This is a genomic window from Bacillus sp. UNCCL81, assembly GCF_900112535.1.
GTDB classification, from domain to species: Bacteria; Bacillota; Bacilli; order Bacillales; family Bacillaceae_G; genus Gottfriedia; species Gottfriedia luciferensis_B.
On sequence record NZ_FOMF01000012.1, the window covers coordinates 1 to 57,671 of the forward strand.

General features: G+C 32.3%; 54 protein-coding genes (1 of these 54 running past the window's edge). 12 read left to right on the plus strand and 42 right to left on the minus strand.

The genetic code is table 11. The annotated features are described in order from the left end of the window. Nucleotides 1-497: 497 nt before the first annotated feature. Nucleotides 498-740: a hypothetical protein gene (locus BM319_RS20510; protein WP_091024446.1), complete on the minus strand. Its 243-nt coding sequence runs from the start codon at nucleotides 738-740 to the stop codon at nucleotides 498-500. Nucleotides 741-791: 51 nt separating this feature from the next. Beyond that, a complete protein-coding gene (locus BM319_RS20515) occupies nucleotides 792-1,436 on the minus strand; it encodes a hypothetical protein (RefSeq protein WP_091024448.1) in 645 nt (214 codons plus the stop codon). Between the two features lie 875 nt (nucleotides 1,437-2,311). On the opposite strand from BM319_RS20515, the gene BM319_RS20525 reads away from it, so the two are divergent. Continuing rightward, entirely contained in the window at nucleotides 2,312-3,247 is a 936-nt protein-coding gene (locus BM319_RS20525) for a hypothetical protein (RefSeq protein ID WP_091024452.1), read from the plus strand. Between the two features lie 272 nt (nucleotides 3,248-3,519). On the opposite strand, the gene BM319_RS20530 is transcribed toward BM319_RS20525, so the two are convergent. The 26 genes from BM319_RS20530 to BM319_RS20660 form a co-directional block, all read right to left on the minus strand. Then, nucleotides 3,520-3,921 carry a hypothetical protein gene (locus tag BM319_RS20530; RefSeq protein ID WP_091024456.1) on the minus strand — a complete coding sequence of 134 codons (402 nt, stop codon included), beginning with the start codon at nucleotides 3,919-3,921 and terminating at the stop codon, nucleotides 3,520-3,522. Between the two features lie 103 nt (nucleotides 3,922-4,024). Continuing rightward, a complete protein-coding gene (locus tag BM319_RS20535; protein ID WP_091024458.1) occupies nucleotides 4,025-6,187 on the minus strand; it encodes a type IA DNA topoisomerase in 2,163 nt (720 codons plus the stop codon). Nucleotides 6,188-6,287: 100 nt separating this feature from the next. Continuing rightward, nucleotides 6,288-7,271: a toprim domain-containing protein gene (locus BM319_RS20540; RefSeq protein WP_091024553.1), complete on the minus strand. Its 984-nt coding sequence runs from the start codon at nucleotides 7,269-7,271 to the stop codon at nucleotides 6,288-6,290. 11 nt (nucleotides 7,272-7,282) lie between these two features. Continuing rightward, nucleotides 7,283-9,718, minus strand: coding sequence for an LPD25 domain-containing protein (locus BM319_RS20545; protein ID WP_091024460.1), 2,436 nt, complete (start codon nucleotides 9,716-9,718; stop codon nucleotides 7,283-7,285). A gap of 25 nt (nucleotides 9,719-9,743) precedes the next feature. Beyond that, nucleotides 9,744-10,010: a hypothetical protein gene (locus BM319_RS20550; RefSeq protein WP_091024462.1), complete on the minus strand. Its 267-nt coding sequence runs from the start codon at nucleotides 10,008-10,010 to the stop codon at nucleotides 9,744-9,746. Beyond that, complete coding sequence (locus BM319_RS20555) at nucleotides 10,007-10,468, minus strand: hypothetical protein (RefSeq protein WP_091024464.1); 462 nt, start codon at nucleotides 10,466-10,468, stop codon at nucleotides 10,007-10,009. The genes BM319_RS20550 and BM319_RS20555 overlap by 4 nt, the downstream gene beginning before the upstream one ends. 9 nt (nucleotides 10,469-10,477) lie before the next feature. Then, complete coding sequence (gene mobP2 / locus BM319_RS20560; protein WP_175495658.1) at nucleotides 10,478-12,118, minus strand: MobP2 family relaxase; 1,641 nt, start codon at nucleotides 12,116-12,118, stop codon at nucleotides 10,478-10,480. Between the two features lie 7 nt (nucleotides 12,119-12,125). After that, nucleotides 12,126-12,374 (minus strand): hypothetical protein, encoded by a 249-nt coding sequence (locus BM319_RS20565; protein WP_091024467.1) that lies wholly within the window; start codon nucleotides 12,372-12,374, stop codon nucleotides 12,126-12,128. Nucleotides 12,375-12,651: 277 nt separating this feature from the next. Continuing rightward, nucleotides 12,652-13,515: a coiled-coil domain-containing protein gene (locus tag BM319_RS20570; RefSeq protein WP_091024469.1), complete on the minus strand. Its 864-nt coding sequence runs from the start codon at nucleotides 13,513-13,515 to the stop codon at nucleotides 12,652-12,654. 19 nt (nucleotides 13,516-13,534) lie between these two features. Further along, nucleotides 13,535-14,110 (minus strand): YddI family membrane protein, encoded by a 576-nt coding sequence (locus BM319_RS20575; RefSeq protein ID WP_091024470.1) that lies wholly within the window; start codon nucleotides 14,108-14,110, stop codon nucleotides 13,535-13,537. 10 nt (nucleotides 14,111-14,120) lie between these two features. Next, nucleotides 14,121-15,227 (minus strand): bifunctional lytic transglycosylase/C40 family peptidase, encoded by a 1,107-nt coding sequence (locus BM319_RS20580; RefSeq protein WP_091024472.1) that lies wholly within the window; start codon nucleotides 15,225-15,227, stop codon nucleotides 14,121-14,123. A gap of 4 nt (nucleotides 15,228-15,231) precedes the next feature. Continuing rightward, entirely contained in the window at nucleotides 15,232-17,190 is a 1,959-nt protein-coding gene (locus BM319_RS20585; protein WP_175495659.1) for a VirB4 family type IV secretion system protein, read from the minus strand. A 13-nt stretch (nucleotides 17,191-17,203) separates the two neighbouring features. Then, nucleotides 17,204-17,842 carry a TraC-like domain-containing protein gene (locus BM319_RS20590; protein WP_091024474.1) on the minus strand — a complete coding sequence of 213 codons (639 nt, stop codon included), beginning with the start codon at nucleotides 17,840-17,842 and terminating at the stop codon, nucleotides 17,204-17,206. After that, on the minus strand, nucleotides 17,839-18,147 hold the full coding sequence (locus BM319_RS20595; RefSeq protein WP_091024476.1) for a DUF5592 family protein: 309 nt from the start codon (nucleotides 18,145-18,147) through the stop codon (nucleotides 17,839-17,841). The genes BM319_RS20590 and BM319_RS20595 overlap by 4 nt, the downstream gene beginning before the upstream one ends. 1 nt (nucleotide 18,148) lies before the next feature. Continuing rightward, nucleotides 18,149-20,272, minus strand: a complete 2,124-nt coding sequence (locus BM319_RS20600; protein ID WP_091024478.1) for a pLS20_p028 family conjugation system transmembrane protein — start codon at nucleotides 20,270-20,272, stop codon at nucleotides 18,149-18,151. Further along, nucleotides 20,272-20,700, minus strand: coding sequence for a hypothetical protein (locus BM319_RS20605; RefSeq protein WP_091024479.1), 429 nt, complete (start codon nucleotides 20,698-20,700; stop codon nucleotides 20,272-20,274). The genes BM319_RS20600 and BM319_RS20605 overlap by 1 nt, the downstream gene beginning before the upstream one ends. Before the next feature lie 19 nt (nucleotides 20,701-20,719). After that, the gene (locus BM319_RS20610; protein ID WP_091024481.1) at nucleotides 20,720-23,161 is read right to left on the minus strand and encodes a VirD4-like conjugal transfer protein, CD1115 family; all 2,442 of its coding nucleotides are present in this window, start codon (nucleotides 23,159-23,161) and stop codon (nucleotides 20,720-20,722) included. A 494-nt stretch (nucleotides 23,162-23,655) separates the two neighbouring features. Further along, nucleotides 23,656-24,768, minus strand: a complete 1,113-nt coding sequence (locus BM319_RS20620; RefSeq protein ID WP_091024487.1) for a hypothetical protein — start codon at nucleotides 24,766-24,768, stop codon at nucleotides 23,656-23,658. A gap of 80 nt (nucleotides 24,769-24,848) precedes the next feature. Beyond that, nucleotides 24,849-25,046 carry a hypothetical protein gene (locus tag BM319_RS20625; protein ID WP_502686168.1) on the minus strand — a complete coding sequence of 66 codons (198 nt, stop codon included), beginning with the start codon at nucleotides 25,044-25,046 and terminating at the stop codon, nucleotides 24,849-24,851. After that, nucleotides 24,958-25,257, minus strand: a complete 300-nt coding sequence (locus BM319_RS25340) for a sortase domain-containing protein (protein WP_139226554.1) — start codon at nucleotides 25,255-25,257, stop codon at nucleotides 24,958-24,960. The genes BM319_RS20625 and BM319_RS25340 overlap by 89 nt, the downstream gene beginning before the upstream one ends. A gap of 324 nt (nucleotides 25,258-25,581) precedes the next feature. After that, a complete protein-coding gene (locus tag BM319_RS20635) occupies nucleotides 25,582-25,821 on the minus strand; it encodes a hypothetical protein (protein ID WP_025568243.1) in 240 nt (79 codons plus the stop codon). 77 nt (nucleotides 25,822-25,898) lie between these two features. Then, entirely contained in the window at nucleotides 25,899-26,240 is a 342-nt protein-coding gene (locus BM319_RS20640) for a hypothetical protein (protein WP_025568244.1), read from the minus strand. A gap of 1,197 nt (nucleotides 26,241-27,437) precedes the next feature. Continuing rightward, on the minus strand, nucleotides 27,438-28,019 hold the full coding sequence (locus BM319_RS20645) for a response regulator transcription factor (RefSeq protein ID WP_025568245.1): 582 nt from the start codon (nucleotides 28,017-28,019) through the stop codon (nucleotides 27,438-27,440). 16 nt (nucleotides 28,020-28,035) lie between these two features. Then, nucleotides 28,036-29,376, minus strand: coding sequence for a sensor histidine kinase (locus BM319_RS20650; RefSeq protein WP_025568246.1), 1,341 nt, complete (start codon nucleotides 29,374-29,376; stop codon nucleotides 28,036-28,038). Nucleotides 29,377-29,381: 5 nt separating this feature from the next. Continuing rightward, nucleotides 29,382-30,356, minus strand: a complete 975-nt coding sequence (locus BM319_RS20655) for an alpha/beta hydrolase (RefSeq protein ID WP_029715231.1) — start codon at nucleotides 30,354-30,356, stop codon at nucleotides 29,382-29,384. A 1,591-nt stretch (nucleotides 30,357-31,947) separates the two neighbouring features. After that, nucleotides 31,948-33,450: a primase C-terminal domain-containing protein gene (locus BM319_RS20660; RefSeq protein WP_025568248.1), complete on the minus strand. Its 1,503-nt coding sequence runs from the start codon at nucleotides 33,448-33,450 to the stop codon at nucleotides 31,948-31,950. Nucleotides 33,451-34,466: 1,016 nt separating this feature from the next. Here BM319_RS20660 and BM319_RS20665 point away from each other — a divergent pair. From BM319_RS20665 to BM319_RS20690, 6 genes are all read left to right on the plus strand, one after another. Further along, the gene (locus tag BM319_RS20665) at nucleotides 34,467-36,131 is read left to right on the plus strand and encodes a hypothetical protein (protein ID WP_025568249.1); all 1,665 of its coding nucleotides are present in this window, start codon (nucleotides 34,467-34,469) and stop codon (nucleotides 36,129-36,131) included. 114 nt (nucleotides 36,132-36,245) lie between these two features. Next, nucleotides 36,246-36,641 carry a nucleotidyltransferase substrate binding protein gene (locus tag BM319_RS20670; RefSeq protein ID WP_025568250.1) on the plus strand — a complete coding sequence of 132 codons (396 nt, stop codon included), beginning with the start codon at nucleotides 36,246-36,248 and terminating at the stop codon, nucleotides 36,639-36,641. Continuing rightward, a complete protein-coding gene (locus BM319_RS20675; RefSeq protein ID WP_025568251.1) occupies nucleotides 36,638-36,955 on the plus strand; it encodes a nucleotidyltransferase family protein in 318 nt (105 codons plus the stop codon). Before BM319_RS20670 ends, BM319_RS20675 begins: the two co-directional genes overlap by 4 nt. A 376-nt stretch (nucleotides 36,956-37,331) precedes the next feature. Continuing rightward, entirely contained in the window at nucleotides 37,332-37,655 is a 324-nt protein-coding gene (locus tag BM319_RS25275) for a Uma2 family endonuclease (protein WP_091024491.1), read from the plus strand. 302 nt (nucleotides 37,656-37,957) lie between these two features. Next, nucleotides 37,958-39,130 carry a ParM/StbA family protein gene (locus tag BM319_RS20685; protein ID WP_139226556.1) on the plus strand — a complete coding sequence of 391 codons (1,173 nt, stop codon included), beginning with the start codon at nucleotides 37,958-37,960 and terminating at the stop codon, nucleotides 39,128-39,130. Further along, the gene (locus BM319_RS20690) at nucleotides 39,111-39,518 is read left to right on the plus strand and encodes a hypothetical protein (RefSeq protein WP_025568253.1); all 408 of its coding nucleotides are present in this window, start codon (nucleotides 39,111-39,113) and stop codon (nucleotides 39,516-39,518) included. The genes BM319_RS20685 and BM319_RS20690 overlap by 20 nt, the downstream gene beginning before the upstream one ends. A gap of 1,243 nt (nucleotides 39,519-40,761) precedes the next feature. Here BM319_RS20690 and BM319_RS20695 read toward each other — a convergent pair. From BM319_RS20695 to BM319_RS24880, 6 genes are all read right to left on the minus strand, one after another. Continuing rightward, entirely contained in the window at nucleotides 40,762-41,097 is a 336-nt protein-coding gene (locus BM319_RS20695; protein WP_025568254.1) for a hypothetical protein, read from the minus strand. A gap of 188 nt (nucleotides 41,098-41,285) precedes the next feature. Next, entirely contained in the window at nucleotides 41,286-43,082 is a 1,797-nt protein-coding gene (locus BM319_RS20700; RefSeq protein WP_025568255.1) for a M3 family oligoendopeptidase, read from the minus strand. A gap of 470 nt (nucleotides 43,083-43,552) precedes the next feature. Beyond that, nucleotides 43,553-44,140, minus strand: a complete 588-nt coding sequence (locus tag BM319_RS20705) for a PIN domain-containing protein (protein ID WP_025568256.1) — start codon at nucleotides 44,138-44,140, stop codon at nucleotides 43,553-43,555. Beyond that, on the minus strand, nucleotides 44,140-44,913 hold the full coding sequence (locus BM319_RS20710) for an ImmA/IrrE family metallo-endopeptidase (protein ID WP_029715232.1): 774 nt from the start codon (nucleotides 44,911-44,913) through the stop codon (nucleotides 44,140-44,142). Before BM319_RS20710 ends, BM319_RS20705 begins: the two co-directional genes overlap by 1 nt. A gap of 25 nt (nucleotides 44,914-44,938) precedes the next feature. Next, nucleotides 44,939-45,298 (minus strand): helix-turn-helix domain-containing protein, encoded by a 360-nt coding sequence (locus tag BM319_RS20715; protein WP_025568258.1) that lies wholly within the window; start codon nucleotides 45,296-45,298, stop codon nucleotides 44,939-44,941. Between the two features lie 373 nt (nucleotides 45,299-45,671). Beyond that, nucleotides 45,672-45,809 (minus strand): hypothetical protein, encoded by a 138-nt coding sequence (locus tag BM319_RS24880; RefSeq protein WP_175495660.1) that lies wholly within the window; start codon nucleotides 45,807-45,809, stop codon nucleotides 45,672-45,674. Between the two features lie 540 nt (nucleotides 45,810-46,349). Here BM319_RS24880 and BM319_RS20720 point away from each other — a divergent pair. The 4 genes from BM319_RS20720 (at nucleotide 46,350) to BM319_RS20730 (ending at nucleotide 48,590) form a co-directional block, all read left to right on the plus strand. Further along, on the plus strand, nucleotides 46,350-46,805 hold the full coding sequence (locus BM319_RS20720; RefSeq protein WP_025568259.1) for a YozF family protein: 456 nt from the start codon (nucleotides 46,350-46,352) through the stop codon (nucleotides 46,803-46,805). A gap of 177 nt (nucleotides 46,806-46,982) precedes the next feature. Beyond that, the gene (locus tag BM319_RS25160) at nucleotides 46,983-47,111 is read left to right on the plus strand and encodes a hypothetical protein (protein ID WP_286143858.1); all 129 of its coding nucleotides are present in this window, start codon (nucleotides 46,983-46,985) and stop codon (nucleotides 47,109-47,111) included. A 326-nt stretch (nucleotides 47,112-47,437) separates the two neighbouring features. Then, the gene (locus tag BM319_RS20725) at nucleotides 47,438-48,211 is read left to right on the plus strand and encodes a ParA family protein (RefSeq protein WP_025568260.1); all 774 of its coding nucleotides are present in this window, start codon (nucleotides 47,438-47,440) and stop codon (nucleotides 48,209-48,211) included. Next, nucleotides 48,204-48,590 (plus strand): hypothetical protein, encoded by a 387-nt coding sequence (locus tag BM319_RS20730; protein WP_025568261.1) that lies wholly within the window; start codon nucleotides 48,204-48,206, stop codon nucleotides 48,588-48,590. The genes BM319_RS20725 and BM319_RS20730 overlap by 8 nt, the downstream gene beginning before the upstream one ends. A gap of 263 nt (nucleotides 48,591-48,853) precedes the next feature. Here BM319_RS20730 and BM319_RS20735 read toward each other — a convergent pair whose 3' ends face one another. From BM319_RS20735 to BM319_RS25280, 6 genes are all read right to left on the minus strand, one after another. Further along, nucleotides 48,854-49,141: a hypothetical protein gene (locus BM319_RS20735; RefSeq protein ID WP_025568262.1), complete on the minus strand. Its 288-nt coding sequence runs from the start codon at nucleotides 49,139-49,141 to the stop codon at nucleotides 48,854-48,856. A gap of 3 nt (nucleotides 49,142-49,144) precedes the next feature. Further along, the gene (locus tag BM319_RS20740) at nucleotides 49,145-49,987 is read right to left on the minus strand and encodes a ParM/StbA family protein (protein WP_025568263.1); all 843 of its coding nucleotides are present in this window, start codon (nucleotides 49,985-49,987) and stop codon (nucleotides 49,145-49,147) included. After that, nucleotides 49,987-50,565 carry a hypothetical protein gene (locus tag BM319_RS20745; protein WP_025568264.1) on the minus strand — a complete coding sequence of 193 codons (579 nt, stop codon included), beginning with the start codon at nucleotides 50,563-50,565 and terminating at the stop codon, nucleotides 49,987-49,989. Before BM319_RS20745 ends, BM319_RS20740 begins: the two co-directional genes overlap by 1 nt. Beyond that, nucleotides 50,565-50,930, minus strand: coding sequence for a hypothetical protein (locus BM319_RS20750; protein ID WP_025568265.1), 366 nt, complete (start codon nucleotides 50,928-50,930; stop codon nucleotides 50,565-50,567). The genes BM319_RS20745 and BM319_RS20750 overlap by 1 nt, the downstream gene beginning before the upstream one ends. Nucleotides 50,931-51,233: 303 nt before the next feature. After that, a complete protein-coding gene (locus BM319_RS20755) occupies nucleotides 51,234-51,623 on the minus strand; it encodes a helix-turn-helix transcriptional regulator (RefSeq protein ID WP_025568266.1) in 390 nt (129 codons plus the stop codon). A gap of 344 nt (nucleotides 51,624-51,967) precedes the next feature. After that, the gene (locus tag BM319_RS25280; RefSeq protein ID WP_025568267.1) at nucleotides 51,968-52,270 is read right to left on the minus strand and encodes an ImmA/IrrE family metallo-endopeptidase; all 303 of its coding nucleotides are present in this window, start codon (nucleotides 52,268-52,270) and stop codon (nucleotides 51,968-51,970) included. 490 nt (nucleotides 52,271-52,760) lie between these two features. On the opposite strand from BM319_RS25280, the gene BM319_RS20765 reads away from it, so the two are divergent. Then, on the plus strand, nucleotides 52,761-53,756 hold the full coding sequence (locus tag BM319_RS20765; protein ID WP_025568268.1) for a hypothetical protein: 996 nt from the start codon (nucleotides 52,761-52,763) through the stop codon (nucleotides 53,754-53,756). A gap of 69 nt (nucleotides 53,757-53,825) precedes the next feature. Here the strand turns inward: BM319_RS20765 and BM319_RS20770 are convergent, their stop codons facing one another. Both BM319_RS20770 and BM319_RS20775 read right to left on the minus strand, forming a co-directional pair. Beyond that, nucleotides 53,826-54,380 (minus strand): SMI1/KNR4 family protein, encoded by a 555-nt coding sequence (locus BM319_RS20770; protein WP_025568269.1) that lies wholly within the window; start codon nucleotides 54,378-54,380, stop codon nucleotides 53,826-53,828. A gap of 15 nt (nucleotides 54,381-54,395) precedes the next feature. After that, a protein-coding gene (locus tag BM319_RS20775) for a DNRLRE domain-containing protein (RefSeq protein WP_025568270.1) crosses the window boundary here: on the minus strand, nucleotides 54,396-57,671 show its 3' portion. It continues 939 nt past the right edge of the window; only the last 3,276 of its 4,215 coding nucleotides appear in the window; the start codon falls outside the window, past its right edge; its stop codon occupies nucleotides 54,396-54,398.

Genomic DNA, 57,671 nt, shown 5'->3' on the forward strand with positions numbered 1-57,671 from the left:
AAAAATGAATATGATCTCACTTTAGACTTTTTTTCATAAAAAATAGGCGCCTATAAAGCGCCTATTTGCTGTTTTTAAAGAGCCTATAAAAGGACTATTGGGTGAAAAAAGGAGCCTATAAAGATCCTATTTAGCAATTTTTTAAGTACCCATAAAAACACTAGGCTTTGCCTAGTCCCACAACCTTGTTGGGGGCAGTTTTTCCTTATGCTCTTTCTTACGGACCTTGGTGGTAGCCCTTGCTGAGTTCATTCGTTATTTTTTTATGGTTCTTTACTCTTTTTTTCTTTTTTACCGAAGTCTTCGGTAAAAATATATATTCAATAAATAAAAGTAAAATATTATACTTTTACTTTTGTACTAGCTAACTTTTTTCTGAAAATATAAAAGTTGTTCCATCACCTTGTACTCTAATTTCATAAAGAGGATTATAGGTAATAAAAAAGGATCTTCCAAGTAGAAGATCCTTTTTCTGTAGGATAATCGATAATCTCATATTAATCAGTAAAATTAACCCAGACCTTATAAATTGGTGATTCATTTATGAAATCTTCTTCTGTGTGAACTTCGAAATTATTTAAAGCTAATTTAAAGGCAAGAACATACGCTATCTTACAATCAGGAGTTATATAACCATTGTAAATCCGTCCATGTATTTCATTTGCTAGTGATTCCGCCCATACTTCTGCTTCCCTTAGGGTTTCAAAAGTAACATTTTCATTATTCCATTTAATATTCATATCCAAAACCTCTTAGTCATTTTTAGATTGTATTTAAAATTTTAAATAAATTTAAATTCTACATCGTATATAACGATATGCTCCTTTGTCAGGATCACTTACACTATTTATTAGCCAATAAAAGTAAATAACATCATATTTTTTTAAAGTTCCTCCACCAGATTGTCCTTTGTAATTATAGTTTTTCAAACTACCGTGAAAATTATAAGAAGAAGAATAGTTTTTATGAGGACCATATGGTGGGTTTATTGCCTGACCATTTATTGTAGCAGTAGGCATCGAAACAGTTACTAATGAACCCAAATATGCTTGGGTTTCTGGTGTTAATAAAAACCCCCAAGCTAAAGAATAATAGTCACCTGAAACATGCGTAATTTGCATTGGAACAGTTGAAACAGCATGATAAAAAGTTCTAGAACAAGTAGGGATACCATCATCTGGAGGAGCAACAACTTCGGGTAAATATGTATAAGAGCCGTTGCTATATGTGTCCTGATCACTAATATTAAAATATATATCTTGTGAATAATCAACTTCGGGATACCATTCATTTTCAAATGGGTCTTGTAAAGGATCTGGATCTGGTTGTGGCTCGCAACCTATACAGTTTGGTTCAACTGATGCTGCAAAAGCAAAGCCTGGTAAAACCATTGTTAATGATAAAACGAAAGCAATAAATAATGATAATCTCTTCATAAACGTCCTCCCAAAATAAAATAATACGGTGCATTATTATAAATATTTTTAAAAAAAGTAAATATACTCAATCGAGAACACTCTGACAATATTTGAGCTAAATATATAGGAAATTTTAAAAATACCTCAAAAAAGATTATTAATTTCACACGAATTAAGAAATCTTGCAGATAGAAAATTGATATTAAAATTTAAATAATCCAATAGTCTTTTAGAATTAACTAAACACTTATTTTTAGAGTAAGCTATTTTATTTATTGAAAGACATTTCTTATGAATGTAATATACAAATCTAGTTTACATAAAAACAGTTATCGGTAATAAAAAAGGATCTTCACTTGAAGATCCTTTTTTATTACTCTGTTAGTTAATCTCTTTTTACTAATCCGAAAGTTGATATAAGTAAACCAAGTAACAATGAAACAAATCCAATCAAAGTTAAGTTAGATTCATTTATAAGAATTATTCCTAAACCTATTATAGAAAATTGAATACCAATTATCATAATCTTTAGCCCACTGTTACCTTTTACCAATGAATAAATAATTACTCCTATAACAATAACCAATATAGGCGTTAAAAATATTAAGGACATTTAAATTACACCTCTTTTTTTGGGAATTTTACCAGTAATTATATTGTGGTATATTCCGTTTTCGTTGCCTGTATTCCTTCAAAATTGAAAAATAACTTCTTATGGGAAATTGGTCATGAATCACTTTGAGATGAAATAACATAATAATGGTAATTTTTTCAAGTTACGGTAAGCTTTCATCAAATTAAATATTTAGTAACTAAGCCTAGACGGTAATTTAGTAATAAATTACTGTCTAGGCTACAAAGTTTCCGTGTTATAAATTAAAGGAGGCGAAAAAATGGTAAAAAGAAAAATTAGTAATTTAGTAGTTACAACAAGTATGATTTTGGGGTTGAGTTTGTTTAGTAATTCAGCGTTTGCAGCAGAAAAATCTCCAGAGCCAAAAAAGTTTGATATTGTAAAAGCAAAACATGATTTAGCAAATAAATATGCAAACCATTTTAAAGTAAATTTATCTAAAGATGAATTAGATACTAGAACTAAAATGGTTCAATATAAATTATCTAAATTGGCATCTTCAGAAATTACTCAAGAGGAATTAAAAGCTGAGTTACGTAAAGATGAAATTTATTTATTAGAAGTACCAGACAGTACCCCAAAAACTATTACGATACTGTCTTCACAAGGTTCAGATATTACAATGAACGCACCTTGGATTACATATGATTCAGTTACTAAACGATGGGATGTAACTGGTGGTGGTTATTGGAAAAATACTCATTGGTTTAATGATATTACAAATGCTTGGGTTGGATATGTAGGTGAAACAAAAAATGTAGGAGGATACGATTCAGTAGGAGTAACTTATTATAATACTAGTGGCACTTACAATACTTCTGTATTAAGTTCTTATGGAACTTGGAATGATGGCAATGGATGGAGCTCTAGTACTTCAAATCCAAGCCATGGTAATGGAAAATACGGTGTGGCGTTTGATTATCAAGATAAAATAAAGCTAGTAGATATACTTGGATTGATCGGTCCGGAAGATGCAACTTATTTAGGACATGGATTTTCAGCTGGTGTACAATATGATTCTAATTTTGCAAACTATAACGGAAAAGCACGAACTTTCTATGTTCATACTTGGAGTAATGCTTCAATTTCAAGTATAACTTTAGGAGTATCAGGAAAAACTTTTGGTGCTGATATTCAAATCACAAATTCTGCTAACAGTTTTACTATTTATAATGGTTCAGATGCTTCGTTTTAATCATGAATATAATATACAAATCTAGTTAACATAACAGTTCTTAACGGAAGTTGGTAAAAAGCCAATCCCTTACGCATCAAGGAATTGGCTTTTTGGTTTTTTCTTACGATATACTGTTTTTTATACATCGTTGATATTTATGGGCTGTAGGAGAAACTACCTTTATTTGATTCTCTGATTTTTGTATAAAATCCTGCATATTGTTTTAATTGGAATTTATTCACAGTAATACAATGGACTTTACGTCCCCATTCCTGGTCAATTTGATTGATTTACGGTAACGAATTCGAGAAAAATGTAAACATGTTACGGCGATGTCCTTTATCTTGATCAATAGAACAATCCATTAAATCCGTATATTGATGTATGTACTCTTCATTGCACCAAACCAGGTTTTCATTGTTTGACATACGAAAGAACCCAAAATGATTACAACATGTATCAATGCCTAGTAAAATTTCAGCAAGTGCTAGTCGAATATTTTCAGAGATTCGTTTTGCAGATTTTAATCCAATGAAATTTTTACGATTTGATATATATAAGGGCTTTTCCAATACAAAATCAACATGATATCCGTTTGTTGTTTCTAAAATAAATGTAGACATTCCAAGTTGTTTATCCATGGTTGCAAGGACGATTTCTCCTGGTGTAGACTCTTTTGAATCACTATCCACAACAAAACAATTAATTTATTGAAAATTCTTCTCTTCATGTCAGTCTATTTTGTAAGAAAAACCTGGGAGTAGTGTTGCTTTTCCTCATACTGATAAGTTTATACTACTTTTTTTGAGAAAAAAATTTCTGATTGTTGAATTCAAATTCAATCTTACCAATTTGATTCAGTTTTAAATAGGCGTCAAATTCTTTACCTGATTTTCCTTTTAATCCTTTAATTAGTCCTATTTTCTTTCCATTTAATAACTTTTGAGCATTTGAAGTACTAATGGATTTTCCTAAAAATGTTCCAGGAATCAAAAACTTACAGCCATCTTTATATGTTGTGCAGCTATAAAATGTTTTTCGATGAACGATTGAACCTTTTTTGCATTTCGGACATTGACCAATCTCGTCTGCTTTTTGTACTGTTTCAATCCCTTTATTAATGGAATCGGAATTAAGTTGTCCCGGAACTTCGTTAATTAAATTCGTTAAAAACTTTTCAATGTTTGATAAAAAGACATCTTGTGAACCTTCACCACTCCCGATTTTATGAAGATAACCTTCCCATTTTGCAGTCATCGAGGGGCTTGATAACAAATTCCCTTCAATTGATTGGCATAGAATTTTCCCTTTTTCGGTGACGCTAACAATATTCTTTTTCACTTCAATATAACCATGTTTCTTGATTGTTTCGATGATCCCAGAACGAGTTGCTTCCGTTCCAAGCCCTTCCACTTCTTTTAAAATCTCCATTTCTTCTTCATTTTCAACTGATTTACCACATGTTTTCATCATTGAAATCAATTGACCTTCTGTATAAGGTTTAGGTGCGGTTGTAGTTCCTTCTTTTAATTTCACAATACTTACTACTCTTTCGTTTATTTGAAATACTGGTAAGGCTTGTGAGCCTTCATTTTTCGTTTGATTCTCATTTTTTTCGTTATTTTTAAATAATTCTTTCCAACCTTTACTTATTTCTGTGTTGCCAGTCGTCTCAAATTCAAGACCTTTGACATCTGTCACGACTTTTGTCTCCTCATAAATGTAATCCGAATGGAACATTGCAAGTGTTGTTCTTAATACTTCAAGGTATATATTCTTTTCGTCTCCTGTTAAGTCTTGTAAATTACTTTCAGAAGGAATGGTTTTAGTTGGAATGATGGCGTAATGCTCCTGGACTTTCGAACCGTCAACATAACGTTTGTTTGGTACTTTTGAATAATCAAATTGTTGTCCAACAATCTTTTGATAGTTTTCTACATTTGAGACCAGATAATTGTATTCATTCTCTGTGATGAGTTGCATATCTGTTCTAGGATAAGTGACTAATTTCTTTTCATATAAAGATTGCATTGTTTTTAGAACATTCGCAGGGCTCGTTTTCCACATTTTATTCGCAGATGCTTGTAAAGTTGAAAGTGAATGTAATTTTGGTGACTTAGTGCGCTTTTCTTTTTTTGTGATTAACTTTACAAATCCTTCGTTTTGTCCTGAAATATGATGTTGATTTAATATTGCTTGTACTTCTTCTTTTTTCTCACTTTTAATCTTTGCCTTTCCCCTAAAATTACCGTTGCCAACGGTAAAATCCCCTTCAATCTCATAGAAAGACTTTGGTTTGAAGTTATCTATTTCTAATTGTCGTTGATAGATTAGATATACTGTTGGACTTTGAACCCGGCCAATCGAAAAGCTATCTTTTAAACCTTTTTGTTGAAGTAATAACGTATATAAACGGCTGCCATTAATGCCAACCAACCAATCAGCAATTTGTCTTGTTTTTGCTTCATTGTATAGTAGTAGATCCTTTTGATTATCATGTAAATTCGCAAACCCTTTTCTTACTTCATCAACTTCTAATGAATTGATCCATAACCGTTTGATTTGTTTGTTTTTAACACCTGTTAAGTTCAAAATTGAATTGAAAATGTTTGCTCCTTCGCGGTCTATGTCGCAAGAATTTATGATAGTATCTGCTTCTTTAAATAACTTTTTAACGGCGTTAAATTGTTCTGATTTTCCGTAAGCTATTTTAAATTCATATTGTCCTGGAAGAATCGGTAAGGAGGATAAACTCCACTTTTTCCACTCCTGGTTATATTCTTCAGGTTGTTTTAGCTCAACTAAATGTCCAATTCCCCATGTAATAGTTGCTCCGTTTGGAAATGTGCTGCATGAATTTAATTCGATGGATGTTTTCGTTCTATTTTTTACTGAAAAGGCCTCGGCGTAGGCTTTTGCTTGTGATGGTTTTTCGGCTAAAATGACCACTCTGTTCATTTATATTACTCCTTTTTTTATTAACCCTTACGGTACGTGATATTTTCTTCTAATAAGATAAAGAAAGACTAATTATAAAATGAAATCAGTCTTTCTATTTTCATCTTTCTAATACTAATTCGGTATTATTTTTCATGTTTAATTGCTTCATATTGGCTATTTTCATTTGCTTTTTTAATTGGTCATTCCAATCTTTCTCACTTGGAAGATCCACTTCAAGTACAGATGGCTTTACTAATTTCTTAATGGTTTCTATAAAGTTCAAACCAGCTTCATCATTATCAACCGCAAGTACCCATTTCTCAATGACATGTCCTTCTTTTTTGGCATCAATATGCGATTCAACGATGGTTTTAGGCTTTAATCCATCCATACTCACTAATCGTACATTCGTTAAGTTGTTTTGTTTAATGGACCAATAGGACAATAGGTCAATTGGGCTTTCAAACGCAATAACCTTTGTTGGTTTACCAATATCAATCGTAAATCCACTATGCTCTTTTCCATTCGGAAGTATTTGTTTGAAACTGCCTCTCTTATTATCCATTTTGATTGTCCCTTGACGGTTAGCCCCTACTACTTCGCCTTTACCACCCTGTTCTTTCCACTTAAAGACGACATTTTTCCGTTGATCCTGGACGATAAATTCATTCGTTATTAACCAATCCACCAAGCGAGGATTGATTTTACGTTCATTTACTAAGTAGTTTTGTATTGCGTCTGTCTCTTTGACATCTAAAAAAGCAGGATACCGAAATGGCCCCTGCTTTTTGTTTAGTTCAATTTGACGTTGTTCTCTATTTTTTTCGTTATATTTTAAGTCATTAATTTCTTTCACTGCTTCTGGAAAGGTTAATCGATAATACATCATCGCAAAAGAGATAGCTCCTACGCCCTTCTTTTGCTTACTATTCCAATAATAGAGATTATCCTTAAAGACAAGCGAATCATGTTCCTGGTGGCGATAATAACTGGCTCCACTCTCTTTCTTTAGCTGTTCGCCTTTTGCTTCTAAATAATCGATTAAATGAATCTGTTTAGCGCTTAAAATCTCGTCTGATGAGACATATTTTGACGTTGCCACCAACTAATCCACTACCTTTCCATTTCATGTGCGAATGGTTTCGCAAATGATGTTTGTAGGCTATGATCCTTTAAAAGAGCTGATACCTTTTCTTCCATCTTTCCAACTGTAGTTTTTGTCATGACACCAGTTGACAGTAACGTTTCTTTTGACTGATAGTACGCGTTTTCGGCATTTAAACGGTCAAGAATCACCTCTTCTGTCAAAGGGCCATTTTTTTCTTTTTGAAGCAAGATAAGATACGTTGTGTAGTCTGTTTCTAACGTATGGATTTTCTCTTGATCTTTTTTGTGCAATTCATTATAAAAATTAGAAGTTGTTCTTTCACGAATACCATTTACGTCTTCTTTCTTGTAAAATTCTTCTTTCATCGCAATATGAGTAAACTTATCAACCATCCATTCATTTTCTTCAGAACGAGTACTTCCATATGCACGAAGTCCTCTATTTATCTCAGTTGTTGCTTGTAAACTTTCAACTACATACTGTTCAATTTGTTTTTTTACATGTTCTTTTGTTAAGACTGGACCAGCTTCTCTATTTACTTGTATATCCCATTTAGACTGCATATACTCAAGATCTTTTTTGTGTGAAGGATGGTTCTTTAACTCATCAACAATCGATTTGAAAGATCCATCTCCGAAATCAATTCTGTCCATTGCTCTTACGATCATTTCACCAGTTTCATTAGGGTATAGATAATGGACTCTCGTTTTTTCATACCCAAGATGATGCTTTGCTTCAAACTCAGCTTCTTGTAAGACATTATCCAATTCTTTCAAAGGCATTAATTGCTTCGTAATGACTGCTTCACTCCAAACAACATATCCCATTGGCTCTGTGATGTGTTTATCAGTGATGATAACTTTATCAGAACCGAGCATTCTTCCATCAAACTGATTAATTTGTTTAAGAATTTCCTTGTCATCTGTTAATTCGTACATACCTGGTTGATTAAAGAGATTGAGATAGTTTTGATCTGTAAACACTCGTTGGATCTGTTCATCCGTCATATCCTTAATAGGAACTAACTCAGCTTTGGACATGTTATTTTGAACATAATAAAAATGACCATAACGTTCTCGAATTTCTTCAAGAGATAGGTCATTTTCATTTTGTACTTTATGGGCTACTTTTTCTCCCCCATACAGTAAGTAAGTTTCACAAAGCTCTTTATATAGTTTTGGTTCTTGAATGTAAATTTGTTTTGCGATGGATGAAAACGGCTGGTTCTCTTCCATTTTTGACATCATAAACGTTTGAGGTGTATAGATATTTCCCTCAACGTCGATCACTTTATATTTTACTGATACATCAAAACATTCATTATTTTTCAGTCTAAGGGTACCATCTTCATTAATCGTTTTCTGTAGCTCCTGGTTAAACTGAAATAAGAAGTCATTCGCTTCTTTAAAGGTCATTTCTGTTCCTTGTTTTACTTCATTTATGTCTGAGTACTCAAAAACGACTTTCGGTTCTAGCGTTTCCTCTTTTTCCTGTCCTTGATTTCTTTCTTGTACTAACCCTGATTCGATTGTTTCAATAAACGAATGGGCAGTTTCCTTTACTTCATCTAACAAACGAATTTTATCTTCGAATTTTGATTCATCTTGAGTGTAGTAGTGAATGTATTTTAAGCTATATTCAGATGTATCTAGCCCTAGGTATGAAGCTACTGTGAATGCAGTTAATTCTGCCTGGAACTCTCGTTCATGTTGATTATAGTCATTTCGCTTTTCCAAGGTATGAAGAACAGCATGAACTAGTTCATGTATCAAAGTCTTTACATTTTGTAGTTCACTGTTTCTAGGATTTAAGGCGACTTGTTTTAATTCTGAGTAACAAACACCCTTTGCTGCACCTAACTCTTCATATGGTGCTACAATTTTGATTCCGTTAGTATCAGCAATTTTTTCTAATGCTTGATAGACTAAATCATAATCCTTTACTTTGCCCTCTAACCATCTATTTGGAAAAAGCTTTGGTAAATCCTCAGCCCTCGCATTTGTTTGCGCGATATCGAACACATGCGTAATAGTATAATTTAATTCTGTATAGATTTTGATTTTCTTTTCTTGAATCAATCGTTTTTCTTCTTCTGTTGCTTTACTAATTGGGATCTTCGGTCCATTTTTCTCACGTCTGAAGTAGTCAAATTTCATTGGTTTGAAGATCTTAATGCCTTTTTCACCTTTGTTGACTGTGAATCCACTTTTCTTCCAAAATTGAAAATTCCCAACAGCTTCTGCCCCTGGGAATTGATTTTCGATTAACGCTGCATTTCGATTCGAAAAATTGTAGAATTTCGATTTAAATAGTAGGTACTCTTTTAATTGTTCAGATGAATGAAAATAGAAATCTACTTTTTGGTTCAATTGTTCTGTTAGATCATGTATCTCTTTTTGTCGTTCTTCAGAGGTTTTAGGTTGATACGCTTTTATCGCCATTTTTAACAATCCTTTCCATTTATTTTTATATTACTCTACCCTCTTCATCAACTTCATAACTATCGTCGCCCTGTAATTCTTCTAAGTTCCATTCAGAAGGTATTGGTAAATCCTCTATTAATGTTTTTGAATTTTCATCAAATGGAATAATTAACTCATCTTCACTTAATAATTTAAAATGTAACCATTTCACTTCATCTGGCGTTAATGGAATCACAAAATCTTCCTTTCCTTTTGATAAGATTACCTCAGTTTCCCCTACCATTTTGACAATTCCTAATGATACTGTCATGTTATTGCCCCCTCCTTTTTTTGATATTTTTCTTCCCAATCAATTTTTCTTTGTCGTTTATTTTCTATTCTCTCTTGAACAATATTTTCAGCTGTTTTAATTGCAGCCATTTTTATATCTTCAGTTGTGATAATGTCAGGAATATCCTGATGATAGATTAATCCATTGAATAGTTCGATTAAGATTTGAGTATTTCGATCTGTATTGTTTGTCCCTAGTCTGACTCGCTTTAACTCTTCTCGTATATTTTGATTAATCGAATCCGTTAATATCGTCATGACAGATTTAGAAATATGATTAAGTGACCATTGTTCTCTTCTTAGCCGTTGATGATCTTTAATCAAAAATGCAACTGCATCTCCGTTAAATCCAATATTTTGTTCTCTTTTTATTTCTTCAATATAATCCATTGCATCTTCATTGAGTGATACTCTAAATTGTTTTTTTTCCTCTTTCATTCAATTACACTACCTTTCAAATTCAATTTCTTGTTGTAGACGTTGATATGCCATTTGATTCTTCCAATTTTTATATTCACTATTTAACATGCGATCAATGCCATACTTCAATTGATTTAAACCAGCATTTCTTTTCAAATTCTCTCTCTTTGAAGAACCTTTTTTAAGCGATTCTTCTAATTTTTTTTGAGCCCTATCATACTCTTTTATCTCTTGTAAAAAAGCATTTCCTAAGCGTTTATATAGTTCATTTACCTTATTCTCCTTATAATTCTCATATCGTTTTGCATTTCCTTCTCCGTAAGTTTTTTTATAGACTTCAACTTCTTTATCTAATTTTTTGAGAAGATCTTGAAAGTCTTTCTTGTGATATTTTCCGATATATTCTTTTGATAATTTGTCTAACATTGGTTTCACTTCTGATATCGATTGATAGCCATATGACCACTGTCTACGATCATTGGGAAGTCTTTTATAGATTGCGAGAAAATCTTTTTTAAAGGAACGATTCTTAAATGAAAAAGTACTGTCTTTCTTTTTTGAATCGACAATACTTTTTCGAATGATGTCATTAATTTTCGTTTGTTGATGAGAACGATCCATTATATTGTTAATGACTTTTGATTTCATCGTGTCTAATGATTTTAATTTCCGTTTCCCTCTTTCTTTCGTTGGTTCAGGTTGAACTGTTGCGATATGAATATGAAGATTTTGCGTGTTGTAATGAATGGCTGCTGACCAATATGATTTATCTTCCATGTTCTCTTTTTTTAACATCTCATTCATCGCTAGACGAACAACATCTTTCATTTTTTCTTCATCAACAACATGCGTCTTTGAATCATACAATCCATGTTCTTCTAACCATTTGTTGTCAAAACTAATAACATCTTGCCACATGATACTTCCTTTATCATAAGCATTTTGAAAAATATTTTTAACTTCGAGTTTCTCTTTATCATCTAAATGATTTGTGTTACTCGTAAACAATGAAGACGTCTTTTCTGGGTTGCCCATATAGTCCATATAGGAATCAAAATGTTTTAAACGTTCGTTTGTTTGACCTACCACATTTACTTCTTTTTCAATTCGTTTTTCCAAGTAAAGAAGATAGTTTTGTTTCCGTTCGATTGTTTCATCTATTTTTACTTGTTTTGGTTTAACAAGCAGTCTAATCTGTTTTGTGGTTAACTCTAAAATTTTTTCTTCAATCGCAAAATCTAGTTCATACGATTTATGATTTTGAACTAATTGATTAAAGGTATCTTGTAGTTCTTTTTTCTCTCTAAAACTAAAAATTCCAGACTGAAAAGCAAATAGTTTTTGTACCGAGTTTAGATCATCCAAGTAGTCTTGATACTCATTGTATAGTTCTTTTTTAGCTGACAGTTTATTGATTTTTTCTTTTTCACTTTTAACATTTTCTTTCAATCGCTCAATTAAAAGTTCTTTCTCTTGAATAAATTTTTTTTGATTACTTTTTTGAAGAACAAGACTCTTTTGACTATAGCTCGAATAGTCTTCATACATTTCATTTCGCTTTGCTTCATCACGATCTACGTAATCAATATAGGTTTGAAAGGTGGTATTACTAGGTAACACAAATTTTGATTTCACGATTACACTTGCTGCACGATTCGTTGTTGCCATGTAGTCATCACTCTTCCATTAATTCTGTAATGATATTTCGTAAATGCCCAACTTCAAGACTCATCAATTCCATCATCTCAATATTTTTCACAATTAGTTGTTCATATCTTTTTTCACGTTCATCTACTTCAGGTGTTACTGCAATTTTAGTTAAGATTGAACATAATAATTTATCTCGTGAGATTGAACTTTTCTTTGCCATCTCATCAAATTTTTTCACAATCACTGGATCTAGATTTCTAATTTTTATTTCCATTTCTATACTCCTTTTTTGTTAATGAACTGAATATGGCCAAACACTAAAACCGAAGAGAAAGAGCATAAGGAAAAACTGCCCCCAACATGGTTGTGGGACTAGGCAAAGCCTAGTGTTTTCTTGGGTACTCAAAAAATCGCTAAATAGGCGCTTTGTAGGCGTATTTTTTTGACCGATAGTCGCTTTATAGGCTCTTTCAAAATGCGAAATAGGCGCTTTATAGGCTTTTTTGAATTTTAGAAATTAAAGAGAAGAGAAGTAAAAATCACTTCTCATCTTACAATTTCCCACTTAAATTGCTCTCTCTTTTTTTCAATTCTAGCTTCTCAATTTTTTCATTTAATAACGTTATTTTTTCTTCAAACTGTTTCTTTTTTTCACTTGATTCATTGATTAATTGTTGGTATCCATCAATGATACTTTGTGTTTCTGCCTTCTCATCTTCTGTTTGATAGATAAGTTTCTCTTCATTGTTTTTGATTTCATTTTGAATAGTTTGTTGCTTTGTTTCTTCATTTTGGATATCATTTTTAGCCTTTTTAATTTGAAGATTTGTTTCTTCAATGAGCACATCAGATAGATAAACTTCATACTCTTTATCTGTTTTTACGTCAATTTTTTCTTGTTTTACTTTTCGTTGATCTACGTAAAGTGTTGTTAAAACTTGTTTATGTTTCTCCGATTTTTGATGACTCGTTTGTTCCATTTCATTAAACTCATCATCCGTTTGTTTGATGACATCTAATGCTACTTGTTGAAATTCATTTGATAGTCCATAGATTTTTAAGACGTAAATTTCATCATCATTAAACACCGTTTTTACTTGTAAACCATTCGAATTTCCGTTTCGTTGAAAGACATTAAATAGCACATCATTCTCCAGATTTTTGATATCTTTCGTCAGAAGTGTGACTTCCATTTCGTTCTTCGACGGATCATACAACCATGATTGAATGATGACCGAACCACTACCTGGAATCGATAATTCTTCATTGATTGTTGTATTTCTAATTGGTATCTTTTCAGTAAAAATGAATTTTGAAGATAAAAAAAATGAGAATCCTAATGTCACAAAAAGCAGGATTCCCATAAAAAAAATAGATGATTTTTTTCGCAAGTTCACTCGATCTCGTTTAAACATCTACCTCGTCCTTCTCTGTTTATTTTGTTGAATCACTAACATCTTTAATGTTTGTCGCTATCCACTTCTCACCCATTTTCTGAAAAGAAACAACGACAATTAAGTTTGTTTTATCGACATTTCCAGTCGCAACAACTTTCAATTGATGCGTAAACGTAACCATCACATCGACTTGATTTTGATTCGGTTTTAGTTCTTGAACATAATATCGTTCGTTTGAAATGCTTGTCTGAATTTGGTCCTGGTACGTCGTATCTGCCGGGAAAAATCGTTTCCATAATTCATTCGTCATGATATTTTCCGCAGCCATTCGGCGTTCAGAATACCCTTCTTTTTGTTGAACATAAGCTGAGTGAACAAATAATTTTGCATCTTCGATCATCGCTTGATAATGCTTTTCTCGACTAGTAGGAGAAAATAAATTTACTTCTTCTTTCATTTTCATGTTTTTATTTTGAAGAGAAATATTCTGTTCTTTTAATTTAGATAGATTGCTATTTTCTTTCTGTTGATGAACAAAAAAGTATAAATTTATAGCTGTTAGAAAAATAAGTAAATAGACTCCTAGCCATTTTATTAGTTTAATCGTATCCATATTTCACATCCTAATTATCAAAATTGGCCACTCGTCCATAAGCATATAAATGTGATTTCCAGTACGAATTAGTTAAATCAGTTTCACCTACTCCTACGCTATGAGTATCATACATTTTTCCATTTCCAATATAAATGCCGACGTGTGTTACTGTTACACCAGCGTTATATGTTCCACTAAAAAAGACTAAGTCACCAGGTTTTAATTGAGCTTGTGTGATCTTAGTTGAAGCTTTATATTGTTCATTTGCGGTACGTGGAAGATTCACATCAGCTTCTTTAAAAATCCATTGCATAAGAGAAGAACAATCAAATCCTTCTTCCGGATTGTTACCTCCAAAGACATAAGGCATGCCTTCATATTTGTATGCTTCTGTTAAAACTAGCTTTAATTTTCCACTCGCATTTGCAAGTGCACTTCCATCATGTAAAGGTAAACTATCAAGTGCTGCAACACTCTTTGTATGATAATATTTTAATACTGCATCTACATATAAGGGATCTCCATAACAGGCTCCCGTTGGGACTGAATCACCTCGAACACAAGAATAATTCCCTGTGTATGCTAACTGACTATACATCATTTGCGAGAACTCAATCGCTAGTTCTTTCGAGTATTTACCACCGTTTTTTTCTTTTGCATAATCAATAAAACCTCCGCCAAAGTTGTAAGACTGAAGCCCTAGCAATACGTCTTGTCCTGCACTTTCCATTACATTTTTGAAATGTTTTACACCTTGTGTGATGGACGCTTGTGGTGAAGTAATACAGCCAATATAACCACACAAGCTCTCTGAAGATTGCATTGGATCACTTCCTCTACCAGCACTTTCTTGCATCATTAAGGCAAGAATTAGGTCTGTATATTGAGAGATTCCGTTGGCCATTGCTTCTCGGTAAATATCATCGCGATAACCTTCTACTAATTCATTTAATGGCGCACTTCCAATCTCAAATCCTGTTGTATCGAATGTTATTCCGAAATCTGTTCCTTGTTGTGAAGTGTTGTTGACGAGTACAGTAAAAATCCCCATAATTAGCACGAGCAGGCTAACAATGAGGATCGTGGCACCATATACATAAAACTTTTTAGGAATTAAATTTAATATAAAGTGCATAGCATTATGCACCCCCACCAAACAAGTCTAATTCTTCTTTTGACACATCTACTTTTAATTTGATGTTCTTTACACCTGAGATACTTAAGAAGATTTCTCCTCTATTTAAATAAGGAATTTGAGCTAATTCACTCTCTGTTAATTGGTTCACAAAGACTTCTTGTAGCTTCTTCAATGATTCGGAATCTTGTTCCGCAATGATTTTATATTGTGTTAAACGAAATAGATTTTTTACTTTTTCTGCTGCACCTATATCCGCATTTTCAGGTACAAAGTCAGTGATTAAGTGACTCGCAAAGAAGATGCCACCGAAATATTTACGTGCTTCCCTCATAAATCGTTCAATGTACTCCACACCATGTTCAGACCCTTTTCGAGTATTGATGATGTGATGAGATTCATCAATTAAGATCAAATAACGAATGGCATCTTCGAAGCGTAATTGCTTCTTATTAAATGCTCGAAACTGAGGAGAACCATTGTATAACATCCCTTCCCACAACATGTTCATGAGATTAAACAACTGCGCTTGAAAGATTTCCGGCTTCATCGCAGACAAGTGTCGAAGTGGAAATGAAGCGACTTTTTCTTTGTTAATATTTTCGATACTGGAATGACCATTAAATAGTTGGCCATAAGTCGTTACCATGTTATCAATGTTTAATTCAATATCACCTAATCGCTTAATTCGATCTTCACTTAAGTTCGTTCGAAGGACTTTTTTATCAAAATCACTGTATAATTCGTCTCGTACATACGAAAGAAAATCTGAAAAAATCGGATACTCAATTGCTTTTTTCTTTGTAATGTCAATCGACGCATCTTCACTCCATAAATCTTTTAACACATATAAATTTCGTAAAAGATTTTCATATTCTTTAAGCTCTGTATCAGGAGCATTTGGATTTAAAAAACGATAAAAGACGTTTAATTTACTTAAATGCTGTCTAAAACTACCTTCTTCATTGACTTCACCATCTTCATCGATTGCAGTCGCATACACTTGAAGAGGATTAATTAACCCTTCACTACCATCTAATGCGACTATTTTACCTCCTAATTGTTTAACTAGCCCTTCAAATTCACCAGTAATGTCTAAAATGCGTGTATAGTAGCCTTTAATCGCATTATCTAATGCAACTTTCTTTAGTAATGTCGATTTCCCAGAACCCATTTTACCAATCATTAACGCATTGTAATGCTTTCTTCGATTGTCACTATGAAATAAATCCCAAATGACATTACCTTTTGTAGCTGTTGTCCCGTAATGAGTGCCGTAAGGATCATCTAATGATGTGAAATGAAAAGGATATCCACCTGCAAGAGAAAGAGATGGAATCTCTTTTCCTTTTCGTTTATTCGTATACTTCAACTGTGTCGAGTAACTTGTAAAAAGTCCCTCCCATTCATATTCTTGTTCATTTAAGAAGATACTTCCACGGAAGTTCTGAGCTTCTAAGTTTTCAATAACATCCTTTGCGTTTCTCTCGATTTCATCGAGTGTTTTTGCGCTAATATAGAGACGTAGATGAATTCGTTTCATGACTTCACCTTGTGTAATGGCATCATACATTTCACTTAACTCCTGGAAACTTTCCCTGGCATCGATGCGATCAATATTATCTTTTGCAGTGGCGTGTCGAACGTTTTGTTCAGCCATCGACTTATTAATCGAGTCGACAATTTCTTTTCGATTAGGTGTTGAAATATCAATGGTCGCAACAACATTGGGCATGTTTAAAATCGGCTCTAACCACATATCACTGACTAATGTATTGTAATCATATACATGGATGCATGTTTCATAACCATCACCTTTTCGAATGAACGCTTCTTCAAATTTAATCCCACCTTGCGGTTGTATTTCAGCTACTAGATACGGATTGTAACCATTCTTTTCTTTATCTGTCAGATTTGTTTCCCTTTGTTTAACCCGTGAAAACACTGTTGTTAAAAGTTTCATTTCATCCTCACCCTTACTTAGTCTTTGAATTTAAATTGTTCAGCTTGTACAAAATCGCTATCTTCTTCTCCTCACTTAAAAGACTGATTGGTGTTGTCCGTTGTAACAATCGTTCAACTTGAATGGCTTTATTCTTTAAAGTAAATTCACTTTCTGAATAAAGAAACAAGTAATATTCTCGATTCGTGCGATTCTTTTCAATAAATCGTAATTCCTCTAGCTTTTTCTTTAAAAAAGGAACATACAGTTGGTTATCTGTACGTTCTAGTTTTCGTTGGATATGTTGTTGTTGAATGGTTGTGTCGACAGGAAAGTTTAACGGTACAATCTTCATATCTTCTAAATACGACTGTAAGAAAAAGGCAAATGAATAGATGTTTAGATTTTTATCTTCTTCATTTAACGAATACACATCTTTTGTGGTTAACTGTAGAATCTCCATGAATTCGCCATTTCTCAGTTCAATAAATCCATTACCTGTTAGATCAATCACTGGAATGATGTCTGCAATACTCTTTTTAATGATTGGTTTATCTTCATTCTGTTTTTTCTTCATCATTATTTGACTTTCATCAAATATAGCTGGTGTACTCGTTACTGGATTATTTTTTTCAACGAGTGAAAGATTGACCGTCTTTTCATTCAAACTCACTGGTTCTCATTCCTTTCGTTCGTAGGATCATCGATCGCACAATACGTCTCTTTTTTTCTTGAAGCAGCGATTAACACAGCTTGATACATCCGTTTTTGAGGGTTTGTGTATGGACGTAGTATGAAAACAAGTCCGACAATACCAACAAAGACATAAAAAAATTGTTTTAAGGAAGTTATAACGAGATTCCCCAAAACCATTGCCCCTAGTAATAAACCCATGATGAAAAATAGATCAAATAGGTAAATTGCTTTATTAATTTTTAATTCAGAAGTAACCTCTTTCGGAATCCGATAATTCGCCATATTATCTCTCCTCATTTCGACTATTTCGATGTTTATCTCGATAATTTGCGATGCTATTACGAAGCGCTGATCCAGTATTTTCACCTATCTTATATGAACGTTGAACACTTTGAACAGGTTTCGCTTGAGTGAATCGATCTCTTATCACTTGGCCAACATGTCTAGTTTCTTGCATAGGTTTACGACTATTGGCACTAGCTGGACTTATTTGTTGCCCGTTTTGGTTTGATGAAACAGATGAATTTTTCATTGGCTCGTTTGTACAAACACTCGATGAAAGGTGATTACTTGTCGTTTGCGCTGGTTGACTATTATTCATTTCTTTCTGTAATCCACTTTGGACATTGGATTGTTCATCTGACCTTACACTTGCGATTGAATTTTCTTTATCCATTTCTTGATGTAGGCCATTAGTTGAGGCGTTTTCAACTGACCCTACTTGGCTTTCTATATGAGAAGTTAAAGAATTATCACCACTTGCATTCATTTCTACGTGTAAGCCAGCTGGTGAAGATTCGCCGCCCAATTGTCCTGGTTCGTTCGCCATTTCTGAAGATAATGAATTTGCATCACTAGCATTCATTTCTTCATGTAAACCAATTGGTGTAGATTCCCCTAACTGCCCTGGTTGGTTTTCCATTTCAGAAGATGGTGTATTTACACCACTTGCATTCATTTCTTCATGTAGACCGATTGGCTGATTTGGATTATTATGTGCCTGTTGTTGATCCATTTCTTGATCGAGGAATGAAGCAACTTGTCCCATTCCTGCATTCGCTTCTAAGCTAGCCTGTTCGTTATTTGTTTCATTTATTTGTTTGTCATCTTTACTATTTTGAGTTAAATCATTTTGATTGTTCATCGTACCATTAGAATCTTGATTAGTTGATAAATTCATTTGATTAAATGATAGTCCTTTCGCAGCACCAGCCATACTTGCAACTGTATTAGCACCACCTTGTGCCAAAGACTTTGTTAAACTTGTAATACCTTTAACTCCTTTACTCATACCTTTCGCAGCACCATATGCACCTGCAAGTGCTCCCCAACCTGATTTGAGACCTGCATCAATTCCAAATAATCGCTCAACGATATTTGGCCCATCAACCACAGCTAAAGAGAATGAGAATAATGCAATTACATAGGCAATTCCATCAAGTTTTTGCGTAATAAAACCAGTTCCGATTGTATAAATCTTAAGCGACATAAATATCATGATGGTTGTAATAAAGATATTAAGGATATTTTGAATAACTTGTTTCGTCTTTTGGCCTGAATGGATATCGGCTGACGCAATGATGGTAGCCAGTACATAATTGAATGTTAATTCAAAAAATAACTTAGCTAACTTAATCGCAATTGTCAGCATGGTAAACGCCATAACCCCTAACGTGATTGCAATCGTCCAAAAGTTCCAATCCCAACGGTAATAATTTTCATCGAACGTGAACAATCCTTTATCTAATTCGACTTCTTTTGGTGTACCACTATCTCCGTAACTAAGTTTATTTTCAAAAACATACTGCCCGTTTTGACTCAATTCTTTATTATTATCAAATTGAAAATCTTTATTAATTGGTTCTGTTATCGAAATGTTTAATATATTATCTTTTGGAATCTTATTTGGTTTATCTAAATTCACTGTTTCCCAATTAGTTAAATCGTATTGTGAAACATCCGTTATGTTGTCCTTTACAATTTGTTTCGCAATGGATTGAGTACCTGAAATTCCAAAACCTTCAATTGCCTGGTCTGTAAATTTATTTGTCTTTTCCATCCCTGTTCCTAAAATTGTAAAAACAACAAGAGCCATAAAGATATTCACTACAATGGCTTCTCGATTCACTTTTTTTTGAAACATTATTAAATAACCTAAATATAAAAGAGAAAAAGCCATTAACGTAATCGATAATGGCTTTAAGAGATCAATTAGATCGTGTATTTGATTGTCTGTGAAAAATAATTTTAACTTTAAAATGGAATCCGTTACATTCGATAGTGAATCAACTAACCAAACTAAACCATTAATAATTAACCATCCAATAATTCTAAACATATAATTAATTGGATTTGAAATTTCTAGATGGTCTGAAAATTTTAATAAAATTTGGGCCGTTTCATTCATTACTCATTCTCCTTCACATCCTGAAGAAATTGATTGATAGCTAAATCTACTTGTTCTTTTTCAAATTTCTCAAGATCTACAGTAGATTTTACGGTACCTTCTTTATAGTAAACAATCGTTCTAGATATTTGATGAATATATTTGCTATAAAGATCTAAACCACCATCAATAACATAAACATTAAAATGTTTTTCCTTCCCCACTTTAGTTAATTGATCTAAATATCGTTTTTCTTGTTCAGGAAACGGACGCTTTACATAAACAAATCCGTCTTTTTTACCATCTACAAACTGTTGATACTCTTTTACATCAATATTAATGATTTTTCCCTCTCCATTAAAAGGGGTCTTCCCGCAAGCTGTTAAAATGATGGTTAGTAAACAGAGCCCTATCATCGCTGTTAGTAGCTTGCTAATCTTTTTTTTCACTTTTCCTTACCTCCAGTAGTTAACTATTTTCATATTCATTAATTAAAGCTTTGTATTTATCAATCACTGCCGTATAGATATTCATCTTGATTTGATTCGTTTCTCGTAAATTGACTAGTAAATCATTAAAATCAAGAATATTCATAGTCCGAATATCACTTTCATGTTTTTCAATGAAAGAAATTAAGCTATCACCTTTGAAAAACGTTTGAATATCCATTTGTCGCCAATCTGTTAGTTTAGGCTCTGCAGGATCTGACGTATCAGGTTGGTGGGGTTCTTCTTGGTTCGATTTAACATATTGGCCAAGTTTCTCATCTAAATCTTGAAATCCTTCCTCAACAGGGTTTCTATTACTTCCGTTAAAATTAACGATTAATTTCTTTAAATTCACATCTGCATGCAAGCAACGAATATCAATGTCATTGATTGATTTGTCCGTATCAAAGTCCTCAGATAGGTACTCCCATCTATACTTCATTGCCGTTTCTTTCGAATTAAAGATTGGATAAGGTGTAATACGGTTTCGATTTAAATCTTGCCGTTTGATAATCCGAATAATAACGGTTTCAGCTTCTTGAAGTTGCATTAACTCTACTGATGTCAATAATCTTCTTCCATCTACACTCTCTGTTTTACTTTTATCGAGCGATAACGTATGACCACTACGGCTCTTAGTAGTAATCGTTCTTTCTCCTAATTTTTTCGAGATCCGTTCTGCAGTCGTTTCGTCTGTTGTTAGAATGTAGATGGTATTATTACAGTTACCATCAATTGTTTCCGAGGCATCTCCATATTTCGTTTTTAATTGACTATATGCTTGTATAATTAAGTTAAATCGAATACCACGACCTAAACAAACTGTTAAGTTCGTATCCATATTTGGAATTGTCGGCATATTACCGAATTCGTCTAATATGAAAACTACTTCTCTCAAACATTTTCCACCCTTTGTGACAGAGGCATTAATGGATAACTCTGTATAAAGTTGAGTAACAAATAGAGAAGCAATGACATGAAGTGAAGGATCTGAGTCGGGTGTTATCATAAATACAGCAATCGGTTTTTGATAGGAGTCGATTTTTTGAATTCGAATGACTTCACTCGCACCTTCACAAGTAAATTCTACTATTCCTTCTTTATCAATTGATGTAACCATTACATCTAATGAACGATCCTTTTCCTTTTCTCTAAATACAATTGTCTCTCCATTTTCGATAGTGTTCGTGTAGTTCAATTCAAAGTTACCATTTGCATCGGTCCGTATCGATTCGATTTCACCATTTGGAAACTCCATATTAATACGTGTTAATGGTTTTGAAGTTCCAACAACTGTTCGACCAAATCCCACCTTCTTTAAATCAAAGCTACTCTTAGCTGTCATCTTTGCAACGTTATCAATTGTAAAGATACTTAATTTTGAAGATGTATTTGAGAAAATTCCTCCCCTTGTATTACCAGAAGCGAAATTTGATGTAGCATACTGCATTTTGGCAGCACTATCATCTGGTAAGTTTCTAAAATATAAATCTAGTGCATTGTCTTCTGAACCATCATTATATTTGATTGTTTTACCACCTAACGTATTTAACATGTTCGCAACGGAATACATAGTAATTTGATCTTCTCTTCCTTCTTTAATACATTTATCACAAATTGCTAGTATTAAGGAATTACAAAGTGAAATAGATGAATTTTGCCAGAATGGATCTTTCGAATTCGGATCATTAAACAACATAAAACTAACTGAGTTTGCACTTTGTTGTGCTTGAGCATAGTTACCTTGTTTATAGTGTTTGATCACTAACTGAAGAATTTGGTAAGACATACTCTGTAGAGGGTCTAATAGATTAAGTGCTTCGACATGATAACCTCGTTTTTCTAAAGTATCTTTTGAAGCTGCAAGCAATTCTCCTTTTGGATCATTTAGTATCATTGACGCCTGTTTTTCGGCACGGCTATATAGATCTATTGTTGAAAAGACAAAGGTTTCCCCTTTACCAGAACGAGTTGTCCCGATTATTAAATTATTTACTGGTGAATCATCTATAAAAATTTTATCCTGGTACCGAGAAACTGGAATCCCTCCTCCACCTGGGAACTTTTCTTCTTTCTCAGGTACTGCTCGATACTGTTTTTGTAATTCATCCAATGTTGTAAACCGTGATGTCCCTTTCTGCCCTTTTTCTAACGAAGCAAAGTTCGAACGAATCTTGTAAACTACGATACTTGCACAAAAAATTGCAAGACACATCAATAAAAAATAGAAAAGGATATTTAACTGAAACGAAAAAAAGTCTTTTACTTCAAGATGGGGTGTATGGGGATGACCGAAGTCAGTTAAAGACTGTAAAAGTGAAACGACAGCATTACCAACCATTGTTGATAAAAATAAGACAATTAAACAAGTCCCTATCCAAATACCAATTAATGTATTTTTTTTTTCAAAATATTTTAACATAGGCTCTCCTTCTGTAAATGTCAAAATGGAAACTATAATATCAAGTTTCCTAAGTTTCTGTTTTATACTGATGATACAATTACAATATAGAAATTGTTAGTAATAGCCAATAAACAAAGAAAGGAGCAGTGTGATAACATTTGTTACCCAGAACTTAACGACTATATAAATTTTAAAATCTTGAATTATGAAAATTTATATTTCACTCAATAACCTTCGTATATTCTTAACGAGTTTATCTGCACTTTCTTTATTAATCATCAGACCAAGGTTCGAGTTTGTGACATCAATTATTGCTACATGCGAATTTATTGGGTCGATGTAATTTGACGTAATATATCTACTTGCCTCGTCCACCGAATTTGCGTGAAATATGAATACTAAATTTTTACATATAACCATAAACACCTTGTCAGTCATTGCAAATTCATTTTTAATAATTGATGTTGAGAAATTAAACGGAACTTTCATATAACAGGCACAATCTTTATTACTTAAATTGACATTAATTGTTTTTGCAATCCATTTTTCCTATCTGTTAGTTTCTTGACGTCATCATTCTTTTTACTTTCCTTTGATATGGAAATTGCCGTATCTATATCTTTTAATTGCTTTGTTAAGTCTTCATATTTGGTAATTTTTTGTTTTAATTCTTCATTATTATTGTTCGATAACTCGGTTTTTGCTCCTTGAATGTTACCGGTTTTGAGATAAGCATATGTTTTCATCTCACTTCTTTTTACAGTCATTTCAACCTTTGTTAGCTTAAGTAAATCCGTATATTTCTTATCTGCAAACAATAAATCGAATTTCCCTTCATCTGTAGGAAAACTAGCATTATATTCTCTCAATTGATCGATACTGCCTTTGGTTGAGATCAATGCTTCTACGAAACCAACATCATTTTTATAGAGATCTACTACATCTTTGTATTTTTTTTGATCTAACAGTAATTTGGCATACAACTGAGTTTGCTCTTTTGTTAAGTCTTTTTTATGTTTACCAAAATAATTTAGTATACTCGCATTATCACCGAGTAACGCATGTTCATACTGATTTATTATTTTCGTTTGTTCTTTTACTAGATTGGTTTGTTTCAGTACATCATGTTTACCATTACTAATTACTAAACTCATAAACATAGCTGTTCCAACTAAAGTTAGTGATGCGATCCCTGCAATTGAATAGATTGTACGTCTTTGCCACTTTTTTAGTTTTGATATTCTACTTTGATCCAGACCAATTAAATGAACATGCTCATTTTTTTCTTCTAATTTAAAGACATCTGGAAGACAATCTTCCATTTTAGACAAAAGGATTAATTTATCTTGTTCGTGCTGTTTATTGATTTTCATTTGTTCAAGATTTTGTTTAATATGTTGGTAAAGGTTTGGGGCTTTATAGGAACCAAACTGAAACGTTCCTGTGTAAATTGGCGAACCATCACTATCTTTTTCAATTAAATAAAAATGGCCGGCTAATTCCTTTTTATCTTCTCGACAGACTTTTTCGAGTTCTGCAGATTTCTGTACGGCTTCAATAAAATCGATTTTCTCAGATTTTTGAAACATCTTATGATTCAATTGGGTAAATACTACTTGTAGCATTTAGTTCACATCCTTTTCATTAAAAAGAATAGATACACAAAATTTTGTGTATCTATCAGTTTTGATTTTTACTTTTGATCTTAGAATCGAATGTTGCTGTTGATACCTTGCGCTAGTGCATAAGCACCCATAACAACAATCAAACCAACCGTAGCACCAATAAACCATCCTTTGGCCTTCGGTCGTCCACTATCTCCACCTAACATAAAGTAATAACCACCGATACATAGTGCAATCGCAGCACCTACGATTCCACCACCTTGTAACCATTTTAAAATTGCTAAACCAGTTGTATTTAATAAATCCATACAAATACCCTCCTACAAATAATCTTTTTGTCCCATTTGAATGACAAGTGATTAATGGAATAATGGGGTCATCCTTCTTAGCTTCTATAGCCTCAATATAATCTAATGAAATAACATGTTTTTCTATTACTTGATAGATGAAAGTCTTTTCTTCATTTGAGAGATAAACAAAATCCCCTATTTTACCCGATCAAGTGGGCTAAATAAGAGATTCAAATTTTTCATATGATGTGAAGCTATAGTATAGTTTTCCCCATTGTTTAATTCGGTTTTAGGGTACCAGCTACTGCCGAAACTCCTTTAATAACTGGCAGTCCCAACTTCACTCTCTGAATGTCAACTTCCCCAATAACGGGTAAAGTCTTTCTTGAGGCAGTTATAACATCTTTTGTTGTAATATTTTTGATTTCATTAAAATTATACATTTTCGTTCCTTTACTTTAGGCTGAATGAATATAAGAATCCTATAATAATAATTAAATAGGAACCAATCCTAATTTACTTTTTAGCCATTTTCTGTTACTTCATACTGTTTATTTTCTAATACAATCACTTCTTGTTTAGTTGAAGAAAATTTTTCTTTTAACACCAATAATTGTTCAAATGCTTTTTCACTATTTTCCACAATATAGTTTTGATGTTGCTGGTATAACCATTCGTTATAACCTTCCCCTAATACTGACATCAACTTTTCCATTTTTTCTTTTTGTTTCTTTAGTTCTTTTGAATTAATTGTTTCCGACATCAAAATTCTCCTTTCTAACTTAAATAGCAAAATAAATAAGCACCGATGAAACGCTGCTATAATTACAAGTATTCAATTTATGAGGTCATGAATTGTATTAAGCGACTTGTTTCTTGTTTCGATAATAACAAGATTCGATCATTGTTACCTTGTGTGCCATATGGTTTTACATCAAGGTATTGAACTTGATCCGCAGTAAAGGCTGTAGCGTTGTCATCACTCGCATTTGTTACAATGAAAGTCTTATTCGGTTCTCTTTTCATCCACTCAGAAAAGCCTATTAATAACTGTGTTGCTGTAAATTGACCATTCAGTTCGAGGACGACATTAAGTGGTTTTATCATTCCTTTCGCGGATGTAGCTTTTCGAATAAAACGTAATCGATATTTCTTATTTATTACTTCTTTTGGTATTGCCATTTTATTATTTCTCCTTTCATTTATTTTGTATTTGCACGAAACTGTCTTTCAATTTCAACAAATGCACACTTTGTATAACTTCCCATTGACCCAGAATCAATAACTCACCCTCTTTTAGACAAAATAAATAGCCCTGCCTTTTCAGTGGACTGAGTTTCATACTCATCTTCATAACGCCTTTCATGTTTTGAAGTTTTTCTTGATGAATGAAATCTTTGTATTAATCCCCCGTAAAAGTATGGGAAACTTATACAAAATCTAATAAATGGTTGTCTTTTAATCGCTCGAATGTGCAAACAGGCATTGTCATCGCGTTTCTAACCAATCATTATCAAACAAAATCACGTTCAAATCATTGAAAATAAATGAAAAAACCTATAAAATTAAGTTTCCTACGTTTAATTTTATAGAGGTTTTTGTTTAACCAATTAATCACGTAACATATCCATTCGTTATAGAATACTGGTTAATTGTGCGGGCATCTAACCCAACCTCACATCACGCCCTTGACGACTTGCGTCTAAGGTTAATTTTGAATTGTTGGTTTTCAGGGACCAACTCGTCAAAACAACCCACAGCGTAACCGAGTGCCTTCATTGATAAAGGTGAGAAGACATTACCTTTAACTCTTCATATTCTTTTATGAATGAACTGATGTGAAAAAAGATAGCGCATTTTCCTATTTCTAGGTAAATGCGCTATCTTCATTCCTACTGAGTACACAAAAAGTATATGTTTCACAATAAAAAGATTAATCATTTTTATGAAAAATATACTACCTTCCCCCATAATCTAACTAAATAGACTATGAAAATCTAGGGTTTTCATGTGCAATTTTGGAATGAGACAAAGTTACCTAGCAACCCATATTTGCTATGGAAACTGTAAGATGAATGCTTCCAACACGATTCTTACTGTCTCATTTTTTAATAGTTCTATAATTATTAGACATCCATTTACAATCCAGATAATTCCAAAATTTAAAATTAAAATTTCATTTATAAATCCATTTATTTTCATGAAAAAATCTTAAGGTTCATGCGGAAGTGAACATATTATAATTTTTTGTAACTACATAAAATCAATCTTATACTTCTCCTCATTTCTATAAATAAAGTTAGCATGTAGAAAATAATTTGGGGAGGGTTAAAAAATTAACCCTCCCCAATCAGCTACAAATATTGTATAATAAAATGCTTATTTTTCTATTTTCTTTCTAATATTCTTAATTTGAAGTTTTATTGTCTCCACTGATTTATATAAAATTGAAGCAATCTCATTTTTCTTTAAACCTTTTTCATGCAATTCGTACACTTCTCGTTCACTTTTAGTTAATTTCTTCATTCTTCTTTCTTTTAATAATTCAGATAAAACAATGTTTGTAGCGTCAGAATGAAGACTATGATTATTTTGATAAGCTTCTTTTATTGCGTTCGGTATATCTCGAAAAGACTTTTTTGCAACATAGTTCATTACACCTTTATCAAATGCATTGAGGATGGTATCTTTATCTTCCCACGAAGTTAACATAATGACTTTATAAAAATTCTTGCTTCTTAAATAATCAGCAATTTCAATTCCTTCGAATTTCTTAACATTATCTGTCAACGAAAGATCTAATAGTGCCACATCAAATTTTGTACAATCAACATTTAAGGCAGCTTCTTTAGTTGATACTTTCTCAACAACAACTATATCTTTCTCTCTTTCTACTAATTTGCACAAACAATCCATCCAAACAGGATCATCTTCTACAATTAACAATCCAATTTTATTCATTACTAACACCTCTAGCCTATGCTATGCTCCGAAATTCAACTTTTCTTTTAATCGGAAATTTGAGCATTACAGCAGTTCCATTGTGTAGCTTACTTCTAATCAGTAGCTTTCCATTAAGGCGCTGCATTACATTAAAACAATACGTTAATCCTAGCCCATAACTTTCAACTTTACCTTTTGTAGAGAAAAATGGATTTAACACAAGAGACATGTTTTCTTTGCTAATACCAGTTCCTGTGTCAATAATATTAACGTATATATATTTTCTATCATGATAGACATTAATCGTTATTTTTCCAGATCCTTGAATTGCTTCAATTGCATTTTTAAGTATATTTAACAACATTTCTCTAATATGAACTGAATCACCTTTCAATTTATAATCCAAATTGTAATCCTTATGAATATTTATTTCTCTTAACAACGGTGTCAAGAGTAAGATACTTTCTTCAATAACATCGTTTATCCAGAAGAAATCTATTTTAAAATCAACAACATCCAACTGAGATTGAACTCGTGTAGATAAATCCATAATATGATTAATTGATTTTTTCGTTAAATCCATATTATTATGTGTTTCTTTATCGTTCTCTACTATTTTTCCTTCTAATTGTTCGATTAAAAAATCAATTTTGGCAATTTCATTTTTAATTGTATGATTGAATACTGCTGTACCAGAAACAGCGCTTTTAACCATTAACTCACTACGATCATTCTCGATACTAATTTTAACACCTAGAATACCATAGCGTATGCCATAATAGACGAATAATAGAAATTGGACTCCAATGATTAAAGGATTAAAAAAATCCCAAGTTCCTACAACACCGAATGCCTCCAAAATGAAATTTGTTATCATCGACATACTGATCATCGGTATCACATATATACAAGTCAATATTCTTTTCTGCTTGATAATAGGGTTATTTTCTTTAAATGCCGTATAGGCCAATAAACTTATACATATAAACATATATGGAACAGCCCATGTCGATATAACTTTAAAATTCACTTTAAAATCAGGATAGTATTCGATATGGAAATACATATATATTACTGGAAGAAGGCATAAAACTTTACATATTATTTTTAGTTTATTTTCTTTAATGATACCCGTATAAAGAAGACCAAATATCAAACTAGTATAGGGAACAAAAAAATGTGAAGTAGATGTAAAAAAAGCATCTGCAAATTTAATATATTCTGGACGATTCATCCCTCTGCCCAACAGAGTTCCTATTCCACCAAACATACCAACGAAAGCTAAATAACTAGACCAACGAAGCGCTTCATTTTGATAATTCTTCCAAAATAAAGTGATCCCCATAATTCCTAGAACAATGACGAGCATGACCATAACTCTCACCTCATTGTTCTATTTTGCAAGAAAGTCATAACATCTTTTGCAATTTTATTTCGCTTAAGAACAATACCCGAATGACCACAATTGTAGATAATTCTTCTTGGTTTATTCCAAGCATTCCACAATACATCTGCATCTTCAATATCTACATATTGATCGTATTTAGCAGAAAGTAATAAAATGTGATCCTTTTTTATTTTCGGAGGAACTAAACCCGCTTCTAGAATTTTGAAGTATTCAGATATTTCTTGATATTGAACTCCATTTTCTACCAGTTCTTTTTTGATAAATTTTCCTGGATCAGTATTCCATATCGTATGTGCAAGAGAGTTCACATAAAATATAGACACCATTGCATCTACCTGGTCCTCAACAGTAGCAAGCAAATTTGTAATAAATCCACCAAGACTAAGACCTACGACAAAAACTGGCCCTTGTTGTCTCTTCTTGATTGAATGAATAAAAGATCTTAAATCTACAACTGCTTGTCTAACTGCTTGCAATGTGCGTTCAATATCTGCACTCACCATATATTCACCACTAAATGATGACTCAAATGGCTTTCTTTGCAAATGGTAAGGTAAAGTATAATAATACATATTCCACTGGTGTTTCTTCATGTGGTGTTGGAACATTTTTATTAGTCGATCATTCGATTTCATTCTCCATCCATGTACAAAAATAACATTTGGTTGTTCTTTATTCTCCTGTTGAACAAATTCCCCAGTAACAAGATCATTAAAAATATCCCCAGTCGGAAAAGTACTCTGAAATTCAAAAATTCCAGTACTATATTCTTCCTTGATACTATGTGTAGTAAAAAATACATTTGGAACTGAGTTAGCATTATAAAACTCGTTACTATTCCTCTGATCGACATGCTTCTGAAAAGTAGTGTATTGTGAAGCGTCGCTTATTTTTTTATGAAAATTTTGGAGTGCATATCGATCAATTAATTTTGAAAACAAAGACAATCTATCTCACCTCAAAGTTATGTTTTATTAAATATCAGATTCGAAACTATTATACTGAAATATGTTCAACGTATATTTTTATATGTATTCACATTAAATAATTGCCCTTAAATTCAATATAGCGTTAAATCCCAGGTGCACAATGGCTATTTTGAAATATTACTAATCGATTTTGGAATTACTAATTAATATTTCTATTGTACAATTATTATTGATATGGTTATGATAGATTATCGTTATAACGGTTATCTGTTACTTTTACTTATTTCTTTTACTATTTTTGTTTGCACGTTTTAAGCATTCTACACAAAGCTTTGTAAATTCAGCTGCATTAATAAAATATAAAAGATCAAAATGTCTATATATACCTTCTATCGTTTGTACAGTATCATTACTAACGTTTGGTAGATCTGAAAATTCAGTAAAGTATCTTTTTAATAATTCTGGTATTTTATATTTAAAAATCCATTTTCATGCTCCCTTAAACTATTAATTCTCTAACCAGTTATATAAAACACTACTGTCAAAGACCTTAGGTTCCTCATTTATTTTCTCTTTATATTCTATTTTTTTTAAAATTTAACTCCATTTTCTCGGCAGATTTTGTGAAAGCATTATTAATGCATTGCATATAACATATTTAAAAAATCTGTATGTACTTCACCTTTAGATAGCTTGTCCTTTGCAATTCGTATTTTTGCTGCATTCATTTGAAGTGAGATTTTCCCAATGAATTCATTTTCATAGTAATTACAAATTTCGTTAATTTGCTCTTCAGAAAGGAGCTTTCTATTATCATCTATTTTACTATCCGTATTTAAAGGTAAATTTGTGTCTACTAAACTATCTACTTTATTTAAGTTATTTTCTTTAAAGACTATATAATTAGAGTTCGTTTTCTGAACTTCTCTACACTCCCAAGTGATTCAGACTCCTCAATTAAGTACATATCTTCTTCTGTAACCTTTGGACGAAGTAAATAAAGCATGTCTGATTTACCCTAACCTCTTCTTTTGCTTTCTAGTAAATTTCTTATGGATTACGTATTGAAATCTATATAAATTGCGAAAATTCTAACTTCCCAACAGTGTACAATACGACCATCTGTTTAGCAATTCCAATCAAACAAATTCGTTCAGTAAGCCTATTTAATGAAATATTAAGTAAGAAGAACCTCCTATAAATATCCATTCTACCTGCACTAATCTACACAGAACATAAAAAGAAATACTTACATTTCTCAGTCATTGCCGTTTTAGTACTATCAATCACTTTATACCCATACAAAAATCATAATAGTATATCCCACTATTTCTTTTCTAACAGTCAAAATATAATTTATATCTGAAAATTTCATTTACTGAACCACTACTATTTTCATTAACTAGCCTTCATCAACGTAAATAAAAACAGCAAATATATTCTTAGCAGAACCCTATCGAAAAGAAACTTTACATATACATTCTACCCAAATCTAATAAACAAGTAACCCCCAAAGTCGTTAAACCGAAAAAGATAACATATAAGTACGCTTACCCAGAACGAGGAAAAGGAGAATATAGATATGTATTGGCAGACTGGCCTATTTAATCTAACCGGTATTAATCGTCTGAAAATTTGGAGGAGCATTCGTTCTTTCGTGTACAATATCCAATGCCGACAAAAGACTCAGCTTCTTGTTATTTATTACATTACTAATCTCAGAAAATATCATCTGAATAGACTTGTTTGCTGTTTTGCGTTTATGTATGATCTGTCTAACTAACATCATTTCGCTCGTTAGGATGGTCACTGCGTTTCTTCCTTTTCCGATTGTACGCTTAATAAGCTTGCTTGAACGCTTTAAAACTTCCTTAAAGGATGATAAGGGAATATTTAATGTCTCAGCAAGATTCTTCAAAGAACCCTCTAGATATGGATTTTCTGGGCTTGTATGTGTAAGTAAATATTTTGTGATATCGGCTTCCCATTCTTCATAGTGAGATCTCTTTCGATCCGTTCGATTCTTTTTAAACTTATACCACCCATCTCTTCCTTGAAATGTTGCTCTTTCATCCGTCCAATTCGCTAATAAACCTTCTACATATGAACGCTTCGCGCCTTTATATTTTCCTTTATACGCACTGTTAACCGTTCTTTCAAATTCATTTTTATTTAATGGCGCTTGTAAATTGGAATTAAACTGATCTAATTCATCGTATGTATCTTCAAAAGATCTCCCAACAGCGTAATTCTCTAATGCCAACGTAAATAAAGCATTATTTCTGCTTGCTGCATAATGTCCAGGTGAAATTTTTTCTGCTTGGATTAATACTTGATACCACTCTGCCATAGATGACGTAGTTTTTGTTTCACTTTGATAAACGATATGAAAAGCTTTTTTATCATGCTCTTTAGACCATTCTAATAGTTCGTTTGTATCGACTGGAACGTCATGAAAATCGAGTAGGTTGTCTGTACTTGGCATACGATAAAAACCAAAAGGGGTACAGTTTACATCAATTTTTGCATAGGGTAACAAAGCACTACGAATATTTTCAAAGACTCGTTCAGCAACACGAAGCGACTTAAAATTTTGCTGATTATGTATGTAAAATGGAGTAGCTAAAACAAAGAAAAATTGAAAACCTCTTGGTGTTTCCAATAACACATTCGGTCGTGGTAATCCAAGTTCATCACAAGCTAGATAAAGACGGTATATTTGATCAGGATCTTTTACATCCATATCAAAGCCCATAACATTTACTTGTTTCAAATTTTCTCTTGTATGACCTTTCATGATTCGTTTTTGAAAGTTATAGTATGTGCCGCCACGGAAGGTGTTTGGTGTCCAGTGCGAGGCATGTCCAACCTTTTCATGCAACGTTTCATAAGAAGTGACGACATATCCTCTTCCTTCAGATAAGTCTTCTTTTGTAGATGAAAGGAAAACAGACCCTTTATATGTAGCATTTATCGTAGTTTCATATAGCTTAACTTCTTTATCTGCAAATTTCGATCCCTTTTTTTTGTATGCAAGTAAACTATCATGTGTCATAAATTGAATAACGTCCATCACTGAAACTACTTTTCTCTCATTTGAAACTTGGAACACCTTGTACACCTCCCACTCTCTATATTTATCGAACAATTGAACTTTACAATATCTGCATTCATTCTCTTTTTTTCGATAAAACATTTAGTTAGTGATAAGTATACTAAATTGGATTTTTCAAAAAGGCGTTCTCTTAGAGAAAAGTGAGCACTTTTGGAGGTGGTCTCAGCCTTAGAGCCACAAGGGTTGAAAATTTTTTTGTATTTTTTTTTTGGACACATGTGGCTGGGGTGTGTTCACTTTTTTGCGGTAAACTTCGCAAATTGCGACATCTCATTATTCTAGTTATATCAAGGGTTCAACCTATTACTTTGGTTGGGAATTCCGGACACATGTGGCTGGGATGTGCTCACTTTTTTGCGGAAGTGAGCACTTTTTTCGGACACATGTGGCTGGAGTAGAGTGAACATTTCGCAAAAATTGCTCATTTTTTGGACACATATGTCTTAAAAAATGAGCTCAGGTAATGAATACTTATCTGTTTAACTTACAAATTATCTCTATATAAAACCTCAATATATCAATGTTTATACGTATATAATCATATAAGTAAAAATCTTGATCACATATGATTACCTTTCAAACATATTCGGACACATCTGGCTGAGGTGTGCTCACTTTTTTTGTGAAATGACCACTTTTTTCGGACACATGTGGCCGGGGTAGAGTGATCATTTGATAAAAAGTGCTCAATTTCTAGACACATGTGTCTTAAAAAATGAGCTCAGGTAATGAACACTTATCTATTTAACCAATAAACTACTAGTCTTCTATAAAACTTTATATATCATTGTTTATACAAGAGGATTTATATAAGTGTAAATTTTAATCACATATGGTCACTCTCAAACATACTCGGACACATGTGACCGGGTTTGTGAGCACTTTTTAAGACAGATTTGTCTTAAAAATGGTCTATCTATAAAAAAGTGAGCACTTTTTTGAACACTTTCGTCCCAGCATGTGCTCACTTTGTTATAATAAAACTATGAATCTAATAATGAGGTTGTGAAAAAATGACGTCTACACGAATACCGGATACATATATATTAACTGGTTCTAGTTTAACGAATACACTCTATGAACAGTGTAAACCATTATTTGTCGAGCAAACGCAATCTCATGGAGAATGGACAAAGAGCCCTGAAAAAAATAAGATCTTTCAACGTGTTTACTCGTTTATTACGGAAGAAATCTATTCAGATAAACCCTTAACATTAAGGATGATTCGTGAAGCAATTCATAATTATAAAGACACCCTTATCGCAGTTGGATTTGGTTCTTATCAAGACATGATTAGAGAATCGTGTAAAAGTGAAGATTCTATTCAAGAATTAATGCCAAATAAAAACTATATATTAACAAACACAGGTGTTGACTACTATATGTTTAGAGACATCGTGACGAACAAGAATGAGTTTATTGAAACAAATGACGGAACGTATCGAAGTTCGATAACAGATAAACAAGGTATTGTACGTGGATTGGTTGAGTTAAAACCATCAGAACTCGTAAAACAAGAAGGCTATTTAGAAAAGCAAGACATTTGGTATAACTTAATTGAATCAGCGATTAATTCTCTAGATGAATTAACGGCAGACTTGTTTGATTTGATCACATACATGTGGATTATAACTCCGAAAACGGAAAATGGATATATTCGTTTTCATAGTGACCAAGCCCTAGCATTAAAGAAAAAATCTACTAATGAACCCTTTAAGAATAGAGATCGTTTTGCAATTATGCAAAGAATTGGTGCTTTAACGAGTCTATGGGTGATGATGAGTAAAGAATCCATCCAAATCCTAGACGAAAGTGATCTAAGGAAAGAAAAGTTAGATATTGAAAGCTTTCATAAGATGTTTGATGTAGGGGAAGTCAGTATTGCCAGAGACAGCAACACACAAAAAGTGGTTGGTATTTATGAACTAGAAATTAAACCATCCAAGATTCTGCAACCATTCCTAGATGGACGTAAAGGGACACTTGGTATCCTGGATAAAAAGGTCTTCCAGTATAACCACTACTCCCAAAGGGAACATAAACGTTTAATCCGTTATTTAAGTTACCAGTGGAAAATCCAATCCATTAACCGGAATTATCAACCTTTTAAAGTATCAACACTCCTAACTGAAATGAACATTTCTGCACGATATTCTGGATTAAAGTTAAAGGACCGTTTTGATGAAATCCTAGATGAGCTTCAGCAAGATGGAATATTTGAGGAATGGCATTACGAAGAATCATTTAGTGAACCAACGTCTGCGAAAAAAAAGTGGATAGATGAATACTGGTCTAAATTAAAAGTTATGATTGAGCCTCTTGAGATTGTGAAAAAGGAAAATAAGAAAAAGATTGAACTTAATAATCTTCCTTACACTGAACAAGATGTAGCAGCAAGTAAATCACAATTGCCTATACCAGAAATACTTGTAGAGGAAAATAGTAATCATCGTAATGTAGAAAAAACAACGATTGAACTTTCTCCTGGCCTACTTCAACAGGCAATTAAGAATCAAGGGATCACCATTAAGGCTGCAGCGAATGACATTGGTATCTCATATGCTACCTTGCGCCGATACTTGGGTGGTAGTTCCAAGAAATTGAGTTCAGCTAGTCATGAAAAAACGTTAACGTGGATGCAAGTAACTAGTTCAAAAAATGACATAGTGTATGTGTAACATTGAAAAGTTATTACCATTAGTCCGCACCGAAAAGAGCACACACTTTGTCATTTCATTTTTGTTAACTATAATAAAATCATAATGATTGTAAAACGATTGGAGGACATACTTATGATGCAAGATATTCGTTGGAAACAACGGTTTGACAACTTTCATAAAGCATTCATGCAATTAACGGAATTTATTGATAAAGGTGAGTTAAATAAATTCGAAGTACAGGGACTGATCCAGTGTTTCGAGTATACATTTGAACTTGGATGGAAAACAATGAAAGATTACCTAGAACAGGAAGGATTTGACGTAAAATCTCCTCGTTCTACAATTCAGACCGCTTTTCAGTCCGAGCTGATAATAGATGGACATATTTGGATCGATATGCTAGAAAAAAGAAACATGATGGCACATACCTATAATGACACATATGCTCAAGAGGCAGAACAACTAATCAAAGATCAATATTATATAGCTTTGAAAAAACTAATTGAGAAATTCAGAGAAGAAAGATGAAATATGGATTAAGTGAAAAAGACCTTTCTGCTATCATCCAAGCGGCCTCCTCATTTGATGCAATCGATAGAGTAATACTTTTTAGTTCTCGTGCCAAAGGAAACTATAGACCTAATTCGGATATTGATCTTGCAATATATGGAGATCAGGTTAATTTCCACATTGTCTCGAAGCTACATGCCAGGTTAGAAGACTTAAGTCATATGCCTTATCTTTTTGATATAGTCGATGGTACACATCTTACACATCAAGCCTTAAAAGAGCATATCGAACGGGTTGGACATGTTCTTTTCATAAAATCATTCACACTGTAAAAATAAACTTATTGAAATTCTGCACTTTCCCAATAAGTCGAACAGGAGGAAGCTAGTCGCTTCCTCCTATTTTTAGTTCAGCTGTATTTTTAATTAATGATGTTAAACTAAAAATAATTAAGGAGGTGCCCCTTTTGAGTATCAATCCACCTCATTTTAAGAAGGTAACCTATGCCGACTAATTAACATGGCCTGATGAGCCTCGTTATGAAGTCATTGATGGCATTCCCTATAGGCAGGCTGCACCATCAAGGCAACACCAACGTATTATCACCCAACTAACTGGTAAACTATATACTTTTTTAAAAGGTAAAACGTGCGAAGTTTATACTGCTCCATTTGACGTCAGATTATCTGCTACAGATGATGAAGAAGAATACCAAGTGTACAGCCAGACATCAGCGTAGTATGTGTCGAAAGAAAATTAGACGATAAAGGATGTAAAGACGCTCCGGACCTCATTGTAGAAGTTCTATCTCCTTCCACTTGGCGAAGAGATCGTATTGAGAAACTGAACCAATATCAAAATCATGAGATAAAAGAGTATTTGTTAATTTCCCCTAATGAAAAAATCATGGAACAATATATTCTTGAAGAAAACGGTATATATGGAATGCCTTATATTTACAATGATGAGAATGTATTCAATTCCTATGTTTTACCAGATTTCAAAATAACTATGAATGATATGTTTTCCTAATAGATTATCCTTACTAAGGTAGCAAGGATTTTTTTGTTTTATGAAATTGAAAATTTACTTAGCGTTGTTCATCCGGTTTCCTGACGTTACACAAAATAGAGAAAGTCATCTTTTTTGTTTCTACATTGCGCACAAACTACACACAATATACACCTATATGGAATATAAATCAGACGAAAAAAGGGCAAAATTATACATAAATTGTGCGCATTATTTATTAAATTCTATTGCTAATGTATTAAACAGTATGTATAATTTAACTAAAAAAGGTAAAATCTACTAATATCTAAGGAGTGAAATGTATAATGACAATTTTAAAAGCTGGTGCTGATGCTGGGAATAATGGATTGAAACTTTGGGTAAAAGATTATGAACCTATTATGATGCCCACTGTTTATTCTCTTTATATGGGGGAAACAACTGAACTGATGGATATGGACGACATTCCAGTTGATGAACTGATTAATAATATTGATGTAACCATTCATTCAAAAGCACTTACGTTTAATGGTCAACGTTACATAATCGGTGAAAAAGTATTAAATGATAATCTTCAAGCTGTTGAACTAGAAAAAAAATCGGATAAATCAAAAGACGAAATCCCTGTAATTGTTACTCTTGCTGGTTTAGCGATCAATGCGATGAAAAAACAGTATGGTAAAGATACAATTGAAGCTACTTATGATCTTTCCGTCGCATTACCAGTAAGTACAATCACACAAGCTAATGCAAAAGCAAATTCAGATCGATATATGGGAACACATGAAATCACGTTCCATCATCCATCTGGAAGAAATGTAAAAGTAATTATTAAAGTTGAATACTGCAAATGTCTTCCTGAAGGAGCAGCTGCTGCTTGGGGCGTTGTATTTAATGAAACCGGTAAAGTAATCGAACGAAAAGTTGAAGTTGGCGATAATATCATTAAGGTAGACTTCCAAAATAAAACATTACTACACTTTGATATTGGGGCTGGAACAACGGAAATCGTTGTAACAGAAGGAGTTAAATTTAATCCAAAGCTTTCTGAAGGATTAAATTATGGGGTTAAACAAACGATTCTAGAAGTGATAAAGCGCTGGAACCGTAAGTACCCTCGTAAATCCATTGATAGTATGGCAGAATTTAATGAAATCTATTTTGATTCTGAACACCCTCGTCATAATGATTTAAATCAAGAATCACAAACAGGCATGTTACAGCTTGCGCAACAAATTAGTAGCACTATCATTAATAAAATTGACGACTTAAAGGATGATCCATATGTATTCATCTATGGCGGTGGTGCAGCTATTTTGAAAGATTACCTTCAAAAAATCCTTGATACAAAAGGTCGTACAATAAATGTAACCTTCTTAGCTGATCCTTTATATGTGAATGTGCGCGGTTTACTTGTTTATACTTGCTCACCACGCTATGAACAGCAAAAAGAAAAGGAATTAGGTGTTATAGCTAATGGCGCGAAAGCGGAATAAAACATACAAACAAGGTGAAAGAATCAATATTTATTTAAGCCAAGATGTAAATCAGGAATTTATCGATTGGATCAATAGTCAGTCGGATTTATCAAGTTTTTTCTTATATGCAGCTCAAAAACTTTACGATCAGACCGGATTTATTGATGTTTCAGAAATCATGCCAAGGAAGATTAATTTTGATATTTCTTCGCCTGATAAATCACCTGCACTTGCTCTAAAGCCAACAATAGCTAAACCTGCACCGGACGAAACACAATTTGTAACTAATGTAAATATGGTATCATCTGAAGAAAGACTTTCTGAAGGTATTAACGAATCAGAAGAAAAAAAGAAAAAAGAATCATGGGCAAATCTTGATATACTTGATGATGATCCTTTTGCTTGACCTTCCACCTTTTAAAAGGTGGATTTTTTATTTCAATAACAAAACTAAGACATCACCAAATCATTTTAAAAGCGTAACGAATAACTTTTACTCGCCTTCCGTGAATTTCAGCATGTACGATAGGCTCCCATTTTTTTATACTCGATAACATCTACTTTTATGTATACAAAGATATAATTATAAATAAAAAAGAATATATACATAATTTTATAAATAAAAACATAAACGATTATATAAAGGTACACCTAATCAAATACATCTATATAGATAATGACAAGTTCGATGACATAAATAAAAATGAATAAGATAATGAACATATAGATGTCATGCATATCTTTAGACTTATATATAGAATTATGTATGAAAAGAGAGATGAATTTGTGGTTGCAAAGGTAATTGTAATTGGAAACCAAAAAGAGAAGTGGGTTGTGGTTGTGCAAAAAACAAATACGATGCGCATTTTGTGGCTGACCCATTTGTTTGCCGAACAAGATCAAAAAATAGTATGTATTGATAAGAAGCCACGGTAATTTATCTGATGTTTTAACGTAGGCAGACCTTTTTATTAACCTTTATAGGGTTTGACAATTTGTATATCAATTTCACTATTTTTATAAGTGTAGGATAATAAATGTATCTTGATATGCCATCATAAAATTATTCGCTTATTCCTTCCAAAGTTCCCTGAAATGGACCATTACTTCGACATCAATTCATTTCTTTTCCTAAGCAAAATCCAGTTTATTATACGTTTATTTTTGTGATTATTAACATTCATATAAAATATATACATTAAAGTGTATGTAATCGTATACCTAAATATATACAACTCCTATTTTGTTTTTATACTCGATAATATTTACCTTTATGTATACGAACATATAACCATAAACAAAAGGAATACATTAATGTTTTCATAAATAAACACATAAACGTTTATTTAAAAGTACACCTAAACATATTCATTGTATGGATGATGATACGTTTATTAAAATAGATAAAGTTGAAAAAGATAATGAACATATAGATGTCATCATTGGCAAGCATATCTTTAGATAGTGAAGTACCTTAATGAATACCTTATAGAAAAGCCGTTATCACTTTAGGATTTAATTTGCGCCTATTGTAAAAACCTTGATGAACGAACCAAACAAAAGAGCGTGTACAGAAAAATAGTTAGAACAAAACAGGCTCTTGTTATATTCCAATTGAATTATCCTATTATAAAAAGATTATTCATTTACTATCTGTTAGCGTGCTCGGCCTCAATTTCCTCGCTCAACTTAGTAAATTGTTTCTTAAAAGATTTTACTAACTTTGTAGTTTTACTAAATGCATATTTTTTCACTTCACTATACGGAACCCATATATCTCTATTCTGAATCTGTTCATATAGAGACGATATAACAGTATCGCGCTGATCAGGAGGGAGTTTCCTTGTTGTACGTCTTTCTTTCATCTTATCGTGATAAAGTTTATTAAGTTCCGTTTCGATCCATTCCTTTTGACTACTTTTCAATTGTGTAAATCGTTTGTTTGTTTGAAGAAAATTTCCATTAACCTTTATATGATTTTTCATCAAGAACCTTCCTTTAAATCTTAGTTGACTTAGCCCTTAAAATTTTAACACATTTATATTGTCTCACTTTATAGAAAAAGAAAAAACGTTTCCACATATTGCGGAAACGCTCCCGTTTGTTGAAGGAGAATTACTCAAACATTAAGATGTTAAGTAGGAAAGCATAGCGTTCAATATCATCCAACAATTTAAGAAGAAGTTAATTTAATGAATTCTTCCGCATCTTTCACGCATAATTCCATTCCTTTTTCCCAGAATTCCTCTGAAGTAATATCTTCTCCTAAATGTTTCATAACTAGATCTTCCACAGTCATACTTCCTGAATCACGAAGTAAGTTCAAATAATCTTTTTCAAAATCTTTTCCTTTCTCCATTCCCTTTGCATAAATGCCCAAAGCAAATAAATACCCAAAAGTATATGGAAAATTATAAAAAGGTGATTGAGTAATATAGTAGTGTGGTGTCCAAACCCAGGAATAAATTGAAGGTTGTTCAAGGGAACCAGCATACGCCTCATTTATTGATTCCTCCATTAACTGATTCAGTCGATTGGCTGAAACAATACCCTCATTACGTTCTTTGTAAAATCTCTGCTCAAATAAGAATCTCGAATGAAGGTTCATAAAGTTCATTACACTACGTTTTAATTTTTCATCCAGTATAAATAATTTTTCTTCCTTTGACTTTGCCTTTTTCATAGCCGCATCAAAAATAATCATTTCAGAAAAGGTTGAAGCAGTTTCAGCAATACTTAACGGATAACGCTTATTCATCCCATTAACCGACTTCATGGCATGATTATGGAAAGCGTGCCCCAGTTCATGAACTAGAGTTAACACATTTAAAAAAGTACCACTAAATGTCATAAAAACTCTTGATTCACCCGTTAGTGGAAAACTAGCACAAAATGGAATAGCAGACTTATTTGGACGATTTTCGGCTTCTACCCAACCTTCATAGAAGGCTTGCCTAATGAAACCTTCTAATTCAGTTCCAAACTGACTAAAATGTTCCGTAATAAGTGTAGTAGCTTCCTCGAATTTTATCTCTTGATTACTTTTTGTAATGGGAGCCCAAAAGTTATAAGCCTTCATACTAGATCCGCCTATCATTTCAGCTTTTCGCTTCAAGTAATTCGAGAAAGGTTGTTTATATTTACTGATCACTGTCCACATCGTATTCAGCGTTTCTTCCTTCATTCTGTTCTTTTTCAAAGGATCTTCTATACCATTTTTTATCCCGCGTTTGTTATTCACTTGTATGCGGAAGCCAACAATATGATTTATTATTTTACTAAATAATTCTTCTTTCTCTTTCCAGGTAGATTCTAATACATAATGAGCTTCCTTACGCACTTCTTCGATATGGTGTGACCGCAAGTTAATGGCTTGTCCAACTGATAGTGTTTCTTCTTTTCCGTTAATTTGAATATTTATTTTAATACTACTTACTAGATCCTTATAGAAATGACCCCAAGCATGATACCCATCAATCATTAAATCAGAAATCAAATTAAGCTCTTCATCTGACAAATTCTTATCTGCATTTTCACGCCATTCGTTTAGAATAAATCTATATTCTTGTAATTCTTCGGTTTCTAGTATGCTTTCCCAAACATCTTCCTTTGTATTTCTTAATATCTTCATTACTTTCGATAATTCTTTTTCAAAACGGGATTCTTTTGGCGCAACTTTTCCTCTTAAAATCGCAGCATCTTGATCCTTTGGATTTTCTGCAAGGAGACAAGTGATAAACGAATTAGCTTGCGTTAAGTACATTCGAATGTTTCCGATGTTTTCTACTAAATGCACCACTTTAATTAATTCATTTTTTGAAAGCGGAGTAATAAATGATTTAACGCTACCTTCTAGTTCATATACAAGAGCTTCTAATCGGTTGATATGATCTAAAAATTGAGTTGATTTACTTCCCCCCATAAAAACCTTATCTAGATTCCACACTTTTGGATAGCTTATTTTCTCCATTAGTTATCTCCCCTAATATGTATATTCCACCAAAAACGAACATGTATTCTCATTTCTTATCATAACATGTTTCAGAGGGTGAAAAATCCCTACAATAACAAGCGGTTTTGATTTTTGTAAGATCAATATCTCTTGTTCAACTCTTCTGCCATTTAGCATAAGAAAATCAACAATCTACTTTAACAGAGCCAACAAATAAAATACTTTGTTATAATGAAAGTGATGCAAGAAAGGAAAGGAAACAATGGAAGAGAAAATTTGTAAGCAAATATTGTTCCAAATATAATCAACAGTAAAAATATACTAGCAACAAATTGGCAACTACTTTTATTTTAGTTACCAACTTAACGATTATGGGACATAGAATTATGAAAAAACATTATTAAACTAAAACATTACTAAGTAGTATTCTGTTCAATCTGTGAATAGAACACGTGTCATTAAAAAGTTCATTGTTATACATTTTTATTCTATTTAATGCCTAATTGTTCGTTCCAGCCATTTTTATGTATACGCGTTAATGTTCTGTCAATTGTTTCATCGAAACTAAAACCAGAGGGCTTATCCAAATTACTATTAATTTGTTTATATAGCACTTCTCCATCTACTTTACTCATTAGACCGAAACGAACAGATAAAGAAATTAAATCTCGATGTCCAAGCACAATATAACCATTTTCTATCATATCCGGATAATCATTTACATTATCTGAAATGATTATATTAGTACCTGATGCTTTTGCATAACCACAACATTGTGCTTCACCTGGTCCAATTAATGCAGTCATTTTCAAATATTCATTCGTTGCGATTTTATTAAAAATTTTGTTAGTTGACTTATCGAAATATTCAAGTGGTGTTTGAGGGTTCACTCTCATATATTTTACTAAATTGTATCTCTCATCTTTCCCTTTTTTTAGCATCTCGTGATCTCTAATTTCTTTAGGAATGATTACTTTGTTGAATAAATTTTCGAGTAAATGGAAAGCTCCAACTTTTGTTATATTAATAAGTAAATCTGTATCTGATACCGATGCTGTATATTTGGGAAATGTCATTAGTACACCTCTTCTTCAGGTGCATTATAACCATAATCAATGGGTGACTTATCAGCTAAATTTAATAATGATGAGAATTTATGGTATGAAATAAGACCTTGTTCATAATTGTCTCTTATAACATCTAAATATCGTTTTGGTATGTTTTTCTCAAATGTACTTTGGATTAATTTAATATCTAATCCTTCATTTGTTGTTAATTGTAACAGCTTATCAATATATTCTTGTTCATTAGAACAAAATCTTTCCAGATAATCATATTCATCCTTTTCAATTAGATTTAATTGAAGAATACGCTTTAACATAGCTTTATAACTTACTTTAAAGTGTTGATGTAAACGAATAATATGTTTAGGTTGGATAGGACGTTGAAATCTACTATGAACGTACTCAATAATCCCTTCTTCAGGCATTAAAAATTCAACTGCGAACCAGTTAGCTAATTTTTCATTGTTTGTTTCTTTGGGAAGAATTACTTCTCTTTTCAATACTTCAGTATCATATATTAGATGATACAGTTCATGTGCAGCCGTAAATCGTTGATGTCCACCTGTATATGCAGTGTTGATAAACACAACGAAATGCTTTCTAATATATGTTGAAAACCCAGAAAGTAATTCTTCATCTTTATTTTGATAAGGTGTTTTAATTACGATTGCTAGTTCCTCTAAAATATCGATTACATCAGTTATACCCTTTTGAGACCAAGAGTATCGTACTGTATCAGCATACTGTTTTATTTTTGTACGTTGATATTGTTCCTCTGTTAACATAACCTCACCCTCCCTATACAAAAAGTTATTTATTTCTTTCTTTGTATAATTTTTCCTGAGAAATTAATTGTTCTACAGTAATAAAAATATCCCCTAAAAATAATTCATCTTCTTCATTTAAATTTTTAATATTCTTTCTAAATAATGTAACTAATTTATCCACTTCTTCTTCTTCATCTTCAAAAAAGTAACTAAAATCCACATTTAGTATTTCTGAAATCACTTTTATTTCATTTATATCAATTTTTCGATCGCCGTTTTCCATTTTACTTACTGTAACTCTACTTATATTAAATCCTTTATTTTGTAATGCATCTGCTAAATCATCTTGACTTAATTTCCTAAAATCCCTTAATTCTTTAATGCGAGTGCCTACGTCATTCATATATTCAACTCCCCTTTGTAATAATATATTACATTTTACAGGTTATTTGTCAACAAAATTACTATTTTTGTAATGATTCGTTACAAATATTTATTCCCAATTATAAATTTAATAAAACTAACCTTTGAATTGCCATATGTAATTTTTCATAATTAAACGGAATAAACCATTTAAAATCATGATAATTACATTATTTTCCATAATTAACCGAAATAAATAAAAAGACCGACTAATTTGTCGATCAAATTGTACAACTAGTCGAGTAGAAGGGAGCCTTTTTACCTCACGGTAAATTGAGCTCCAAACCCTCCCAGAACCGTGCTTGCGCTATTAACGCACACGGCTCCTTCTAGTTATCATTCACAGAATGTAGTTAATCTCTTTCAGACTCTTCTAATTCTGCTTCTAATTCTGCTATCCTTAATAGTTTTGTATCCACTTGTTTTCCTACCTCTGTGTGGGTAAATGTGTCCCTATTAAGCGTGAAAACTGGTAGCAGCCTTTCCTCCATCGGCATTACCCAACTTCATAGGTACTATTCTGCTATCCGACTCCCTACAACGGCATTTGGTTTCCTTACTTGTTATCGCTTGTACACCATACTCTTCTTTGAAAAGAAAAGACCGGTAGGGTCTCCTGAGTTGCCGTATCATATCAATGTATAACGTGCCAAGGTCTCTGACTCCGGAGAGCCTTTACCCTTCTTGCCTTAACGAAAGGTAAAATGTAGCCTTCTGCTATGCGTAAAGCATCAGCCCTCTCGATTTACTAACATTTCGAAGCTCAATCCCTTCAACCATTTGGCTTTCGGCCCGCTATCTCACTGTCTACGCTTAAAGGCTAAAGTTACCTTTAGCCCTCCAAGACTCGCTACGAGTGAATGGCTAGTTCTTTCTCGACGGGCATCACACCCGCTATATGATACGACCTAGGCTCGGCCGCACACGCATGCGTAAGTTCAATAAGAAAATAAACAACTTTTTCTACTTTAACGAATAGCAATTTCTTCTTTAGAGATACTAAATTAAAAATAACAAAGGAGTACGGTATTTTGAATAAGTTTTTATCTTATATATGCATTTTATTGGTATCATTTGGTATTACAATCAACGCACATGCATTCACTCCTAAATCCTTACCAATTATTCAAGAGACTGATCATTGGCAACTAAAAATAGATACATCTATTGAACAACAAGCAAGAAAAGATGTTTTTGATGCATATTCTTTATCCGTTTTCAACAATGCTGGTTGGGCTTATAATGTTCATGTCGATGTTTTTCGAAACGAACCTAATACTCAAACTAAATATGAACTATTTACTGATGAACAGGATAAAGTAGGTCGTAATAGTTTTAGACGCCATTTTCCAATTTCAGTTAAAGCAAGCGAACTTATAGTTGTAATAACTTGGCAAGATGAACCTCTCATAAAAAAAGAAGATATGAAACCAAAAGATTGCAATGGTCAACGAAAACACATGCAAGTATTCACGTTTAAAAATTAATGTATCTTTTTATTTAATACAAATTTGATTATTCGTTATTGAACTAATATCTGTATAGTCATAATGAACGAAACGGCTCCATTTTGCTTATCGTAGGTTGCAGTTGGCAATAATGGGAGTGAATAAAAAGCCTACCCAAACCAAATGTAGAGATACAAACAAAAGGAGCCGTGTATTATGAAGGATGGTCAAAAATTTATTGGTTTAGGCGTTTCAAAAGATATTATTGCTGTTGGAATTGCTGATGAAGGAAGAAGCCCATCAAGATTTCATGAGAATATCCAAAATACTGTGATATATGAATAAAATATCTACGTAAAGGTGTATGTAATCGTATACGTAAATATAGATAAACCTTATTTTGTTTTTATACTCGATAATATGTATATTTATGTATACGAAAATATAATTAAAAATATAAAGAATACTTATATGATTTCACAGACAAATAAATAGACACGTAAACGATTACAAAAAGGTACACCTAAACAAATACAACTATATAAATAATGACACGTTTATTGACATGGATAAAAATGAATAAGATAATAAACACATAGATTTCATCATGGACAAGCATATCTTTAGACTTGTATATAGAAAGAATAACGTGAGAAAAGGGAGATGAGTTTGTGGCTGCAAAGGTAATTGTAGTTGGAATACAAAAAGGTGGTTGTGCAAAAACGACTACAACAAGCATTTTGGCGCATTTGTTGGCAGAACAAAAACAAAAAATATTATGTATCGATACGGACAGCCAAGGAAACTTATCTGATGTTTTAACGCAGCAAGACCTAGAAGATTTTGCGGAACACACATTATTTGAAGCCATCAAAGAAGAAAACTTGGCAAAATACATAGTAAAAACAGAAAATGAAAACATCGATGTAGTCGTAGCTGATGATTACTTAGCGTTAGTACCACGGTATCTTTATACACAGAGAGCCAATAAAATTAATTACTTTATGAGGGATTTAATTGCCCAAATTAAAGATCAATATGATTATATCTTAATAGATACACCACCATCATTAAGTGAGTTTACCATCGCAAGTATTGTTGCTGCTGACCACGTTCTTGTTTTATCAGAAACAAGTAAATGGTCATTGGGGGCAATTGGACGCTTTTTGGAAACAGTTTCTCATGCACAGCAAAACTTTAGTGATGTAAAGGTGGCAGGTATATTACTGTCTATGCAAGATAGCCGACGTTCGGATAACTTGTATTTCTTAAAGAAGATACAGGAACAATACGGCGATTTAGTCCTTAATAAAGTCATTAAACGAAAAGCATCTACTGGCCGGATCAGTGCGTTCGGTTTTTCTGACAATCCAGAATTAAAAGATGCAATCAGAGAGTATCGTGATGTGATAACAGAACTAAAGGAGCGTGACGTACTTGAATAAATTTGAACAACAAATGAATAAGAAAAAAGAAAAGAAAAATGCACATTCGGTTCTGTCTGAACCAATTACTATACCAGCAGCAGAAGATGAAGTGGAACCAGTTGAAAAAGTAAGAGATCCGATTTTCAGCCTACCAGAACAGAAAACTGACCTAAACAAACCATTTTCTGGAATCAATATGGAATCACTTAAAGCAAAAGCCAAAATAGTGGAAAAACAAAAATCGCCTCAGTTTAAAGATACGCACCGCCAAAAAACTTTTTGGATCCATAATGACTTACTAAAGGCGTTGGAAGTGATTAGTATAAACAAAGGCGACCAAACAAATCATATTAATAAGGCCTTAATGAAGTATATTAATGACTATGTTAACGAATAGATGCCTTTATTTTTAATGGCACCGCACGATTTCAATTAGTAACCTAACTGGTTACAATCAGTTGAGTTTAATTTTTGATTTGTTAGTAATGGTACTCCGTCAAGATAGTAGACACATATTTTCTACCGCGCATTCGCTTAGTGGCCTAAATAAAAAAGTTTAAATGAGATACAGTTTAAACTTTTTTATTTAGGAAATTTTTTAATTATAAGTAAATTTCTAGTCTTGATTCATTTTAAAGCGTGTATCTATTTATACAGTTTTCACATCACATATCCTGAAAAGTCAGTAACTTCACTAGGACTGTACAATTCATCTTCACTATAAGTTGGAAAATTTGACACATTTGGTTCATTAATCGTTCGATGTTCAACAGAAATTGTTTCTCTCAAACTATTTTTTTTATCAGACTTCAAAATGTATCCCACATCAATTAAACTTTTAGCTGTACCGCTATAATTTGTGGACTTCATTATATAATCATAAATTTCTTTTTGATGTGGATCTACTATATTAAATATCACTTGAATACGCTTAATTTCCTTTGCCATTTCTTACACCACCTTTAAAAATAATTTTTGAGCAATTTCATACATACCTACTACATTGGCAAACACTGCATTTACAATTTCAATTCCTTTTTCACGATATACTTTTGGCTTTAATATAATTGAATTTGTATAATAATTATTTAAATATGGAAATAACTTCTCTGATGCCCCACCTACAACAAATACTTGATCAGTTTTTTTCCATTTTTTAGAAGTATCATTAATGATCGCTCTAGCAATTGATGACGGTTCTGCTTCACCTTCTTTACTAGTGAGCATACCATATTCAGCTGTTAAACTTTCTTTATCCACTATTTTCTTATTTAAGATTGTTACTAAATTAACCGTACCACTACCTACATCAATCATTCTTACTAGACCAGCAATTGGATTTGACCAAAAAGCAGCTGCACCTTCTGCCATGACAATTACCTTTTGAATTGTAAATGTTTTTCTAATTCCATTGATAGTAATCGTGTGTTCCCTTTCTAAGGCCTCTTTCATTTCATCTGTTTCATCTTTTGTTAATGATTGATAAGGGTTTCCGATAGCTAAGTAAATATCCGATTCATAACAATTACGGTGCACTCCAAGTAAGATTCGGAGCGTTGCATCTAAGTGATTCTTAGAACTTCCATACATGGTACCACCGAACTCTGACTCAACTTTCGCTAATGTACCTGCAAAGCCTTTTAAAAGATCATACTCCCAAACCATGTCATCATGGCCATGTTGTTCTTCTTTTACTCTTACCCGATAGTCCCCAATCGCACTACAAAACTTATCTAATCCTTTGGGAGTACAAACCTTTGTTTCAAAATTACCTGCATCAACAGCCATAATCATTACTCCTCATCCTCCTCGTCTAGCATTTTAATTAATTCACGTAAAACATTTTTCCCTTGTGTTTGGACTTGTTTAACAAAATCACAAAGCAAATGAGTTATGACGATTTCAACTGTATATGGATGATCAGGATAAAAACATTCCATATCAGCTAATAAGTATTCAATACGTAAGACTATATCGCGCTCTAATGATATAGTTACCGCTTTAAAATCCTCATTATAATAACCTGGTAACTGATTATGTTCACTCATTTTATTATCGATATATATTTGAATATTTGAAGTGATACTACTAAGCCTGCTATATGCATCTCTTGGATCATTCGTTTTACATACATAATTGACAAATTCTTCTAACAGGAGTTTAACAATTTCATCAATATCTACTTTCCAATCACTAATACGGAGAATATCATTACAAATTATTTTGGTTCTTCTTACAACACCATAAGGAATTTTCATTTTTAAAGCTACATACGGATAAGCATTTAACATTCTTAGAAAGGCTTTCGCCCAACGATTTGATACATCTACTGTACCTAATTGCATGACATCTGCTTGACTATAAGTTTTCATTATAATACCTCCAAAAATAAGCCAAATTGAAACATTCGATAGGCTGCTTCTCGAATACTACATCGCCATTTAACAGCATTTGATGTAACCTCGTCATAATATCTCTGTTCTAAGTTTAAATGCACCATATAAGGACTAATCAGATAATCCCTTGGTGGAAAATCATAGGTCCTTTCGAATAACCTACAAAAACCTGCAGTTGAATATTCAGTAAGTGAAACTCTCAGCATATTGGCTTTTAGCCGTAAATAATAATCTTGTTGTTCAGATACATATACCTTGATATTCCATTTTTTATCTTTCCTAGTTTTGCGTTTATTTCCGTTTGTTTGCTTCTTTGCTTGTAAAATTGAATTTAAAGTCATTTCCCCACTCTCCTCTCTTGATGAAAAATTACGCTAACGCTACGGTCAGTTGGTCAGTAGGTCGTAATCTAGCATTTTTAAATTGTTTTCTTATTCACTACTGATTCGTAGTGAATACTAAATAGTAACTACTACTCACTGGTGATTACTTACTACTTGATAGAATTCTATGTCCTTATTTTTTTAGTTAGTACTGAAATCCGAAAAAAAAAAGTTCGGGAATCCGAACTTAAAATAAAAAAATAATAGTTAATTCATCAGGTTTAAATGAACTAACTATTATTTTTAATAATTACTATTTCTTTATTCATACTTAATTAATTTTTCAATATCTGGCTTTCCCAGTGCCAACCAAATTTTTATAAAATTATCAAGACTAGGAAGATTTCCATTCCAAATTGAATTCATCGTTGATTTTGATATCTTACATAACTGAGCAGCTTCTGTTTGACTCTTATCTCTTTCTTCAAATACTTCCCTGATCATTGAGCTTACTTTAAAGTTACCTTGTTTAATTTCTTGAGGTGGATCGTTAATTCTCCAACTTAAATAAATTGCAATTGCAGCTTTAATAATATCCTCAACTGTCGTATTTTCTGTCTTATTGTTTAATCTCTTCTTTGTATTATAGTAGTCCACATAATCTTGAATACGTTGAATTGTTTCTTCTTTTAACTCAATTTCTACTTTCATTGTATACACCCCCTTATTTCTGGAGAGAATAATAGCAAAACAATCTCGTTGAGGTGAATCCAAAGATGAAAGAAGATTCATTTGATAAAAAAATTGAACAAGATATAGAAAAAGGAAGAGATCTATAATTACCTATGGTTAAAATTATAATCTCATTAGTTGCAAATGCCTAGTCATCCATCGTAAATAAACTAGCACTCCCTAGTAATTGGTAAAATTCACCCTATTTAGTAGACACATAAAAGAGTCTACCTATAGGGTGTTTTTTGTATAGTGACCAAAAAGTAGAAACGATGAAAAAATAATTAAAAGATATTTACACAAAAATGAGAAAGACTCTTATTTCATAAAAAGCTAATCCTATGAATAAAAAAATAACATGAAACAGTATTTAATTTAAAAACATTTTGATTTCTATGTAAGAAATAATGACCCAGTTCATGTGCAATAACCTCTGACTTGTTATTTACAGAGCTATTAACATGTATAAAGTAATGCTTCTTATAGCATTGTAAAAAGCCTTTTATATTTTTCAAATTAGAATACATTATTACAATATTTAATTTTTCACATAATAAATTTATATCATTAGTCTTATACGTTTTTAATATTAATTCTACCTTTTTTTGTATACTCCTATACTGCATAACCTCACCTCGTAACTATTTTTAATTAGAACGAATAGAACGAGTGTTCCATTACAGTGGATTTTAACATCTAAATAATATATATATATTCATTAGAGTAATGACATTTTTATAAACAATATCTATTACATAATTTATAAATTAAATGAAGATTGTCTAATCTTTTTACAGTTACACAAGAAAATCAACAACAAAATAGAAATATTGAAACAAAACCTTCATTCTTCCGTCATGAGAAGCCCAATATCTATATTTCCTAAAAACAAATGTTCCGCCATGAATATTTGTTAAAGGGACCTAGTCTAGAAAACAAATCAAGTTATATTCAAAACCTCAAGCCTTAATTGATTTATGAATATATGAAGTAAATATACTAAAAAACTATGGCATAATAAGATATTCTTAACTATACTGAAAATAAATCAAAGAAAAACAATATTATAACTAATGTAAGACGAGAAAAAGAATTTAAATTTAGGAGAAAATAATAATGAATAGTTGTTTTCGAAAGATTACCTTTATAAAAATTACTATTTTTGGAATTATTGCAGCAATTGTTTTATTAAGCATTATTTCACCTAAAATTTCTGCTACAGCATCCAACATATTAAATTTAAAAACCATTTTTAGTGATGAACCTATGGATGAAATACTTATAAAGTTATTAGATAAAAAAGGATATAGAATCAGTGGTATATCAGTTGATAATAGTCATAAAAAGGTTACGATTTATGTTGATGGAAAAAACAAATACTATAATAAAGTTAAGGCTGAAATAGGAAAATCTGCTAAAGACATATTTACTTTGAAAAACTACGATGCCTTTTCTATTAATGTATCTCCAAAAGAAATTTTGGGTAAGAATGACCTTACAAAAGATCAAAAAAAATTAATTGAAGTTATTAATTCTAAAATTTACGCTTACCTAGATAAATTAAATATACATAATATAGATATTCAAACTACTCTAAATTACAATAAATCAGTATACATATTTTTACTTGGCACTGAAGCATTTACAGAAGAAAAATTTAATGAAGAAGAAGCAAATATTGAAAATGAAGTAAAAAAAATTCTAGCAACTTATAATGTTGCTAATAATGACATTTTTATTACTAGAACTCCGACGGAAGAAGAATTAATTAGTTCAAATGGTGAAATAACTGTAAATACAACAGCAGAAAAAATTTCTGATTCAATTTTCGAGGAATTTTCAAATAAAAAGAAATATATAATTAAAAGCGTTGCTATAGGTGAACAAGGGATAGATATAGGAGTTGGAACACAAAATAATCCCCTTGAACTTTTTCTATATACATCTCTAATTAGTTCAGATTCAAAAATAAGTTCAACAAAAAATTTGATTAAGTCTGAATTAACAAAAATAGTAAAAAGAAATTTAAAGGAAATAAAAAAAAATAACTTCCATTTTACAGTTACTCTCTATAGTAAGGATAAAAAAAGAATTGATAAATATATTTATTAATTAAATCAGATATAATATAGTATAAAAAAAAGAAATCACTTAAATGGTGATTTCTTTTTTTAAACTATATTATTTATACATATTTTCTGCGGAAAGAATAGACCAGTTCCAGTAATCTTCACCTTGCGCTGCAATAATACGGTCTAACCAGATTTCAAAATTAGAATTCAGGTCAATAGCTTCATTTTCTGTTGCACACTCTTCTAACCAAAATAAGTAGTTCGAATCTCTATGTGGATTTGGTTTACAAATTTCAGCGTCTATTAATATCATTCCAAATCTACAAGTGCCAATGCTAAATAACTCTTTTTCAAATACAGACATATCTTGATGTGCTTTTCTCATTTCTAATACCATTTCAATTGAATATAATTCAATTCCTTCACCAACATCTGGTTGAAATAATAAATTTGCACCATTATGAAGTAATAAAAATTCTTTATAATCTTGTGGTATAGTTCGGCCGAGTTCCTCTTCTAATTTTTCAACTAATTCAGGACTCGCAGGTGAATTGAATTCACAGGTTACATCATAAGTTAACCCTCTTGTGTGTTGAAGTGAAATCAATTTTTCTGTTTTGAATCTTTCTTTTAGGCAATTTAGTGTCGACTTTAAAATTTCCATATAATCCTCCTACGTTTAATAGTTTGTCCACCATGGTGTAACTTTTTGTTGATGAAACTTTCTATCCATTACTAATATATTTGAATAATTATTTTGTCCATTAAACTGAATCGGTAAAATATGGTGGCAATCCCAACTATCTTTCCAGTTTGGTTTGACATTATAATTATTTTCAAACCATTTTCTATATTCCGGTCTTATAGAATTCCACTCAGATCTTCTCTTTTGTTGTAAATCCTGGGATATTTTGGGGATTACAGCACTAGCTGGCACTGGCAACTTTCTTTTTGAATATGGATTCGTGTATTTTGGATATACATATCCTTTTTTATTATAAAGAGTCTTTCCTATTCCTTTATAAATAGGTGTATAACTATCCTTACCTCGGTAAGGAGTGACTTTAACATCCATTTTTCTAAATTTTGTAGTTGAAACATAAATATTCGTAAATTCTGCTTCTCCCAATTTCATAGTATCGGTATCTGACTTTACCCACTCAAATTTATCGTTAACGTGATTTGCCCTGTAAAAACTACGTTTAACTACATATTTTGTAGGCTTAGAACCATACTTTATATATAGATTACTCAGGTAGACATGATATCCAATGTAGTCCTTCTTTTTTTTCTTATCATACATCTTGTTAGCACCTACCCCTACATTTACTAGGATTACATCAGGTAAGACTTTCCTAGATAACGGGCTCGAAGAAGTATATATATCATGTATTTCATCTAAAGTATATGAATTTAAATCATTATCAAAAGCCATAATATTTAGATCTACATCCATTAATAGTGGCTTTTCAAGTTCTTCCTGAGTATAGTCATACTCCTCAAAATCTTCATTGTCTTCATCAGTAAGCTCACGTGTATCTAATCTAGTTGCTGGTTCCTCTGTACTAATTTCCTGTTTTTCTTCTTGTACTTGATCTTTTAGTCTAGCAATCTCTAATGCCATACTATCTTTTACAGTAGTAGTTTCAATTGGATCAGATAGAGTTCTAGCAGTTGCTCCCTCTTGATTTGCTATTTCTACTATATCGTCAATTTTTTTCTGTGCTTCATCGATTTCATTATTTAAATTGTTTAAAACACACTCACTCTGAGTTTCTGATTCAATACATCCCTCTGTATCTACTTCAGAAATAAACCCTTCTTCATCTATGGCTGCATTTTCTAAAGGTACTTCCCCTAGGTCTTTATGCCAATCAATATTAGACTCAATCACGTCCGAAAAATCTGAGTTAATACCCGAATTTGTGTATGCACTTATTTTAATAGAATAAATTCCTTCTAATAATCCTTGATAATTAGCGTTAACGTAAACTGGATCTGGGTCAAAAGGAAAATTACTACCTAATCTATCCGTATGCAATTTATACTGACCTGCTTGAACCTCAGTCTTAGTAGGCCATATCCCCTGATCTTTAGTCGACCAACTTAAGGTATTTCCAACGTCGAAACTTTGATACTCTTTACCATTAAATATCCAAACTTTATAACCATCTGCACCAGTAACTTCTTCCCATTGCATATCCAAATAACCTGTAGATTCGTCAATAGCATAATTATCTAAATTTGGAGTCAAAGGTGTTTCCAAAGATGGTTTTACCTCATTAGGAATAACTTTATAGAGATAAGTAGTCGAATAAACTGTTTCACCTTTAGTGTCATATGCACTTAATCTAAAATAGTATTTATCACTTGTCGCATATGTTGTACCCATTTTAGAATACAACTTGAATGGTTCTTTTGGTAAATCTAAACCTTGACCATCATGATGAAGTACTTGTGTTTTACTCGGATCTGCACTCGAAATTTCATCGGCGGTTGGCCAAATTCCCTTGTCTTTAGATGTCCAACTTGTATTATCATTCACATCAAATGACTCATAAAATTTACCATTAAATACCCATACTTTATAACCAGTAGCCCCTGGAATCGGATCCCATGTTAAGTTAACATATCCATAATTACTACCTAATTCATTTGCATACACTTCTCCTTTTGGTGGTTCAGGAACGGGAATTAATGGAATGTATGAATAAGATGCTGCAGGTTGTACCGTTTCACCATTATCATTATAAGGAACAATTTTTAATACATAATATCTTGGTTTATAATTAGGATTTGCTTTTTGGTAGACTAACGCAGGATCAATTGGCAGTTCATCACCAGATTTTGTATCGTCTAGATGTAGATCGTAACCTTCAGTCGGTTTTGGCCAATACTTTTTATCTTTCGTTGTCCATGATGTAACATTTCCGATGTCTAAAGATTCGAATGCTTTTCCGTTATACATTAAGAATTTGTAGCCTGTAGCACCCGACACAGGTTTCCAACTTAAATCAATATATCCATTATTTCCTCTTGTAAAACTTTTAACAGAAGTCATTTCTGCAAATTTTAAATTTGGAATCGTCGGTTTAAAAGGAGGGTCAGACTGTGCGCTTTCACCTAACGGGTAAATAGCTTTTATTCGAAACCAATAGTTTATATTATTTGGATATTTATTTCCATTCTTTTTATATAAAGGCGATGGATCATTTGGTAGTTCCACTCCACCACTTGTCCCATCATGTAATTTATAAACTCCACTTGCGATTTCTGATGGCGAAGGCCAAATCTTCCTTCCTTTAGTACTCCAGCTTGTTACATTTCCTACAGGAAACTCATCATAATTATTTCCATTAAAGATTAATATTTTATAACCAGTAGCTCCTGGGACTTTATCCCAAGTTAAATCAACATAACCTGAGTTTGTACTATCACCATAAGAATAGGCTTTACCGGTTGGAGAATCTGGTATCGGAATTGTATAATTGACCGATATGTAAGGATTATTATTTGAATTTGATGTTGAAACTATTTTTTTCCAATAAGATTGTCCATTACCATTTTCATGTATCTTAAAACCATAATTTGTTAAAGAGCCACCCAACCAGCTTTTCACTGTACTTGTTACGTCAAATATCGCCCACTGGTCTTTTGCTACACTTATAGTTTTAATATTTGTAGAACTTGGTCTTGTATTCCACGTAACAGTGGAGTTTGACCAAGATTCAGTGTTTCGATCTAAAAAAATATCAGTTGCGCTAGCTGATGCACTATGTGTAACATAAGCATTAAAAGTAGCATTTGTAATTGTTAGGCCATTCAAGTTAGCAGGTAATGCTTGATTTAATAATGCATAACAATTTCCTGTCGTGCTATCATAGTTACCAACTTTTAATATATACTCACCTAATCCTGAATCCCATTTCGATGTCGTACTTGAATAGTTTGTTGT

Coding starts and splice junctions, on each gene's coding strand:
- BM319_RS20510 (WP_091024446.1), bottom strand. CDS start 740: ATGAATATTAAATGGAATAATGAAAATGTTACTTTTGAAACCCTAAGG.
- BM319_RS20515 (WP_091024448.1), bottom strand. CDS start 1,436: ATGAAGAGATTATCATTATTTATTGCTTTCGTTTTATCATTAACAATG.
- BM319_RS20525 (WP_091024452.1), top strand. CDS start 2,312: ATGGTAAAAAGAAAAATTAGTAATTTAGTAGTTACAACAAGTATGATT.
- BM319_RS20535 (WP_091024458.1), bottom strand. CDS start 6,187: ATGAACAGAGTGGTCATTTTAGCCGAAAAACCATCACAAGCAAAAGCC.
- BM319_RS20545 (WP_091024460.1), bottom strand. CDS start 9,718: ATGGCGATAAAAGCGTATCAACCTAAAACCTCTGAAGAACGACAAAAA.
- BM319_RS20550 (WP_091024462.1), bottom strand. CDS start 10,010: ATGACAGTATCATTAGGAATTGTCAAAATGGTAGGGGAAACTGAGGTA.
- BM319_RS20555 (WP_091024464.1), bottom strand. CDS start 10,468: ATGAAAGAGGAAAAAAAACAATTTAGAGTATCACTCAATGAAGATGCA.
- mobP2 (WP_175495658.1), bottom strand. CDS start 12,118: ATGGCAACAACGAATCGTGCAGCAAGTGTAATCGTGAAATCAAAATTT.
- BM319_RS20565 (WP_091024467.1), bottom strand. CDS start 12,374: ATGGAAATAAAAATTAGAAATCTAGATCCAGTGATTGTGAAAAAATTT.
- BM319_RS20570 (WP_091024469.1), bottom strand. CDS start 13,515: ATGTTTAAACGAGATCGAGTGAACTTGCGAAAAAAATCATCTATTTTT.
- BM319_RS20575 (WP_091024470.1), bottom strand. CDS start 14,110: ATGGATACGATTAAACTAATAAAATGGCTAGGAGTCTATTTACTTATT.
- BM319_RS20580 (WP_091024472.1), bottom strand. CDS start 15,227: ATGCACTTTATATTAAATTTAATTCCTAAAAAGTTTTATGTATATGGT.
- BM319_RS20585 (WP_175495659.1), bottom strand. CDS start 17,190: ATGAAACTTTTAACAACAGTGTTTTCACGGGTTAAACAAAGGGAAACA.
- BM319_RS20595 (WP_091024476.1), bottom strand. CDS start 18,147: ATGGCGAATTATCGGATTCCGAAAGAGGTTACTTCTGAATTAAAAATT.
- BM319_RS20600 (WP_091024478.1), bottom strand. CDS start 20,272: ATGAATGAAACGGCCCAAATTTTATTAAAATTTTCAGACCATCTAGAA.
- BM319_RS20610 (WP_091024481.1), bottom strand. CDS start 23,161: ATGTTAAAATATTTTGAAAAAAAAAATACATTAATTGGTATTTGGATA.
- BM319_RS20620 (WP_091024487.1), bottom strand. CDS start 24,768: ATGCTACAAGTAGTATTTACCCAATTGAATCATAAGATGTTTCAAAAA.
- BM319_RS20635 (WP_025568243.1), bottom strand. CDS start 25,821: ATGTCGGAAACAATTAATTCAAAAGAACTAAAGAAACAAAAAGAAAAA.
- BM319_RS20640 (WP_025568244.1), bottom strand. CDS start 26,240: ATGGCAATACCAAAAGAAGTAATAAATAAGAAATATCGATTACGTTTT.
- BM319_RS20645 (WP_025568245.1), bottom strand. CDS start 28,019: ATGAATAAAATTGGATTGTTAATTGTAGAAGATGATCCTGTTTGGATG.
- BM319_RS20650 (WP_025568246.1), bottom strand. CDS start 29,376: ATGGTCATGCTCGTCATTGTTCTAGGAATTATGGGGATCACTTTATTT.
- BM319_RS20665 (WP_025568249.1), top strand. CDS start 34,467: ATGACGTCTACACGAATACCGGATACATATATATTAACTGGTTCTAGT.
- BM319_RS20670 (WP_025568250.1), top strand. CDS start 36,246: ATGATGCAAGATATTCGTTGGAAACAACGGTTTGACAACTTTCATAAA.
- BM319_RS20675 (WP_025568251.1), top strand. CDS start 36,638: ATGAAATATGGATTAAGTGAAAAAGACCTTTCTGCTATCATCCAAGCG.
- BM319_RS20690 (WP_025568253.1), top strand. CDS start 39,111: ATGGCGCGAAAGCGGAATAAAACATACAAACAAGGTGAAAGAATCAAT.
- BM319_RS20695 (WP_025568254.1), bottom strand. CDS start 41,097: ATGAAAAATCATATAAAGGTTAATGGAAATTTTCTTCAAACAAACAAA.
- BM319_RS20700 (WP_025568255.1), bottom strand. CDS start 43,082: ATGGAGAAAATAAGCTATCCAAAAGTGTGGAATCTAGATAAGGTTTTT.
- BM319_RS20705 (WP_025568256.1), bottom strand. CDS start 44,140: ATGACATTTCCCAAATATACAGCATCGGTATCAGATACAGATTTACTT.
- BM319_RS20710 (WP_029715232.1), bottom strand. CDS start 44,913: ATGTTAACAGAGGAACAATATCAACGTACAAAAATAAAACAGTATGCT.
- BM319_RS20715 (WP_025568258.1), bottom strand. CDS start 45,298: ATGAATGACGTAGGCACTCGCATTAAAGAATTAAGGGATTTTAGGAAA.
- BM319_RS24880 (WP_175495660.1), bottom strand. CDS start 45,809: ATGGAGGAAAGGCTGCTACCAGTTTTCACGCTTAATAGGGACACATTT.
- BM319_RS25160 (WP_286143858.1), top strand. CDS start 46,983: ATGAAGGATGGTCAAAAATTTATTGGTTTAGGCGTTTCAAAAGATATT.
- BM319_RS20735 (WP_025568262.1), bottom strand. CDS start 49,141: ATGGCAAAGGAAATTAAGCGTATTCAAGTGATATTTAATATAGTAGAT.
- BM319_RS20740 (WP_025568263.1), bottom strand. CDS start 49,987: ATGATTATGGCTGTTGATGCAGGTAATTTTGAAACAAAGGTTTGTACT.
- BM319_RS20745 (WP_025568264.1), bottom strand. CDS start 50,565: ATGAAAACTTATAGTCAAGCAGATGTCATGCAATTAGGTACAGTAGAT.
- BM319_RS20750 (WP_025568265.1), bottom strand. CDS start 50,930: ATGACTTTAAATTCAATTTTACAAGCAAAGAAGCAAACAAACGGAAAT.
- BM319_RS20755 (WP_025568266.1), bottom strand. CDS start 51,623: ATGAAAGTAGAAATTGAGTTAAAAGAAGAAACAATTCAACGTATTCAA.
- BM319_RS25280 (WP_025568267.1), bottom strand. CDS start 52,270: ATGCAGTATAGGAGTATACAAAAAAAGGTAGAATTAATATTAAAAACG.
- BM319_RS20765 (WP_025568268.1), top strand. CDS start 52,761: ATGAATAGTTGTTTTCGAAAGATTACCTTTATAAAAATTACTATTTTT.
- BM319_RS20770 (WP_025568269.1), bottom strand. CDS start 54,380: ATGGAAATTTTAAAGTCGACACTAAATTGCCTAAAAGAAAGATTCAAA.